58 protein-coding genes and 1 pseudogene (1 of these 59 running past the window's edge) are annotated in these 55,403 nt (G+C 63.7%); 16 read left to right on the top strand and 43 right to left on the bottom strand.

Going from position 1 to position 55,403, the window contains the following annotated elements:
* A protein-coding gene (gene ccmE, locus AB7828_RS02250; protein ID WP_089267088.1) for a cytochrome c maturation protein CcmE crosses the window boundary here: on the bottom strand, positions 1-420 show its 5' portion. The gene continues 90 nt to the left of window position 1, outside the view; only the first 420 of its 510 coding nucleotides appear in the window; the start codon lies at positions 418-420; the stop codon falls past the left edge of the window.
* 6 nt (positions 421-426) lie between these two features.
* A complete protein-coding gene (gene ccmI / locus AB7828_RS02245) occupies positions 427-1,545 on the bottom strand; it encodes a c-type cytochrome biogenesis protein CcmI (RefSeq protein ID WP_441229287.1) in 1,119 nt (372 codons plus the stop codon).
* A 374-nt stretch (positions 1,546-1,919) separates the two neighbouring features.
* On the opposite strand from ccmI, the gene AB7828_RS02240 reads away from it, so the two are divergent.
* Together AB7828_RS02240 and AB7828_RS02235 are read left to right on the top strand one after the other, a co-directional pair.
* Entirely contained in the window at positions 1,920-2,537 is a 618-nt protein-coding gene (locus tag AB7828_RS02240) for a glutathione S-transferase family protein (protein ID WP_184515565.1), read from the top strand.
* Positions 2,538-2,592: 55 nt separating this feature from the next.
* The gene (locus AB7828_RS02235; RefSeq protein WP_441229286.1) at positions 2,593-4,668 is read left to right on the top strand and encodes a 2Fe-2S iron-sulfur cluster-binding protein; all 2,076 of its coding nucleotides are present in this window, start codon (positions 2,593-2,595) and stop codon (positions 4,666-4,668) included.
* 54 nt (positions 4,669-4,722) lie between these two features.
* On the opposite strand, the gene AB7828_RS02230 is transcribed toward AB7828_RS02235, so the two are convergent.
* From AB7828_RS02230 to AB7828_RS02190, 9 genes are all read right to left on the bottom strand, one after another.
* Entirely contained in the window at positions 4,723-6,102 is a 1,380-nt protein-coding gene (locus AB7828_RS02230; protein WP_441229285.1) for a hypothetical protein, read from the bottom strand.
* Positions 6,103-6,201: 99 nt separating this feature from the next.
* Positions 6,202-6,672: an RT0821/Lpp0805 family surface protein gene (locus AB7828_RS02225; protein ID WP_184515561.1), complete on the bottom strand. Its 471-nt coding sequence runs from the start codon at positions 6,670-6,672 to the stop codon at positions 6,202-6,204.
* 98 nt (positions 6,673-6,770) lie between these two features.
* Positions 6,771-8,147 (bottom strand): sensor histidine kinase, encoded by a 1,377-nt coding sequence (locus AB7828_RS02220; protein WP_441229284.1) that lies wholly within the window; start codon positions 8,145-8,147, stop codon positions 6,771-6,773.
* A gap of 22 nt (positions 8,148-8,169) precedes the next feature.
* On the bottom strand, positions 8,170-8,835 hold the full coding sequence (locus AB7828_RS02215) for a response regulator transcription factor (protein ID WP_089267078.1): 666 nt from the start codon (positions 8,833-8,835) through the stop codon (positions 8,170-8,172).
* Between the two features lie 76 nt (positions 8,836-8,911).
* Complete coding sequence (locus AB7828_RS02210; protein ID WP_441229283.1) at positions 8,912-9,499, bottom strand: 3TM-type holin; 588 nt, start codon at positions 9,497-9,499, stop codon at positions 8,912-8,914.
* Between the two features lie 2 nt (positions 9,500-9,501).
* Positions 9,502-10,278 (bottom strand): glycoside hydrolase family 19 protein, encoded by a 777-nt coding sequence (locus AB7828_RS02205; RefSeq protein WP_441229282.1) that lies wholly within the window; start codon positions 10,276-10,278, stop codon positions 9,502-9,504.
* A gap of 42 nt (positions 10,279-10,320) precedes the next feature.
* Positions 10,321-11,391, bottom strand: a complete 1,071-nt coding sequence (locus tag AB7828_RS02200) for a DUF2793 domain-containing protein (protein WP_441229281.1) — start codon at positions 11,389-11,391, stop codon at positions 10,321-10,323.
* A 101-nt stretch (positions 11,392-11,492) separates the two neighbouring features.
* Entirely contained in the window at positions 11,493-15,347 is a 3,855-nt protein-coding gene (locus AB7828_RS02195; protein ID WP_441229280.1) for a baseplate multidomain protein megatron, read from the bottom strand.
* Positions 15,347-15,787, bottom strand: a complete 441-nt coding sequence (locus AB7828_RS02190; protein ID WP_441229279.1) for an NlpC/P60 family protein — start codon at positions 15,785-15,787, stop codon at positions 15,347-15,349. Before AB7828_RS02190 ends, AB7828_RS02195 begins: the two co-directional genes overlap by 1 nt.
* Before the next feature lie 195 nt (positions 15,788-15,982).
* On the opposite strand from AB7828_RS02190, the gene AB7828_RS02185 reads away from it, so the two are divergent.
* From AB7828_RS02185 to AB7828_RS02175, 3 genes are all read left to right on the top strand, one after another.
* Positions 15,983-16,405, top strand: coding sequence for a GFA family protein (locus AB7828_RS02185; RefSeq protein WP_439083619.1), 423 nt, complete (start codon positions 15,983-15,985; stop codon positions 16,403-16,405).
* Positions 16,406-16,436: 31 nt separating this feature from the next.
* A complete protein-coding gene (locus AB7828_RS02180) occupies positions 16,437-16,949 on the top strand; it encodes a DUF3455 domain-containing protein (RefSeq protein WP_441229278.1) in 513 nt (170 codons plus the stop codon).
* Positions 16,950-17,217: 268 nt separating this feature from the next.
* On the top strand, positions 17,218-18,408 hold the full coding sequence (locus AB7828_RS02175) for a helix-turn-helix transcriptional regulator (RefSeq protein ID WP_441229277.1): 1,191 nt from the start codon (positions 17,218-17,220) through the stop codon (positions 18,406-18,408).
* Positions 18,409-18,448: 40 nt separating this feature from the next.
* Here the strand turns inward: AB7828_RS02175 and AB7828_RS02170 are convergent, their stop codons facing one another.
* A complete protein-coding gene (locus AB7828_RS02170; RefSeq protein WP_441229276.1) occupies positions 18,449-21,061 on the bottom strand; it encodes an autotransporter family protein in 2,613 nt (870 codons plus the stop codon).
* A 587-nt stretch (positions 21,062-21,648) separates the two neighbouring features.
* Here AB7828_RS02170 and AB7828_RS02165 point away from each other — a divergent pair.
* Positions 21,649-21,789, top strand: a complete 141-nt coding sequence (locus tag AB7828_RS02165) for a hypothetical protein (protein WP_170849700.1) — start codon at positions 21,649-21,651, stop codon at positions 21,787-21,789.
* Positions 21,790-21,992: 203 nt separating this feature from the next.
* Here the strand turns inward: AB7828_RS02165 and AB7828_RS02160 are convergent, their stop codons facing one another.
* A complete protein-coding gene (locus tag AB7828_RS02160) occupies positions 21,993-22,916 on the bottom strand; it encodes a LysR substrate-binding domain-containing protein (RefSeq protein ID WP_441229275.1) in 924 nt (307 codons plus the stop codon).
* 268 nt (positions 22,917-23,184) lie between these two features.
* Here AB7828_RS02160 and AB7828_RS02155 point away from each other — a divergent pair, with 268 nt between their 5' ends.
* Positions 23,185-24,414: an MFS transporter gene (locus AB7828_RS02155; RefSeq protein WP_441229274.1), complete on the top strand. Its 1,230-nt coding sequence runs from the start codon at positions 23,185-23,187 to the stop codon at positions 24,412-24,414.
* A gap of 34 nt (positions 24,415-24,448) precedes the next feature.
* Positions 24,449-25,210: an SDR family oxidoreductase gene (locus AB7828_RS02150; protein ID WP_441229273.1), complete on the top strand. Its 762-nt coding sequence runs from the start codon at positions 24,449-24,451 to the stop codon at positions 25,208-25,210.
* Between the two features lie 29 nt (positions 25,211-25,239).
* Here AB7828_RS02150 and AB7828_RS02145 read toward each other — a convergent pair whose 3' ends face one another.
* From AB7828_RS02145 to AB7828_RS02135, 3 genes are all read right to left on the bottom strand, one after another.
* Positions 25,240-26,106, bottom strand: coding sequence for a DUF2163 domain-containing protein (locus AB7828_RS02145; protein WP_441229272.1), 867 nt, complete (start codon positions 26,104-26,106; stop codon positions 25,240-25,242).
* 215 nt (positions 26,107-26,321) lie between these two features.
* Positions 26,322-29,081 (bottom strand): EAL domain-containing protein, encoded by a 2,760-nt coding sequence (locus AB7828_RS02140; protein ID WP_441229271.1) that lies wholly within the window; start codon positions 29,079-29,081, stop codon positions 26,322-26,324.
* A gap of 69 nt (positions 29,082-29,150) precedes the next feature.
* Complete coding sequence (locus tag AB7828_RS02135; protein ID WP_441229270.1) at positions 29,151-30,383, bottom strand: FecR domain-containing protein; 1,233 nt, start codon at positions 30,381-30,383, stop codon at positions 29,151-29,153.
* Between the two features lie 172 nt (positions 30,384-30,555).
* On the opposite strand from AB7828_RS02135, the gene AB7828_RS02130 reads away from it, so the two are divergent.
* Positions 30,556-32,319 (top strand): ShlB/FhaC/HecB family hemolysin secretion/activation protein, encoded by a 1,764-nt coding sequence (locus AB7828_RS02130; protein WP_441229269.1) that lies wholly within the window; start codon positions 30,556-30,558, stop codon positions 32,317-32,319.
* Between the two features lie 9 nt (positions 32,320-32,328).
* Here AB7828_RS02130 and AB7828_RS02125 read toward each other — a convergent pair whose 3' ends face one another.
* The 8 genes from AB7828_RS02125 to AB7828_RS02090 form a co-directional block, all read right to left on the bottom strand.
* Positions 32,329-32,967, bottom strand: coding sequence for a phage distal tail protein, Rcc01695 family (locus AB7828_RS02125; protein WP_441229268.1), 639 nt, complete (start codon positions 32,965-32,967; stop codon positions 32,329-32,331).
* Between the two features lie 12 nt (positions 32,968-32,979).
* Positions 32,980-33,549 (bottom strand): phage tail tape measure protein, encoded by a 570-nt coding sequence (locus AB7828_RS02120; RefSeq protein WP_441229267.1) that lies wholly within the window; start codon positions 33,547-33,549, stop codon positions 32,980-32,982.
* Complete coding sequence (locus AB7828_RS02115) at positions 33,542-33,769, bottom strand: rcc01693 family protein (protein ID WP_441229266.1); 228 nt, start codon at positions 33,767-33,769, stop codon at positions 33,542-33,544. Before AB7828_RS02115 ends, AB7828_RS02120 begins: the two co-directional genes overlap by 8 nt.
* A complete protein-coding gene (locus AB7828_RS02110) occupies positions 33,766-34,092 on the bottom strand; it encodes a gene transfer agent family protein (RefSeq protein ID WP_441229265.1) in 327 nt (108 codons plus the stop codon). Before AB7828_RS02110 ends, AB7828_RS02115 begins: the two co-directional genes overlap by 4 nt.
* Before the next feature lie 10 nt (positions 34,093-34,102).
* The gene (locus AB7828_RS02105) at positions 34,103-34,510 is read right to left on the bottom strand and encodes a phage major tail protein, TP901-1 family (RefSeq protein ID WP_089267052.1); all 408 of its coding nucleotides are present in this window, start codon (positions 34,508-34,510) and stop codon (positions 34,103-34,105) included.
* Positions 34,511-34,588: 78 nt separating this feature from the next.
* Positions 34,589-34,996 (bottom strand): DUF3168 domain-containing protein, encoded by a 408-nt coding sequence (locus tag AB7828_RS02100; protein WP_441229264.1) that lies wholly within the window; start codon positions 34,994-34,996, stop codon positions 34,589-34,591.
* 78 nt (positions 34,997-35,074) lie between these two features.
* Positions 35,075-35,395 (bottom strand): phage head closure protein, encoded by a 321-nt coding sequence (locus AB7828_RS02095; RefSeq protein ID WP_441229263.1) that lies wholly within the window; start codon positions 35,393-35,395, stop codon positions 35,075-35,077.
* Positions 35,392-35,961, bottom strand: coding sequence for a head-tail connector protein (locus AB7828_RS02090; protein ID WP_441229262.1), 570 nt, complete (start codon positions 35,959-35,961; stop codon positions 35,392-35,394). The genes AB7828_RS02095 and AB7828_RS02090 overlap by 4 nt, the downstream gene beginning before the upstream one ends.
* A 94-nt stretch (positions 35,962-36,055) precedes the next feature.
* On the opposite strand from AB7828_RS02090, the gene AB7828_RS02085 reads away from it, so the two are divergent.
* The 3 genes from AB7828_RS02085 (at position 36,056) to AB7828_RS02075 (ending at position 37,730) form a co-directional block, all read left to right on the top strand.
* Entirely contained in the window at positions 36,056-36,859 is an 804-nt protein-coding gene (locus AB7828_RS02085; RefSeq protein WP_441229261.1) for a S1 family peptidase, read from the top strand.
* 126 nt (positions 36,860-36,985) lie between these two features.
* Positions 36,986-37,330 carry a hypothetical protein gene (locus tag AB7828_RS02080; protein WP_441229260.1) on the top strand — a complete coding sequence of 115 codons (345 nt, stop codon included), beginning with the start codon at positions 36,986-36,988 and terminating at the stop codon, positions 37,328-37,330.
* A gap of 190 nt (positions 37,331-37,520) precedes the next feature.
* Positions 37,521-37,730, top strand: a complete 210-nt coding sequence (locus AB7828_RS02075) for a hypothetical protein (protein ID WP_441229259.1) — start codon at positions 37,521-37,523, stop codon at positions 37,728-37,730.
* 81 nt (positions 37,731-37,811) lie between these two features.
* Here AB7828_RS02075 and AB7828_RS02070 read toward each other — a convergent pair whose 3' ends face one another.
* From AB7828_RS02070 to AB7828_RS02045, 6 genes and pseudogenes are all read right to left on the bottom strand, one after another.
* Positions 37,812-38,120: a hypothetical protein gene (locus AB7828_RS02070; RefSeq protein ID WP_441229258.1), complete on the bottom strand. Its 309-nt coding sequence runs from the start codon at positions 38,118-38,120 to the stop codon at positions 37,812-37,814.
* 100 nt (positions 38,121-38,220) lie between these two features.
* A complete protein-coding gene (locus AB7828_RS02065) occupies positions 38,221-39,531 on the bottom strand; it encodes a DNA-packaging protein (RefSeq protein WP_441232183.1) in 1,311 nt (436 codons plus the stop codon).
* Complete coding sequence (locus AB7828_RS02060) at positions 39,458-40,057, bottom strand: hypothetical protein (RefSeq protein ID WP_441229257.1); 600 nt, start codon at positions 40,055-40,057, stop codon at positions 39,458-39,460. The genes AB7828_RS02065 and AB7828_RS02060 overlap by 74 nt, the downstream gene beginning before the upstream one ends.
* A gap of 45 nt (positions 40,058-40,102) precedes the next feature.
* On the bottom strand, positions 40,103-40,882 hold the full coding sequence (locus tag AB7828_RS02055; RefSeq protein ID WP_441229256.1) for a hypothetical protein: 780 nt from the start codon (positions 40,880-40,882) through the stop codon (positions 40,103-40,105).
* Between the two features lie 217 nt (positions 40,883-41,099).
* On the bottom strand, positions 41,100-42,425 hold the full coding sequence (locus AB7828_RS02050; RefSeq protein WP_441229255.1) for a hypothetical protein: 1,326 nt from the start codon (positions 42,423-42,425) through the stop codon (positions 41,100-41,102).
* Positions 42,426-42,533: 108 nt separating this feature from the next.
* Positions 42,534-42,713, bottom strand: a pseudogene (locus AB7828_RS02045) (phage major capsid protein); the annotation flags it as partial.
* 137 nt (positions 42,714-42,850) lie between these two features.
* Here AB7828_RS02045 and AB7828_RS02040 point away from each other — a divergent pair.
* Complete coding sequence (locus AB7828_RS02040) at positions 42,851-43,180, top strand: hypothetical protein (RefSeq protein WP_441229254.1); 330 nt, start codon at positions 42,851-42,853, stop codon at positions 43,178-43,180.
* A 111-nt stretch (positions 43,181-43,291) separates the two neighbouring features.
* Here the strand turns inward: AB7828_RS02040 and AB7828_RS02035 are convergent, their stop codons facing one another.
* The gene (locus tag AB7828_RS02035; protein WP_441229253.1) at positions 43,292-44,545 is read right to left on the bottom strand and encodes a phage major capsid protein; all 1,254 of its coding nucleotides are present in this window, start codon (positions 44,543-44,545) and stop codon (positions 43,292-43,294) included.
* Between the two features lie 216 nt (positions 44,546-44,761).
* Here AB7828_RS02035 and AB7828_RS02030 point away from each other — a divergent pair, with 216 nt between their 5' ends.
* Positions 44,762-44,905: a hypothetical protein gene (locus AB7828_RS02030; RefSeq protein WP_439066387.1), complete on the top strand. Its 144-nt coding sequence runs from the start codon at positions 44,762-44,764 to the stop codon at positions 44,903-44,905.
* 476 nt (positions 44,906-45,381) lie between these two features.
* Positions 45,382-46,293, top strand: a complete 912-nt coding sequence (locus AB7828_RS02025) for an outer membrane protein (protein ID WP_089267040.1) — start codon at positions 45,382-45,384, stop codon at positions 46,291-46,293.
* Between the two features lie 28 nt (positions 46,294-46,321).
* Here AB7828_RS02025 and AB7828_RS02020 read toward each other — a convergent pair whose 3' ends face one another.
* The 3 genes from AB7828_RS02020 to AB7828_RS02010 all read right to left on the bottom strand — a co-directional run bounded on the left by AB7828_RS02020 (position 46,322) and on the right by AB7828_RS02010 (position 47,677).
* The gene (locus tag AB7828_RS02020; RefSeq protein ID WP_441229252.1) at positions 46,322-47,038 is read right to left on the bottom strand and encodes an HK97 family phage prohead protease; all 717 of its coding nucleotides are present in this window, start codon (positions 47,036-47,038) and stop codon (positions 46,322-46,324) included.
* Positions 47,039-47,266: 228 nt separating this feature from the next.
* A complete protein-coding gene (locus AB7828_RS02015; protein WP_441229251.1) occupies positions 47,267-47,449 on the bottom strand; it encodes a hypothetical protein in 183 nt (60 codons plus the stop codon).
* A 12-nt stretch (positions 47,450-47,461) separates the two neighbouring features.
* Positions 47,462-47,677 (bottom strand): hypothetical protein, encoded by a 216-nt coding sequence (locus AB7828_RS02010; protein ID WP_089267037.1) that lies wholly within the window; start codon positions 47,675-47,677, stop codon positions 47,462-47,464.
* Between the two features lie 192 nt (positions 47,678-47,869).
* Between AB7828_RS02010 and AB7828_RS02005 the strand changes: the two genes are divergently transcribed.
* Entirely contained in the window at positions 47,870-48,880 is a 1,011-nt protein-coding gene (locus AB7828_RS02005) for a tetratricopeptide repeat protein (RefSeq protein ID WP_441229250.1), read from the top strand.
* Positions 48,881-48,930: 50 nt separating this feature from the next.
* Here AB7828_RS02005 and AB7828_RS02000 read toward each other — a convergent pair whose 3' ends face one another.
* The 9 genes from AB7828_RS02000 to AB7828_RS01960 form a co-directional block, all read right to left on the bottom strand.
* Positions 48,931-49,080 (bottom strand): hypothetical protein, encoded by a 150-nt coding sequence (locus AB7828_RS02000; protein ID WP_158596823.1) that lies wholly within the window; start codon positions 49,078-49,080, stop codon positions 48,931-48,933.
* 22 nt (positions 49,081-49,102) lie between these two features.
* Positions 49,103-49,645, bottom strand: coding sequence for a hypothetical protein (locus AB7828_RS01995; protein WP_141137162.1), 543 nt, complete (start codon positions 49,643-49,645; stop codon positions 49,103-49,105).
* A gap of 5 nt (positions 49,646-49,650) precedes the next feature.
* Positions 49,651-49,908, bottom strand: a complete 258-nt coding sequence (locus AB7828_RS01990; protein ID WP_089267034.1) for a hypothetical protein — start codon at positions 49,906-49,908, stop codon at positions 49,651-49,653.
* Positions 49,909-49,983: 75 nt separating this feature from the next.
* A complete protein-coding gene (locus AB7828_RS01985; RefSeq protein ID WP_441229249.1) occupies positions 49,984-50,664 on the bottom strand; it encodes a metallophosphoesterase in 681 nt (226 codons plus the stop codon).
* A 172-nt stretch (positions 50,665-50,836) separates the two neighbouring features.
* A complete protein-coding gene (locus AB7828_RS01980) occupies positions 50,837-51,667 on the bottom strand; it encodes an outer membrane protein (protein WP_441229248.1) in 831 nt (276 codons plus the stop codon).
* Between the two features lie 203 nt (positions 51,668-51,870).
* Complete coding sequence (locus AB7828_RS01975; RefSeq protein WP_441229247.1) at positions 51,871-53,061, bottom strand: phage portal protein; 1,191 nt, start codon at positions 53,059-53,061, stop codon at positions 51,871-51,873.
* A gap of 36 nt (positions 53,062-53,097) precedes the next feature.
* The gene (locus tag AB7828_RS01970) at positions 53,098-54,369 is read right to left on the bottom strand and encodes a DNA-packaging protein (protein WP_441232182.1); all 1,272 of its coding nucleotides are present in this window, start codon (positions 54,367-54,369) and stop codon (positions 53,098-53,100) included.
* Positions 54,338-55,063, bottom strand: a complete 726-nt coding sequence (locus tag AB7828_RS01965) for a hypothetical protein (RefSeq protein WP_441229246.1) — start codon at positions 55,061-55,063, stop codon at positions 54,338-54,340. Before AB7828_RS01965 ends, AB7828_RS01970 begins: the two co-directional genes overlap by 32 nt.
* 74 nt (positions 55,064-55,137) lie before the next feature.
* A complete protein-coding gene (locus AB7828_RS01960) occupies positions 55,138-55,305 on the bottom strand; it encodes a hypothetical protein (protein ID WP_441229245.1) in 168 nt (55 codons plus the stop codon).
* Between the last annotated feature and the right edge of the window lie 98 nt (positions 55,306-55,403).

Genomic DNA, 55,403 nt, shown 5'->3' with positions numbered 1-55,403 from the left:
GCGCCCCTGTTTCTTGAGTGCGTCAGCGACTTCCTTCGGCATGTAGTTCTCGTCATGCTTCGCCAGGACCGTATCGGCCTTGAACACGCCCGACGCATCCATCGCGCCTTCGGCGACAACGCCCTGCCCCTCGCGAAACAGATCCGGCAGGATGCCCTTGTAGTTCACCGGCAAGGTTGCGCCGCCATCGGAGACCTTGAAGCTCACGGCGAGATTATCCCCGCGCACCAGCGAGCCCTGCTCGACCATGCCGCCGAGGCGAAAGCGCTTGCCGACCGGGATCTGCTTTTCGGCAACCATCTGCGGCGTCGAGAAGAACACGATGGAATCGCGCAGCGCGTTCAGCACCAGCCCGGCCGCGATGGCGAGCACCACCAGCGCTCCACCTATCATCGTCAATCGTCGCTGCTTGCGCGTCATTGGAAGTCACCCATCCAGCCCGGAGTCTTTCAGGCCATCGTTCAGCTTGTGCAGCCGCTCGGCATCCGTGCCGACCGCCTCCCGTGCATCTGCCAGCGCGCTCTTTGCCTTGTCGCGCTCACCGAGCACCATATAGGCACGCACCAGCCGCAACCATCCCTCGACGTCGCTGCCATCCTGCTTGAGCCGCGTGGCGAGCCGGTCGACCATGCCATGGATCATCGCATTGCGGTCGCCTGCATTCATGCCCTGTACCGACGCGATCGTGTCTTCCGACAGTGCCGGCAGGTTCGGGCCTGACTTCGGAGCGCTGCCGCCGACACGCGCCAGGGCCGCCGTGACCACCGGACGCCACGGCGCATCCGCAGGTCCCTTTGCCAGCATGTCGCGCCAGATCGCCGCCGCGTCGCTGCCACGCCCGTCCTGCTCAGCCGCGAGGCCCAGGAAGTAGCGTGCCTTCACCTCGCCGGCATCGAGCGCGACAGCGCGTTCGAATTCGGTCTTGGCATCCGCGGTGATGACACCATTGGCGGCCATCGCCATGGCCTCGCCGAGATCGGCGCGCCGCGCGGCCGTATCGCCGGCATAGGTGATCGCATTGCGGAACGCGCGCACCGCATCGTCGGTACGGCCGATCTTCGCCAGCACAGGCGCCAGCACGGTCCAGCCGCGGCCGTCGGTCGGGTTTTTCTCGAGATGCTGCTCGACCTGTGCGACGAGATTGTCCAGTGGCTGGGTGGGACTGGGCGACTGGTTGCGCGCGGCGAGCGGAAAGTCCGGCATGGCAGGCGAACCGAGCGGCAGATAGAAGCCGACGGCCAGCAGCGGCAGGCCGATCAGCGCCACCAGCGCCACCGCGCGGCGAAAGCCGGGACTGCTGCCCACGGACGCCGCGCCCTCGGCATCGACGGCCGCCAGCAGACGACGGCTGATCTCGACACGCGCCGCCTCCGCCTCCGTCGGCCCGATCAGGCCGGCGGCGGTATCGCGGGAGATTTCAGCGAGCTGATCGCGGTAGACAGTGGCCTCGGTGCCCCCGGCATCGGAGCGGGTCCGGCCAAGCGGCCACAACACGGCGAAAGTCGCTGCGGCGGTCATCAAGGCGAACACAAACCATAAGGCCATCAATGGGTTCCGGCGTAGTCTTGAGTCGATCTAAACGACGTCTTTGCCGGGTTACACCATGGCCGCCGACGCCGCGCAATTGACTTTTATGCCATCGCGACGTCCAGCCGCTTGTTCTGGATCAAGGATTGCGGCGGCTGCGAGCCCGCTTTCCGAGTAATGCCCCCTCCGCGACGTGGATGCCCTCCGGTAAGACCCATCGACGCGATTGATGAAACCGCTATCGGGCCTGTCGCGCGCCGACAAAGGCCGCGGTTATTTCATCCGGCGCAATGATGAAGTGCGCAGAGCGTGCATTCCCGCGCGCCGGATCATGAAGCAACTTGCATTCGCTGAACGGGAATGGACCCGACCACGAATTCAGGATCACAATCATGAAGCTCTATCACCATCCACTGTCCGGCCACTCTCATCGCGCGCATCTGTTCGCTTCGCTCCTTGGCCTGCCCCACGAACTCATCGAGGTTGACCTGAAGTCGGGCGCGCACAAGACGCCGGATTTCCTTGCGCTCAATCCGTTCGGTCAGGTGCCGGTCCTCGATGACAGTGGCACCATTGTCTCCGACTCGAACGCGATACTCGTTTATCTCGCCAAGACATCCGGCCGAACCGAGTGGCTGCCCGATGACGCGAAGGGAAGCGCGGCCATCCAGCGCTGGCTGTCTGTCGCTGCCGGCCAACTGGCCTATGGTCCTGCCGCTGCACGGCTGATCACCGTTTTCGGCAGGAACTTCAATCCAGAGGAAGTCATCGAGCGCGCGCACGCCTTGTTGGCACTGGTCGAAGCGCATCTCGCCGATCGCGACTGGCTTGTCGGCAATGGTCCGACCATCGCGGATGTGGCGCTCTACAGCTACATCGCAAGCGCGCCGGAAGGAAATGTCGATCTGTCCGGCTATCCCAAGGTGACCGCCTTCTTGCGCCGCATCGAAGCGCTGCCCGGCTTCGTGCCTTTCGCCAAGACACCCGTCGGCCTCGCCGCTGCGGCTTAACTGCGTGTCGGGCGTATCCAGGCATACGCCCGACACCGCCAACGAGAGCGGACCGATGACCGATACTATGTCGCTATCAAAACTGGACATCTGGCACGCCGGCGAGAAGGCGATCCAGGAAAAGGTCGGCGTTTCGGCTCACATGGATGAGCTCGGCAGGCGTATCGTGCGCGACTACATGCCGACGCAACACCGGGATTTCTACGCCCAGATTCCCTTCATAGCGCTCGGCAGCGTCGACGGCGCAGGTGACGCATGGGCCACATTTGTCACCGGCAAGCCCGGCTTCATCTCATCGCCAACAGCGCAATCGCTCGATATCGATGTCGTCAGGGAGCCAAGCGATCCCGCCAGCGAAGGGATGCACGAGGGCGATGCAATCGGCCTGCTCGGCATTGAACTTCACACGCGCCGGCGAAATCGGGTCAACGGCATCATCGGACCATCGGACCACAACGCGATCCATTTCGACGTCGATCAAAGCTTCGGCAACTGTCCGCGCTATATCCAGCTCCGCGACTATGAATTTGCCCGCGACCCACGCGATCAGTTTACGGGCGATATCGAAGAGAAAGCCGAAATCGACGCAACGGCACGCCGCATGATCGAAGCCGCCGACATGTTCTTTGTCGCGTCCTATGTCGAGCGAGAATCCCGTCGACAGGTCGACGTCTCGAGCCGCGGCGGCAATCCCGGTTTCGTTCGCATTGCCGACGACGGCACGCTGACAATCCCGGATTTCGCGGGCAATCTGTTCTTTGCCACGCTGGGCAACATCCTCATCAACGGCAACGCCGGACTCTTGTTTGTCGATTTCGAGACCGGCGACGTGCTGCAAATGACCGGCGACGCCCGGGTCATCCTGGACTCCCCGGAGATCGCCGCCTTTCAGGGCGCCGAGCGCCTCTGGCAATTCAAGGCGCGGCGTGTCGTTCTTCGACTCGGTGCTCTGTCCCTGCGCTGGGCGTTCCGGCCGGACGGATGGGCTCCGAGCACGCTCATGACAGGCAGTTGGGAGCAGGCAGCCGGTCGTCTGCGGGCTGCAGAACTTGCGACCAAATGGCGGCCGTTCAAGGTCATCAACATCGTCGATGAGAGCGCAACGGTCCGGTCGTTCCATCTGGAGCCGACTGACGGCGCCGGCCTCCTCCCTCATCGTGCCGGGCAGTATCTCCCGATCAGACTACCCATTGACGGAGCGGAGAAGACCGCCATCCGAACCTATACGCTGTCGGTCGCGCCTTCGGATCACGTCTACCGCATCAGCGTCAAACGCGACGGACTCGTGTCGCAGCGGCTGCACGACGGCGTCAATATTGGCGACGTGATCGAAGCAAGGGCGCCCGCCGGTGAATTCACGATCGACGCCACTCAGGCGCGGCCAGCGGTGCTGCTGGCGGGCGGCATCGGAATCACGCCGATGCTCGCGATGCTGCGGCATGTGATTTACGAGGGGCTGCGGACGCTCAAGATTCGACCCACCGTGCTTTTTCAGGCAGCCCGTTCGAAGAACGAGCGCCCCTTCGGCAACGAATTGGATGAACTTGCGGCGTCCGCTGGAGACGCAGTCCGGGTCATCCGAGTTCTCGGCGACATCACGGATGCCGAAGAAGGTCCCGACTACGACGCTGCGGGGCGTATCGACATGGCCCTGCTGTCACGGTTCATGCCGGTTGGCGACTACGATTACTATCTCTGCGGCCCTTCCGGATTCATGCAGTCGATCTATGACGGTCTTCGTGCACTGAACATCGCCGACAACCGTATCCACGCCGAAGCATTCGGCCCCGCGTCACTGGTACGAACCGTCGACAGCCCGGCGACAGCGCCGGCGCGCCAGCCATCGTCGTCGACATCGGTGCATGTGGTGTTCACAGAGTCATTGAAGGAAGCGCGCTGGACGCCCGAATCCGGCACGCTGCTCGACCTCGCCGAATCCCGAGGCCTGAGCCCCGATTTCAGTTGTCGGGAAGGACATTGCGGCACCTGCCGAACGAAGCTTCTGGCGGGAGCGGTGACCTACGTCAAAGAGCCAGCCGCTGCGGTGACCGACGATGACGTGCTGATCTGCTGCGCCGTCCCGGCCGCACATGACGGCAGCGAAACCAATCGCATTCAATTGGCGCTCTGATCTCGGGATCAGGCGATGCGGATGTCACATCGCCGACGAGCCATTTCGCATCGCCTAGCCGGCCCGCTTCGGCTTGCGCTCGACCACGACCATGGCCTGTTCGGCGGCGCGGCTCATCAGCGAGGCATATTCCTGGCCGAACAACACCTGGCAGAAGCGGATCGCGGCCTTGGCCTGCATCTGCCGGTAGCTGCGGACGCGGGCATCGCCGGCGCGCAGCGACTGCACCAGCGACTCCGTGGACTTCTCGACATATTGCTGCAGGTCGGAATAGGTCCGCAGCGTCACCTCGTTGATGGCGAGTTCGCTGGCATAGGTCCGGCACACCGCGACGAAATTGATCAGCGCCACGGTCTCCTCGACCTCGGCGAAATCGATCGTCGCCGTCGCGGCAATATCCTTGTCAGGGCGCTGGCGCAGCAGACGTCGCACCCTGCCCGGCACGCTCTCGATCTCCGACTGCAGCGTCGAGGAAATCTCCACCCGGATCGACGCCATCTGGCGGCCCCAAGTGGAATCGTTGCGCATGTCGAGTTCGGTGCGCAGGCCGCGCACGCCGTCATGGGCGATCTTGAGATGTTCGGGGGCGCTGTCGAACTTGCCGCGCCTGATATCGGAGCGCAGTTCGGCCGCGACGCGATTGAGATCGGACAGCGCCATGGTCACGGCGACACCATAGGGCGTGGCGGCCACGCGGATTTCATCGTCCGAGGCCGCGATCTTCACCGCCAGACGAATGATCTGCCATGGCGCCGCCAGCCGCTGCATCACCAGCGACAGTGCGAAAGGCAGCACCTGCGGCGTGGTCAGCGTCGGCACGTTCAGTGCGCTGTTCACCGAGGCGATCTGGCTATCGCCGAAGCTGCGCAGCACGCTCGGCAGCTTGCCCGCAAAGCCGTCGAGTTGCTCGCGCGCCTTCAGCACCGCGCCGATGGACGGCAGGTCTTCGACGGCATGGGTCGGCCCGATGCGGGCCGCGCCGCGATTGCCCGATGTGGCAGCGGTAATGGCGGCTGCTGCCGCCTGCTGGAATTTCTTGACCGCACGTTCGATGTCCGATGCGCCCGGCTCAGGCGACGCAGAGACGGCCGCCTCGAACTCGCGCACGGCGTCCGCGGCGTCGCGCTCCAGCCACTGCCAGATCGGCAGCAGCGAGGCGCGCCGGATCTGTCCGGGCCGGACATTGCCCACACCTTCGACAAGGAACGGCTCGAGCGATTTGAAAACCAGCCGGGTGGGATCCTCGACGCGCGGGCGCACTGCATTCTCGTGGCCGCGAACCACGCCGCGCAGCAGGTCGAGCACGAAATTGGCGACCACGACGTCTTCGCCGCGCTCGATCGCGCGCTCATATTCGCGCATCAGCAGCATCTGCGACTGCTCGGGCAGTTGCGCCAAATACTCCCGCAAGCGATCGATCGAGGTTTTGTTCATGCAGCCTAGGAATCCGTGCTTTCCGGTCGATCTACAACCGAAAATCGCCACCGATTTTTGTAGCAGGCGCCCCGTTAAGAAGGCGTTGAGGAACCGGGATCAGGCCGCCGCCCAGGTACCTTCAGGGCTGCGACAGGCGGTGCCGCGGGCGGTCTTGAGGTCACCATTGACGGTGACGGTGTGGGAAAAGCCGCGGCATTCCCGGCCTTTCTGGTTATAGGCCGGGCCAGCAACAATGTTGCCATAGCGTCCCGACGTGGCGTTGCGCCAGGGCACCGGAGCGCCGGGTGCACCGCGGTCGAGGGCGGCGATCTGGGCCTCGTAGGCCAGCCGGCGGTCCTCGTCGTTGAGCTGGGCGCCGAGTTTGGCGCCGATCAGCCCGCCAAAGGCGGCATTGGTCACCGCGACTGCTGCGTTTTCCTCGGACAGGCCCACGGCCGACTTGGTGCTGCTATAGGCCCGGGCGATCGTATCGGTGCCGAGGCCCAGCCCGCCGTCCGACGTCGTCACGTCGCAACCACCCAGCGTCAGCGCGACGGCGGCAACACAGAAGGCGTTGAACTTGACCATGGACCGCAGACCCCGAACGCAAACCGGAACACAGGAAACGTCAAAGACGTTACGAACGGGATAATTCGGGCGACAACGGGGCGCAAGAAGGCCGGAACTCAGACACCCGGCAACACCAGCTCCGCTCGCAGCCCGCCGATCGGCGCCTTGCCGAGCGTCAGGCTACCGCCATAGAGCGCGGCCAGATCCACCACGATGGACAGACCCAGACCGGACCCCGGCTTGGTCTCGTCGAGCCGCTGGCCGCGGCGCGCGACCTGGGCGCGCTCGGTATCGGACAGCCCGCGCCCGTCGTCATCGACGATGATCCGCAGCTTCGACGCCGGATCGGCACCGCCGGTGCGCTCGACCTGCACGCCGATGGTGACATGGGAGTCCGCCCATTTGCAGGCGTTGTCGACGAGGTTACCGACCATCTCCTCGATGTCCTGTTTTTCGCCACGGAATTTCGCCGCGGCATCGGCCTCAAGGTCGATGGTGATGCCGCGGTCCCGGTGAATCTTCTGCATCGTCCGGCACAGCGCCTCCAGCGCCGGCGCGACATCGGTGACGGTGCCGACGATGGTGACGCGCGCCGCGATCCGCGCACGCTCCAGATGATGCGTCACCTGATCGCGCATCACATCGGCCTGCTCCAGCACCTTGCTCGCAAAGGGGTCGATGCCACGGCTGTTCGCCTCGTTGACGATCACCGACAGCGGCGTCTTGATGGCATGGGCGAGATTGCCGACGTGCGTGCGTGCGCGCTCGACGATGGCGCGGTTAGCATCGAGCAGCGCGTTCATCTCGCCCGCCAGAGGTGAGATCTCGACAGGGAATGTGCCCTCCAGCCGCTCGGCACGGCCGGACCGGATATCGGCAATGGCATCCGACATGCGCTTCAGCGGCGCGAGGCCGAAGCGGACCTGGAAGATCGTGGTGAGCACGAGCACGATCGAGAGGGCAGCGAATGTGCCGCCAAGATAATAGTCGAAGGTGCGGGTTTCCTCGAAAATCTCGGTGGCGTCGCCGGCAACGCTGATGCGGAATTTGCCGTCGGCGCCGAGATCGACGGGACGCTCCACCATGCGCAGGCGCTGGTCTTCTGGCCCGTCCACATAGCCCTGGCGGATGCCCGACGCCGTGAGTTCGACGCCCTGGTCTTCGAGCTTGGGCAGCTTCTTGTCCCACAGCGAGCGCGAGGCCCGCATCTCGGTCTTCGCGCCTTCGGTGGGTGCGATTTCCCAGTACCAGCCCGACAGCGGCAGTTCGAACAACGGCTCGCCAAGCGATGGCGTATCGTGATCGGGCGCGTCCGGCGGATTGGCGACTTCGGCCACCAGGGTGCGGAGATAGAGATTGAGGCGGCGATCGAAGGCGCGCTCGGTGGCGCTGCGATAGACCGAGGACAGGACGATGCCGGTGATCAAGAGGATTACCACCACCCAGGCCGTCGCCGACAGAAACAGCCGCGTTGCGAGCGAGCTGTTGCGCATCAGCGCATGATCCCGGAGATGATCACGGCTGCGGCGGCGTGAGCAGATAGCCGAGGCCGCGCACGGTCTGGATGATATCGACGTCGAGCTTCTTGCGGATACGGCCGACGAACACCTCGATGGTATTACTGTCGCGATCGAAATCCTGATCGTAGAGATGCTCGACCAGTTCGGTGCGCGAGATCACGCGGCCGGTATGGTGCATCAGATAGGACAGCAGCCGGTATTCGTGTGATGTCATCTTGATCGGATTGCCGGAAACGCTGACGCGGCCGGTGCGGGTATCCAGCGATACGGGTCCGCAAGTGAGTTCGGACTGGGCGTGGCCGGTGGAGCGGCGCAATAGCGCGCGGATGCGGGCCAGCACCTCTTCGAGGTGGAACGGTTTAGCGACGTAATCGTCGGCGCCGGCATCGAAGCCCTGGACCTTATCGCTCCAGCGATCGCGCGCCGTCAGGATCAGTACCGGCATGATGCGGTTGTTGCGGCGCCAGGCTTCCAGCACCGAAATGCCGTCCATCTTCGGCAGGCCGATATCGAGCACCACGGCGTCGTAGGGCTCGCTGTCGCCGAGGAAGTGCCCCTCCTCGCCATCGAAGGCGCGATCGACGACATAGCCGGCATCGGTCAGCGCCGTGGTGAGCTGACGGTTGAGATCGGGATCATCTTCGACAACAAGCAGGCGCAAATGACTTCTCCGCGTTCACAATCCGAATTGATGCCCGGACGCGTGAACACTCCATGAATGGCGACGGCCGCCAACCTTACTTTTTCTTCACACCGTCTTTGACCAGAACCGCCTTGACCAGCTTCTCGACCATGCCGGGCGAATCCTGCCCGGTGAGCGCGCTGACCTTTTCGCGGGTGCGGCCGCTGATATAGACGCCTAGCACGCCGAAACGGAACCCCCAATAGGTCACCAGCAGCGCCGTGGCATTGACCAGCGCGTTGATGGTTTGGATATCCCCGGTCCAGAATTCATGCATCAGCACACACCACAGCGCGGCGCATTCTACCGTCAATTCCAGCGCATAGGCCGGCCGCCACCAGCGCTGCAGCGGATCGTCGCTGACGATCTCGGCCCGGATCGTCGCCTGGGTCTCTGATATCGCCGCGCGCTGGGTCTCCGCCTCGGCGCGGATCATGTCAGCCCAATGCGCCTCGGCTTCAGCCAGCCTGGTCGGATCGACCGCGGGGAGCGCCGCCTGCACCGCCGCCGGCGTCAGTGTCACCGAACCCACCGCCTTGGCGAGGATCTCGCCGGCCACACCGCCGAGCGGGCCGCCCAGGGCCGTCCCCAGCATCGGCGCGCCCAGCGCAATCACCTGTTTGGCAAGGTCACCCCAGTCCATGGTCATGTCCTCCGGAAGGCCGCGACAACCGCGGCAATGAAAGCGGAAAGATTGGTGGGCTTATTGGTGGGTTTGGCTGCCGGCAGTTCGGGCGCCAGCGGCGGCGATGCGATCACGGGCGGTAGCCCCACGGACGGCGCGGTCGCCAGCGATACATCGCGCAGCGCAGCCTTCCATTTCGCCAGCCACGCCTTGCGCTCGGCGAGACCCACGGCGCCGCCATTGAGCCGCCTTGTGACGCCGACGACGTCATCCGCTTTCGCAAACGGCAGGCAGCCGCAATTGATGAAATCTGACACGGCGCAAGTGAGGAAGTACCGCGGATCGATCAGGTAGTCGGGATGGCTGACCACATCGATGCCCGTGGCCTTCCTGACCCGCACATAGCCTTCGCGGCCCGTGGTCTGCGATCCGCCGCGCCCACGGAAATTCCAGCCGTCGTCGGAGCCGACGGCATTGCCCATGCGGCCGTTATAGACCTTGTTGGCGAGCGCCCGCGGATTGCCGGCATAAGGTGCGGCACTCGCCATGGTCGGAAAGCGCGACGGCCAGACCTGCATCATCCGCCCGGCGCTGTAGTTCAGATTTTCGACGACGTCGCGCCCTGCTCCGCATTCGTGCGAGATCTGCGCCATCACATGCGTGGCGAGCAACGGCGTGGTGATGCCGTAGCGCGCAAACACGGCCTCGGACGATTGCACCATACCCGACAGCAATCCGGGCACGCGGCTGTCGCCCTGCGGCCAGAGACGCCGCAAGGTTGTTTCATCGAGCTTCATGATGATGATCCTGTGGGGAGAGAGATCGTCGCCGTCGCGCAACTAGGCGATGCGGTGGCCGTAGAAGCCGTTCTGCGCGGCGGCGATATAGCCGTCGTTGGTCTCCATCGCGGCCCAGACCGAAATGGCATCGCCGGCGGCGAGCTTGAGCAGCGCATGGCCGCTCAGCATCGTCCGGTTGCTGATGAGCGCCGACGACGTCTGCACGCGCGTATCGTCGAGCAGCTCGACGCCGTTCTTGTACATGGCCGCCGTCAGCGTGGTTGGCACCGCCGCATTGGCCTTGAACATCACGCGGAAGCCGAGCGCATAGACGCCGGCGACCGGCGCGACGAACTGGTTGTTCGCGGCATCGAAAACGCTCTGGTCGTTATGCCGGCTATTGTTGAACTGCACCTTGGTGAAGGTGTTCGCCGCGCAATATTTGTCGAAGTTCAGATAGGCGAGAAACTTCGGGGACTGCTCGAAACTGACCTGCCCGCTGGTCTTGTCGACTGCCAGCGCGGTCCGATAGGTCACGCCATCGGCGGAGACCTTGATCGAGAGATCGTCGCTGCCGAGCAGGCCGATCAGCGCGCGCGGTGAATAGTTCGACTGCAATGTGAAGCCGACATCCTTCGTTGCATTCAGCTTGTTGAACGTCACCCGCAGGTCGCCGCTGCCGGGTGTTACGTCGTCATGCGACAACAAAACGGCATCGGACTTGACGCTGAAGCGGTTGCTGCTGTCCGCCGCTGTGTTGACGCCGAGATGGTCGATACTGTCGAGCGCAAGGTTGCGCAGATCGCGCCACAGCGCGCCGTCGAACACCATCATCACGTCATCGGCGATCGACCAGACGCACCAGCCGGCTTTCGGCACGAGGAAAGCCCAGGTACCGTCCTGCCATGTGGCGATGGCCAGCGCATGGCCGCTCCAGGCCCCTGACGCCCCGGCCGCCACGATATGCCGTGCGCCCTCGGCCGGCGATGCCGGCGGTACGGTTCGCGTCACATCGAGTACCGAGATCTGGATCGCCGCGTCGAGAATGCGCAGCGCCTCGTTGTGGGTGACGTGTTTCTGCGCCTGCCCGCCATCGATGAAGGGCAGTCCGAGATTCGGCGTGTCGGTCATGTCTACGGTCTCGCGCTCTCAGCCGTCATTGCGAGCGCAGCGAAGCAATCCAGAAAACCAAGAGCTGGATTGCTTCGTCGCTATGCTCCTCGCAATGACGATCACAATGAAATTATACCCTCGGTCGCATGCCCCGCTCCGACCGTGCCGGAGAGCTGCGCGACGCGCAGATGCAGGCTCGGCTGCGGCGCGCCGAAATCGGCGACCTCGTCGGCCACCGCATAAAGCGCCTGCAATGTCGTGCAGGCGATGCTGCGGATGACCGACGTGCCGGACAGAATCTCGAGCCGGTACGCCTCGCCGTCTTCGCCAAGGGGCACTTCGGCATTCCAGCCATCGCCATCGAGACGCGTGCGCCTGATCCATGAGATCTGGATGCCATCGGGCTTGCGCACGGCTTTTACATGCACGGGCGCGAGCGGCAGCAGCGCGCTGCGATCGGGCGTCAGCACCAGCGCGACGGCCGAGGCATCGTCATGGCTGCGGCCATTGCCGACGACGCGCAGCGACAATGGTCGTTCGAGTGCGTCGAGTCCCCGTGCGATCGGTACCAGGCTTCTGTCGAGCACCACGAACGGCGCACCAACCGGCAATAGCGCTGCCATCGCGGATTCCGACCCCGCCTGCCCGCGCAGCAGCCGCGACAGCTTGTAGGTGTTGGCCTCGACCAGTTCGGCATTGGCAAACTGGATGATCTCCCAATCGCCATCCGCATTCCGCAGTGCTGCGGAATTGCTGCCGCCGAGCACCCGCGCGTCGGACAATGACGCCAGCGCGCCGCCATGGAGCTTCACGCGGCATGTGCTGGCATTGTCCCATCGTGCGGTCGGTCCGGCCGGCAGCGCATCCAGTGTCTCGCCGATCACCGCAGGCGTCGCCGCGACCGCAGCGACCTGGAAACTCGCGCCGTCCTTCGATTGCCAGACCACCACCGAGCCCGGCCATGGATTGGCGAAGACAGCGAGCCGCGTCAGCACATCGGCATTGGCGCCGTCGATCACCGGCAGGTTCAGCGCAATCGCCTGCACCGGCCCGAGCGCCGCCGGCACCGGCGGCAGCTTGATCTCGGGCGCCAGCAGCGGCACGGCAAACACGTCGGGATCGATACTGCGCGCCGTCACCTGCCGCGCCTGCGTATCGACGAGCCCGCTGATCTCGAACAGCCGCCGCCGGTCATTCAGCGTCAGCGCAATCACGTCGCCCGGCGCCAATGCGAGCGCGCTCATACCCACGGCGAACTCCGCGCGCTCGCGCCCGGCCCACAGATCCTGCAGCCAGACTTCCGCGCGCTGTGTCGCTGCCGTATCGCTGGTGATGACGGCGAGGTCCGCATGCAGCATCCGGCTGGCGCCGCCGGTGAGTTTGCGCGAGGACACCGCCGAGCGCCGATAATCCGTCAGCGCATCGCTGAAACCGATGCTGACCTGACGGGGCAATTCGGTCTCCTGCGCGCGGACCAGTCGCGCCAGCGCGCCGTCATCCGGCGCCACCAGATCGTCTTCGGTGAATTCGGCCACCGGCAGCCCGCCGCGCGGGATGAAACGGAGCGTGCCATCCGCCGCCGTTGCATCGAAGGCATAGGCCACCGACAGCGGCTCGATCATCGCCCGCGGCGCCATCGGCCGGTCCACGACATAGCCATCGCAGCCGCCGGCCAGCGCCGAAGCATCGATCGCCGTCACACCGGCATCCGTTGCCAGCCTGTCGACCAGCGCATCCAGCGGCGCACCGCCGAGCCGGCCGTTCAGCCAGTGGCCGGTATGCCAGTTGGCGCCGTCGCCCCAGATGTCATCGGCGGCCGGAAAGATCGGATAAGGCCGCGAGTCCCAGGTCCAGACATGAATGGCCGATACATCGATCATCCGCCCGCCATAGACAGGCGACACCGGATTCTCCATGTCGCTTGCGCCGAAGGCCGGATCGAACGCAGAGATGAGCGCTTCCAGATGGCGCCGCTGCATCAGGTCGCCGCGCGCGCCGCTGGAGAAATACGGCGCAAAGTTCTCCGACGATTTCGGATCCGGAAACACGCTCGGCTGATTGGCGCCCTTGTCGACGGCGGGACAGCCGACCTCGGTCAGCCAGATCGGCTTGCTGCGCGGAACCCATGCCGTCGAACTACCGAGCTCCGCATGGCCGACGCGCTCGTGATGCGCATTGCCCCACCAGTTCCAGAGATCCTTGACGCGATGGATCCACGGCTTGCCGATGCCATCGGTGATCGCGACGCGCGCCTGCGCATCGCGCGCGTTATCATCCGGATAGTACCAGTCATAGGCTTCGCCGCCCGCAACATTGCTGCGCAGATAGGCGCGATCATAGATCGTGTCGGCGAGATCACGATCAAGATGATCGGCTTCATCGCGCCAGTCGGACAGCGGCGCATAGTAATCGATGCCGACCGCATCGATGGCGGCCGAGGCCCAGAGCGGATCGAGCGGAAACCGGATCTCCGACGCGTCACTGGTTGCGACATGCGCGCCGTATTCGGTCCAGTCCGCGCCATAGGTCACGGCCGTACCGCCCCCGACGATCGTCTTCACGTCGGTTGCGAGCGCAATCAGTTGAGCGACAGCGGGATAGACGCCGAGTGCCGAACGCACGCGCGTCAGCCCCGGCAGTTCCGAGCCGATCAGAAAGCCATCGACGCCGCCGGCAAGCGATACGAGCTGCGCATAATGCAGCACCATATGGCGATAGTTCCAGACACCTCCGGCGAAGAAGTTGTCGATCTTCGCGCCCGCGGTTGCAGTGCCGTCGGGCGAGCCAAGTTGTCCCGGCGCGGGATCGCAGGTGATGCGGCCGCGCCAGGGATAGGCCGGTTGCGCGCCCGCCCCGCTCCACGGATCTGGCAGGCCGTTGCCATCAGGCACATCCATCATCACGAACGGATAGAATGTGATCTTCAGCCCGCGCGCCTTCAGTTCGGCGATCAGATGCACGACGCTCTCATCGGACGGCGTACCGCCGAATGCCGCGCGGCCATCGATTTGCGACACCACATAGGCGGAGGGGCGCGTGACACCAGCCACCGACCACGTCAGCGGACTGGTCGTCTTGGCGGGGTTGTCGATGCCCGGCCGCACCACGCAGTAGTCGGCGCGCAGATCAGAACCGAACCACGCCACGACAATGGCGACGCGCTGCAGGTTCGGGCACAGGCCCTGCAGATCGTCCAGCGCCGCCACCACATCGGACCGCGCGGAGCCGTGATGGCGGTTCTCCGGGGCGGATTGTCCGGGGCCGAGCAGCTGCACCACCGTGGACGGTTCATAGCCGAATTCGGTGGTGCCGGGGATCAGCGTCACCGCGCGCACCATCGCTTCGAGCAGGCCGATCGGTCGGATGATCTCGAAGGACAGTTGCGGAATCCGGTTGCCGAAATTCGCCAGCGGCAAGCGCTCAAACACGACATAAGCCAGCCCGCGATAGGCCGGCGCGTTGCCCGCGCCCTCTTTCGCGACGATCAGCCCGTCCGGTATCTGGTCTTCGGTGCCGCGATAGACGCGAAAATTGATACCGTCGAGATCGAGTGGCTTGCCGTCAGCCCAGATCCGCCCGACGCGGCCGATCACGCCGTCGCAAAGCCCCACCGCGAAATTCGCGAAGTAACTATAGGTCGTCGTCGTTGTGGTCGGCCCGCCGCCGAGCCCCTTGCCGCCGTCGGTCGGCACCGTATCCGACGTTGCGACTTCCTCCAGCGGCGTCGCCCAGATCACCTGACCGCTCAGCCGCGCGCGGCCATAGATGCGCGGGATCGGCGCCCCCTCGGTGGACGCCATCACATCGAGATCGGCCAGTTGCGGCCCGCTTGTGGTCTGATCGCCGGAACCGAACAGCGCGCTATCGATCGCACCGCCGAGCGCCGCGCCGGCGAGCTGGCCCGCGATCGCGCCAAGCGGCCCGAACATTCCGCCGATGGCGCCGCCGGCCGTCGAGAGAACCAGTTGCGACATCAGCTCACTCCGGGAAAGCGAAACGCGTAAGCCAGACGACGACGCCACCAGGGTGTCAGCGCGACCTCGCAGACGGCCGCGCCGTCATGGGCGTGGATCATCGTGCCCTCGCCGCTGGCAATCGCCGCATGCTTGGCCACATAACCGTCGCGCCAGCGAAACAGCAACACGTCGCCGGCGCCGATCTCATCCACCGCGATAGGCACGAGATGACGCAGCGCCGCCTGCGCCAGCGCTTCCTCGCCCCGCGCCTCGGCCCAGTCCGGCGCATAAGGCGGCGGTGCTTCCGGCTCGTCGCCGATGCAGTTGCGCCAGACGCCGCGCACGAGGCCGAGGCAATCGCATCCGACGCCCTTGAGCGACGCCTGGTGCTGATAGCGCGTGCCGATCCAGCTCCGCGCCTCGGAAACGAGGACCATAGGCGTGAGCGTTTCGATCATCACGTGAACTCCATCGCGTCAGCGATTGCGCGACGCGCCACATCGTCATTCGGCACGCGTATTGCATCGACACATCTTGTGATGCTGGCTCATTCGATCGAATGACGCTTCGCCTCGCGCGCCGCTGCTAGCAGCATGCCCGGCGCGCCCGCTTCGCGGCGAGGCACGATGCACAAGCAAGAGGAAACGAGAGCAATGACACATGTTGGAAAGTGCTTCTGCGGCGCAGTCGAACTAGAAGTGGATGGTGCCCCGGAAGCGATGGGCTATTGCCACTGCAGTTCATGCCGTTCGTGGTCCGGCGGTCCGGTCAATGCCTTCAGCCTGTGGAAGCCGAACGCCGTGCGGATCACCGCGGGCGCCAAGCATGTTGCAAGCTTCCAGAAGACACCGCTCAGCCAGCGCCAGTATTGTAGCAAATGTGGTGGGCACCTGCTGACCAATCATCCGACGTTCGGCCTGGTCGATGTCTTTGCGGCGACCATCCCGACACTTCGTTTCGAACCCGGTGTCCACGTCAATTATGCCGAGACCGTGCTGCCGATGAAGGACGGCCTGCCGAAGTTGAAGGACTTTCCGGCGGAGCTCGGCGGCTCCGGCGAGGCCGTCGCTGAATAGACATCACGCGCGAGGTCCCATGAACGATCACATGACTTGCAAAGTGAAGTGCAGACTGTTCGGGGCGGCGCTCATCGCCGCCCTCGCCGCGTTGACGCATCCGGTCGCAGCTCAGGTGCCGTCCGAAATTGCCGAGCCGGATGCCACGATCGTCGCGATCTATCACGCGGAGGGCGCGCAGGTGTATGAGTGCATGGCGGCCTCCGACGGCAAGCTCTCCTGGAGCTTCCGCGAGCCGATCGCCACGCTGCTGTCCAACGGACTCACCGTCGGCCGCCACTATGCGGGCCCGCATTGGCAACTCACCGATGGCAGCACGCTGCGCGGCAAAGCGGTTGGCCGCGCACCAGGTAAAACCGCGAGCGATATCCCATGGCTCAAATTGACGGTGACTGACCGGCATGGCGACGGCAAGCTCGCAATGGTCGACGTGATCCAGCGCATCAACACCAAAGGCGGCGTTGCCGCCGGCCCCTGCGATGATGCCGGCCAGTTTCTCAGCGTGCCCTATTCGGCAGACTACGCATTCCTGCACAAGGATTGAGTGTTCCGCATCAATTGAATTTGGTTCAAATGACGGCGTCGCAAGCGCCGTCATTTTGCTATCAAAAACCGATCGGCGCACGTCCGCGATTTTCGATTTATTCCGCGTATCATCCGGAAAATATTTCGCGCGCTGAAACACAGCTTCTGCGCGTTCGGCAACGACATCGCCGCCGGAACCACATAGCTTTCCAATCACGCATCGTCGATGTGCCGGCACAGGCACGCATGCAAAGGTGCATGCTCACCTTCCCGAGAGATAGTTGCAAATGACGTCAGTGACTCCGCTCTGGCCGATGGCCGCCCGGCTTGCATCGCCTGACCTCGCAGAAGGCGCAGAACAGCTCAGCGACCTGATCGGCTGCATCTACGACACCGTCCTCGACTCGTCGTCCTGGACGAATGCGGTCGAGCGCACGATGCAATTCGTCGGCGGCGTCGGCGCCAGCCTCTATACCAAGAATGCAGCCATGCCGTCGGGGCATATTCTCCACGTGGTCGGCATTTCCGCGGACTATCAAAGCTCCTACTTCGACAAATATGTTGCGCTCGATCCCACCACGACCGTGCAGTTCTTCGCAGAGCTCGATGAACCGATCGGGATCGAGGACATCCTGCCTTACGCGGAGTTCAAGCAGACCCGCTTCTACAAGGAATGGGTGCAGCCGCAGGGACTGGCGGATTGCGTCAATTCGGTGCTCGACAAGTCCATCACCAATGTCGCCATGTTCGGCGTGTTCCGGCATGAGCGTGACGGCGTCGCGGATGAGCGCGCACGTCACCGGATGCGGCTGATCGCGCCGCATATCCGCCGCGCCGTGATGATCGGACGCATGTTCGATCTGAAAGCCGCCGAGGCCGCGACGCTGGCGGATACGCTGGACGGGCTGAGCGTCGGCCTGTTCCTCGTCGATTCGGCTGCGCGCATCGTCCATGCCAACTTTGCCGGCCATGCCATGCTCGATACAGCGGACGTCCTGCGCGCCTCCTCCGGCCGCCTCAGTGCTCGCGACAGCCAGGCCGATCGCGCCTTGCGGGAGGCCCTCGCCGTCGCCGGTGACGGCGACAGCGCGCTCGGCACCCGCGGAATCGCCATGCCGCTCGTCGGCAGCACTGGCGAACGATACGTCGCGCATCTCCTGCCGCTGACATCGGGCGCACGGCGACAGGCCGGTCTGGTCTATTCGGCCACCGCGGCTTTGTTCGTGCGCAAGGCGGATATCGACGCCACCTCGCCGCCCGAACTCATCGGCAAGACATTCCAGCTCACACCGTCAGAGCTTCGCGTCCTGCTGGCGATCGTCCAGGTCGGCGGCGTGCCGGAGGTCGCTGCAGCGCTCGGCGTCGCCGAAACGACGATCAAGACGCATCTCAGCCGTCTGTTCTACAAAACCGGCACCCGGCGGCAGGCGGATCTGGTCAAGCTGTTCGCCGGCTATGCGACGCGCGTGATCGGGTAGACGCCAGATAATTTGCCGCGAGTATGTCGTATCTCGTCGCTCACCAGACGATGCGGAAGCCGCCAGTGCCCTTGTAGCTGCGGTTCGCCGCCGCGTCCTCAAGGCTCGCGCTATAGGAGACCTCGCCGAAGACGGCGTAGCGACCGTTGGCCCAGCTATAGGTGCCGCCGCCGCCGATGCTGCCCCACAGCCGGTCTTGCGCGCTGGCGAAGCCGGTGCCGGCGACATCGACACGGGTGCCGTCGAGGAATTCGTAGCGCAGGTTGCCGATGCCGTAGATATCCGAGCGCACGATGCCTGCGCCGTCGTTCCAGGTCTTCTGGTGGTTGAGCGCAAGGCCGGCGCGGCCGAGCAGGCTGTCTCCGTCGCGCAGCGACACCGGGGCGCCGAACCGATCGGTGAAGCGATCGAACTCGGCCTTCGAATAGGACAGCTGCGCCTGCGGCGTCAGCGACCAGCCGTTGCCGACAAAGAACCGCTTGCCGGTTTCAGCGCTGAAGGCATAGCCCACCCCTTCGTTGCCGTGGGTCATGCTGCCGGCCAGCACCGAGGAGAGATCGCTGCGGTAGAACATCGATTGCGCCTGGCCGTCGACATAGAAGCCGTTGTCGCCGAACCATGTCAGCGTGCCGCCGACACCCGAACCTTCGACGCGGATCCGGCCATTGCCGAAGGCCGATGCGATATTGGCGGTTGTCAGGCCATATTGCCCGGTGAGACCGACGATCAGCCTTCCGCGCTCGTTCTCCATCAGCAGACCGTCGAGGCCCGCCTGCACTTTCAGCTGGTCGGCCTTGTAGGTGGAGCCTGTCGTGGTCGAGGGCTGCAAATCGGATTGGCCGCCTTCGATGCGGCCCCAGAACGCCGTGGGCGTCGGCGACGCCTCGCCTGGCGCCAGCGCGACACCGGCGCGCGCCATGGCATCGCTGCCGCCCCAATAGCGATTGCCGACGCGCTGCTGCATGGTCGGCAGCTCGTTCATGCCGAGCAGCACCTGCGCATAGTTTTCGTACAGCGGAACGCCGGGCTGATAGAGGGGACCAGCCGGAGCAGCCGGCGGAGGATTGATCAGACTGGAGCGCAGATACCAGTCGCCATCGGTCGGCGTGCTGAGGCCGTTCTTCTGCAGCGTATAGGCATAGGCGCCGCCGACCACCGCCTGCTGGCCCTGGATCACATAATCGCCGAGCAGTGAGAACGCGCCGTTCGACGCGCCGCCGACATCGACGATCTTGATGCCTTCGACGGTCTGCGCGCCGCCGCCGCCGACATTGTTGACGCGCAGCGACGATGAGCCCGACGTCGCTCCCTGCACCCGCAACAGGTCCGTCGGCGAGCTGTCGCCGCCGAACCGGGTGTTGAGCTGCACGGTGCCGCCATTGCCCACATAATTGCCGGCCACGGTCAGCGTGGTTCCCGGCGCGCCGCCGAGCATGACCACGCCCGCATTGTCGAGCGAGGTGAGCGTTTGATTGAAGCCGGCAAGATTGAACGTGCCGCCGGAGGCGACGTTAAAGGCCGACGTCGTGCCGAATATATTGGCGGCTCCGGCCCGCAGGGTGCCGCCGTTCACATTGGTCGCGCCGGTGTAACTATTGGCGCCCGACAATGTCTGCGTGCCACCGCTGACCGTCAGCGCGCCGGTGCCGGAGATGATGCCGGCGAACAGATCGTTCTTCGCGTTGGTGATGGCCAGGTTCTTGGTACCCAGCGCGACGGTCCCGCTTCCCGCGAGACTCTGGATGCTGGTGCCAGCCGCCGTGATACCCGTCACATTGAAGGCGCCGTCCGCGATGACCCGGCTGGAATTGGCGATGGCGCCGGCGCCTGACAGCGCAAGTCCGCTGCCGGCCACGATCCTCGTCTCGCCGGAATAGGTGCTGTTCGCCTGCAGGCCGAACACGGTGCCGCCGGTGATGGTCAACCCGCCGATGCCGCTGAAACCGGATGTCGCGTCGGTACCCACGGTGAAGCCGTTGGTATCGATGGTCAGCCCGCCCGCGAGAAGGTTGAGCTCTCCGGGATTGAAGCCGTTGATGAAGGTCGCATTATTGGCTCTGGCGCGCAGAATGCCATTGTCGAAATTGGCCTGGCTCGCACCGGCGCCGCCCCGTAAGAACTGAGTCTCCAGCGTGCCGCCCCCGCTGACGTTGACCGTGCCGGAAGACGAGGCGCCGTTGCCCACGGTTATGCCGGCTACTGCTACGACTTTCCCACCGTTTTCAATGTTCAGCGTTCCGCTGCCTAGAAAGCCGAGAGACACCAGTCCGTTGACCAACCATTGTGATCCGGGTCCGGTGACAGTGAGGATGCCGCCGCTTGTGGCGTTAAGTCCGAACCGCGCGATGCTGCTGGTGGTCAGGGTGCTGCCGTTCTGGATCGTCAGGTTGCCGAACGTTCCAAGCGTAGCGCTGCCGAGAACTAAAGTCCCCGTCACCCCGGTCGCCGGACCGCCGACGCCGAGGATAGTCGCATTTGGCGATGTCGTGTTCACGTTCGTGGTGCCAGCTCCGGCGGGAATGATTCCGGCTGTCCAGTTGGTAGCGAGCGTCCAGTCATTGCTGACGGCGCCGGTCCACTCTGAAAGTTGCGCTGTTGCTGGTGCGGCAAACAAGGCCGTGAGCGCCGTTGCCGAGGCGCTCGTCAGGAGCAAGCGAAGCAATCGGGCACGTTTGCGCGCGGAGGAAGGCCGAGTCCGGTTCGGACTCATGCGCCGCCTGTCATCTGGCTGTCGTCGGATTGCTACTTCAACCACGCATTCGCGCATGATGCTCGTTCCAGTTTCGCTCTCGGGTTCGCAAGGTTCGAGGATGCGAATCTTGAGGCGTGCAATCCGCGAAGAATAGTTGCGACGGTAAATGAGCTAACTCAATCCGACAATAAACTGGAGCGTGTTCTAACTAACAAACATGCGGCGTGTGTCGCTCGCGCAACGAAAGACGCTTAACAAAGTCTTTCGAGATCGGCGCGCGAAGCCGGTGATATCACCGACACATTGCATCATTCGCTGCGGGGCAGAGTTTCGTTACCACCGAAGCGCAGCGGACATTGGTTACGCCCGCACCGATCAAGTTCAATCTATGGATGCGCGCCATGGTTCGATGTCTCTCACGTCGCAACATGGCAACGCGCGCAACAGATGAATGTGAACGCGTATCCGTCATTCGTAGGACGCTTGATATCACGGCTCCATCGATGATGAGCCACGACAAGCGCGTCTCTCATTCGGATGGACCATCGATGGCATTACTCGAACGTCTGCTCTACGCCGCCGCAATCGCGTGCTTCGTGATCGTTCACTACGTCGCCCTGCAACGAATCGATGCCGTCGCATCACACGCGACCCACACGCCATCCGTCACCCTGCAGGGGACGGATTGATCGCGCTCATCCGCCGGATCCTGGCATCGGATGACTCATGACGAAATCCTTGCCGGGGATCTGCGGCAAGCCGCTGACATGATCGACATTGCCGATACACCAGGAAGCTGTTCGGGGCCGGAGAGCGACCGACGAGTACCCTGATCGGCGTCGCCGCTCGCGCCTTGCCCCAGCGGTTCATGGAAGCGACGGTGTTATCGACGCTAGCTCCGGACGAGATCGCGGCCTTGTTGCTCGAGCCAGTCGCAGAACACGGCGATATGTGGATCGGTCCGTCGCGCTTCCGGCAGATAGGCAAAGTAGCTTCGCGCCGAAAGACTGATGTCCGGAAACGGCGTCATCAATCGCCCGGCCGCGAGATCATCGGCGACCAATGCGGTCGGCCCCATCGCCACGCCGAGTCCGTCGATCGCGGCCTGTATGGTCAGATAGAAATGATCGAAGGTCAGGGATGCCTCTGGGCGAAGGGCGGGCTCTCCGGCCTCAGCCAGCCAGTCGCGCCATAGCCGCGCCATCGAGGAGACGTGAAGCAGCGTATGGTGCGACAGATCGCGGATATCGGTCAGCGGCGCCCGATCCAGGATGGTCGGACTACACACCGGCAGCCGCCGCTCCCCGAACAGGAAACGCGAGGTGTAACCGGGAAAAGCGTCCGGGCCACCTCTGATCACGACATCGAACGGCTCTGCCAGAGCGTCGATCGTCTCGTTCGACGTGCTCAAGCGTACCTCGATGTCGGGATGCTCCGCACGAAAAGCGCCCATGCGTCGCAACAGCCATCGCAGACTGAAAGTTGCGAGAGCGTTCACATGCAGCACGATGGATGGCGCGTCATGCCGTCTGGTTCGATGCTGCTGCACGGCAGCCGAAATACGATCGAGCGCCGGTCCGAATTCGGTGAGCAGCGCTGCGCCGGCAGGCGTCAGCACGACCCGTCGGACCGAACGCCGAAACAGCGCCGGAGCACCCAGCCAGTCTTCCAGTAGCCGGATCTGCTGACTGACGGCGCCGTGGGTCACGCTGAGTTCAACGGCCGCCTCCTTCAGACTGCCGAGGCGGGCGGCGGCTTCGAAGGCGCGGACCGCATTCAGCGGCGGCAAACTACGGCGCGGGACAAAGATGGACATGCTTGAGAATTTCTAACTCATGATCTGAGTATTACTGGTTTGTGACGGCCTGAAGTCTGGTTCAGAGTGACTTTATAGCGTTTTCGAGCGAAGTGGAGACCGGTTCGCGTCAAGAAAACGCGTCAAAACAAAAAGCTAGAGCCTGGTTCTGATTCAATCAGAACCAGGCTCTAGCAGCGCTTTGCACGCCAGACATCAGCTCTAGCGCACCAAACTTCAGATTTTCTGCGATTGCAGCGCGTGCGCCGGAAGACCCAAGAAACAGCACATGACCCACAATGAGACCACGGCATCCACCACTACGGCTCCTGCGAACCGGACACGCGCCGCACGAACGCTTGCGCTGACTGGGCTCAACCACGCTTTGCACGACGGCTTCACGGACGCGATCTATGTATTGCTGCCGATCTGGCAGACCGAGTTTGCGCTGAGCTATAGCGTCCTTGCGATCTTTCGCGGTCTTTATTCCGGCACCATGGCATGTCTGCAGATTCCGGCAGGGCGTCTGGCGGAGCGGATCGATGCCAAACTCATTCTCTGCTGCGGCACGGCGCTGTCGGCGTTGGGCTACGCTCTCGCGGGCATCTCCGGTGGCATCGTCGGACTGAGCTTTGCGCTCGCATTGGCAGGCGCAGGTTCGAGCACCCAACACCCTCTGGCGTCCGCCGCCGTTTCACGGGCTTATGGGCGCGCTGCGCGCAGGCCGCTCGGCATCTACAATTTCACAGGCGATCTCGGAAAGGCGGCCATCCCGGCGCTGATGTCTCTGCTGCTTGTCACCATCGCCTGGCGCCATGCCGTATTCGCGCTCGCTATCGCCGGCATCGCCGTGTCTGTCGCCATGGCGGTGTGGATGCCGGCCGTGGGCATCGGGCATGCAGCAGATGCGAAGGAACGGTCCAGCAAGACCGGTCGAGGTCGGGGCGGATTCTATTGGCTCCTGGCGATCGGAATGCTCGATAGCGCCGTCAGAATGGGCTTTCTCACCTTTCTGCCATTTCTCCTGATTGAAAAAGGAGCCTCGCTTCCCACCAGCGGTTTTGCTCTGGCACTTCTCTTCATCGGTGGAGCCGCCGGCAAATACGCTTGCGGCTGGCTCGGCGACAGGATCGGCACCCGGCGCACCGTCCTCTTCACCGAGGTTGCGACGGCGGTTCTGATTGTCGGCGTTCTGGTTCTGCCACTCATCCCGGTTATCGTCGTTCTGCCGGCGCTGGGGGTGATGCTCAACGGCACGTCGTCGGTGCTGTATGGAACGGTTCCCGAACTGACCCCGCCCCATCGCACCGCGCGTGCCTTCGCCCTGTTTTATACCGGCACCATCGGCGCGGGCGCCGGTGCCCCGGTTCTCTATGGTTTTCTGGGCGACGCGTTCGGACCCGCAACGGCAACGGCCGCGACCGCAATGACGGCGCTGGCGATCTGCCCGTTCATGATCGCACTCTCAAGGCATCTCAGCGATGACGTCGAAATCGGTCAGGCATCGCACGCGTCCTAGATTATCATTTCACCATCACATGAAGGTTCGTTAGATGGATACAGTCTCGCAGACGCCGCTCATTCTGATCACGGGTGGAAGTCGTGGCGTAGGCGCCGCGACTGCGCGGCTTGCTGCCACGCAAGGTTACGATGTCGCGATCAGCTTCGTCTCCAACGAAACTGCCGCCCTTGAGGTGGCGGCTGATGTCGAAGCTGCAGGGCGCAGGGCTTTGACGGTCCGCGCAGATAGTGCAGATCCAGAGCAGGTCGCTCAATTATTCGCCGCGATCGACCGAAAGTTCGGCCGGATCGATGTGCTGGTGAACAACGCCGCGATGCTCGCGCGGCAGTCCCGGCTGGAGGATCTTGGATTCGAGCGGATGCAGCGCATCTTCGCGGTCAACGCGATCGGTCCTATCCTTTGCGCTCAGCAAGCCGCGAAGCGGATGTCGTATCGCCACAACGGGCGGGGCGGTTCCGTGATCAACATCTCGTCGGCTTCGGCCCGGCTCGGCAGCCCCGGCGAATATGTCGACTACGCTGCGTCGAAGGGCGCCGTCGAGACATTCACGACCGGCTTCGCCAAGGAAGTCGCGCGGGACGGGATACGCGTCAACTGCATTCGCCCGGGGCACATCTACACTGACATGCATGCCAGCGGCGGAGAGCCGGGACGCGTGGATCGCGTCAAGGACTCGATCCCCATGGGCAGAGGCGGTCAGCCTGAAGAGGTTGCGCGGGCGATCCTGTGGCTGGCAAGCGCCGAGGCGTCCTTCGTGACCGGCACGTTCCTCGATGTCACCGGCGGCAAGTGAGTAATTCGCTCGAAAACGCTATAACCCACTCATCCCCCGCCCGTCCCCGGCGTCGGATAGCTCATAACGAAATCGTTGCCGGGAATCTGCGGGAAGCCGCGGAAATTATCGACATTGCCGAAGCGATCGCGGCAGGTCGCCAATGTCTTGTCGCAACCGGCGGTGACGGTGAACGCATCGCCGGCTGCGATCGGCTCCGCCATGGCCTGCCATAGCGACAGCCGCACATGGCCTGCGCTCACGCGATGCTGCTTCACTTCCATGGCGAGCCCGGCATTGCTGCCGCTCGTCCATGTCAGGCGCCCCGCAGTGAACAGATCATCTGCGAAGGCACCGAGGCCACGCGCGGAAAACATCGACACGCCCTCAAGCGCCTCGACCGTACCGGCGCCCCGCCAGCCTGCGAGATTGATGCGGCATTTGCCGTCGCCGAGATCGGCGCCGCAGCGCGCCGTATAGAGCCGCCCGCTTTCCTGCGACAGCAGCGCCGCGAGCCCGCGCAATTCGGCGATGAATGCAGTGCCTTCGCGCTTCACTTCGCCGAGCGTGCCGCGCGCCGTCAGCACGCGCAGCGAGATGTCGCTCCAGTCCACCAGCCAGGTCTCCACCTGCGCGGCATCGTAGCGCCCCGCCGCGAGATCGGCGTCGGTGAGGATGTCGTCGTCCAGCGCACCGGCGATATCGCCGCCGTCCACCGACAGGTCAAAACGACTCGTGGCTTCGGACGCCGCGAGCCCGGTGCCGGCGCGATAGGTGACACCATCGATGACGAGATCGCAGTCGTGATCGGTGAAGCCGGCGACGACGCCGTCGCGTCGCGTCAGCTTCCAGACCTGCGCCAGTGTGGTGACGCCGGAATCGAGTTTGGTCTGGAGCGCGGATGGCACGTTGCGCATGCGGCGATCCTCTCACTGGCCGTTGCGCAGAACCGACAGCAATCGCCCTGACGTCTGCCGTCAAGGACGATGGCCCTGGAGGCGAGGCATGTTGGCCGTCACCGAATTTGTGCCAGAGCGTTTTCGAGCGAAGTGGATACCGGTTCGCGTCAAGAAAACGCGTCAAAATAAAAAGCTGGAGCCTCGGTTCTGATTTGATCAGCGCCGAAAAGACTCTAGGCCCGGACCGCTCTTGCCTGAGATTGGTCAGACCGCTCAACCGCAAAAAACGTTGCGGCGAATTCGGATGCCGGCATCGGCTTGCCGAAGAAATAGCCCTGAGCTTCGGCGCACCCCAGCTTCGCCAGCATGTCTGCGGTGGTGCGGTCCTCGACGCCTTCGGCGACCACCGAGAGGCCGAGTTGCCTGGCGAGATCAATGGTCGAACCGACGATGGCGGCATCGGTTCGGCTCGATACCAGCTCGCTGACGAACGAACGGTCGATCTTCAGCCCGTTGAGCGGGAATTTGCGGAGATAACTCAGGCTGGCATAGCCGGTGCCAAAATCATCGAAGACCACGCGAACACCCTGGTCGAGCAGCCGGTGAAACATCGCCAGCGCCCGTGCAGCATCATCGAGCAGGATGTCTTCCGTGACTTCCAGCTCCAACTGCGCGGCCGGAAGGCCCGTGGCAGCGAGTGCCGTTACAACGTCATCGGCCAGATCACCCTCCGCGAATTGCGACGGGGACAGATTGACGCCCATGCGAATGCGATGGCCTGCCCCCGACCATGCAGCGCCCTGCCGGCAGGCCGTGTGCAAGACCCAGCGCGCCACCGCGTTGGAGATCGGAGACGTATGGACGATCGGCATGAACTGGAACGGCGGGATCAATCCGCGCTCCGGATGTCGCCAGCGGATCAGCGCTTCGGCGCCGATCACGCGGTGATCGGCGAGCGAGACCTGCGGCTGGTAGAATAATTCGAATTCGTGGTCCGCCAGAGCGCGCACCAGATCGGCCTCGGTCGATAGCCGGCTTTCCATATCCCGACGGAAGCTCGCCTCGTAAAACACCGCACCGTTGCGCTCGGCCTTGGCACGAACCAGCGCCAGATGCGCATTGCCAAAAGCCTCGTCAATGCTAGCAGCATGGTCGGGCAACATCACCACGCCGATACTGACGTCGACCTTGTGCGATCGTCCGCCGACCGGCAGCGGACGATCGAATGCGGCGCGGCATTGACGGCATAGCGCCATTGCGGCTTCGCCGTCCGCATGATCGGCGAGCACGGCAAACTCGTGCCCGGTCAGACGTGCCACGAACGCGCCGATGCCCAGTTCAAGTTTCAAATGTTCGCCGATGGTCCGCAGCATCAGATCGCCGAAACCTTGACCGAGCATGACATTGGTTTGCTGCAGGTTATCGACGCTGATCGCCAGCAGGCTGATCGGATGCGGATGGCATTGTGCCTCGGCCATCGCCGCTCTCAGCCGGACCTGCAGCGCGTCACGGTTCGGCAACCCGGTCAGGCTGTCGTGTTCGGCCAGGTAGCGGATCTTCTCTGCTTCCTGCTTGCGCAGCGAGATATCGCGCAGGCTTGCGCCGTAGTTAAATCCGTCGGTACCCTGCCATCCGGAAAAACAGGCCTCGATCGCAAAGGTTTCGCCGTTCTTCCGGCGGCCTTCGAATTCGACCACGCGGCCACCCGCGGCTTGCAGGCTTTGCTCGGGCAGGTCGCGGATTGAAAACGGCGCAAAGGTGTTGTCGCTGGCCGGATGCGCGCACAGTGTGTCGAAAGGTCGGCCGATCATCTCGTCCGCACGATAGCCGAAGATCGACTCGGCGCCGGGGTTCCACATCGTGATCGCAAAATCCGGACCGGCGCAAACCAGGCCGTCACCCAGCGACATCGTCACTCGTTCGAAACGCTTCTCTGCGATGCTGGACAGCAGGCCGCGAACATCAATTTCGTCAAGCGCGATGGCTGTGAGATATGCGACGATCGCGGTCTGAAACAGCGCAGTTTCCAGCACAATCGGCCAGCGGCTCTGCAGCAGATATCCGATTGCCTCGATAGCCACCCCGAGCGCGATCAGCAGCGCCACTCTGGGGCCGGCCGGAAATCGACGCCAGACCAGCATCATCAGCAGCGCAATCAGCGCGACGCCCGACCACGTCACGACGCCGGAGGTGGACGTCAGCGCACGCTGTTGCGCAATCGACTCCGCCGCAAGCACCTGTAACACCGGGCCGGCAATCACCGCGCCGTTCGGCACACTAAAGCGATCGCCCAGTTCGAGCGCGGTCCCTCCGATGACAGCCCTCTTGCCCTTGAGCTGTCGCAGCACCTCGGGTGTACCGTCCAGAACATCGGCATAGGACACCGTCGGCACCGTCACAGCACGAATGCCGTAGTCGATCATGAATGGCGGCCGTGACAAGTTTGACGCTCCGGCCAGCACACTGGCCATCGAAGGCAACGTCTGACCGCCGATGATTTCCGCAAACGGGGAGCGCCGAACGCGTCCATCCGCCTCGACCGTGACATTGACCACTGCGGACCAGGATTGCGCCGCGAATTCCGGCAATGGCCGATTGATATGCAGCAGCCCGGACTTGCCTGCATGAATCGGCTGCCGGAACGACGGCAGCACCACCGATCCGCCGGCTGCTTGCAGCGCTGCGGCGAACGCCGCATCCGCCGCAGGATCCGACGGCGTACTGAAATCGACGTCGAACGCGATGTCAGTGGCGCCGGCCTTCTCGAGCGTCTCGATGAGTCGGGCATGAATGCTGCGCGGCCATGGCCAGACGCCGATGCGCTCGATCGACTTCGGATCGATCGCCACCAAAACAATCTCACCGCTCGCAGCGCGCGGGGTCCAGCCGAAGCGCTGATCCGTCAGCATGTTCTGGATGCCGACGCTCAAGCCGCTGAGAACCACGATGGCCAGCGCAAAGACTACCAGCAGATGCGGCCGATGCTGTTTCACGCTTCCGGATTCCCGTTGGTCCGAACCTCAGCGATCACCGCGCGGGCTTGCGCCAGCGCACGAACAGCCTCAATTCTTTCCGTTTCCTCTGCCGTTGCCGTTATTGCCGTTGCCGTGATTACCGTTATTGCCGTTGTTGCCGTGGCTGTTGTCGTCACTGGCGTTTCCGGACCGTGCGCGAGCACCGTAAGCATTGCCGACGGCTCCGCTATTGCCGTTGTTGGAATTCCCGTTTGAAGTTGTCGAGGCGCCAGACGCGTCGCTGGACGAGGCATTGGCGTTCGCATTGCTCGCTGCCGGACCGACCACCGCCGCCACAGAGGCCGGCACGCCGTTGCTTTCGCTGACATTACCCTGACCGTTCAGTCCCGCGGTAGTTGCTTTGCCGTCGCGGGCATTCCAGATGGTGGTCTCGGCCGATACAGCACCATGTCCGGCCGGCGTCGCCGACGTTGTGCCGCGTGCCAGCCCATTGGTGACCTTGCTGAAGTTCAGCCGGACGTCGCCGATCGGATTGCCAATGCGCAACGCGTTGCCGGGATTGCCGGCGGCGCGGAGCGACGCGGCGGGTTTCGTCGCACTCGCCGACGTTGCCGCCCTGATCTCGCCCACAGTGCGCACCTGCATGCCGTTTGCCGCATTGCGCGGCGCGCCGAGTCCGTTCTTGGGCACCATCAGACGCTCGATCGACGGCGTGCGTGGCTGGCCTTGCTCGATAGGCGTGAACGTACCAGAACCTGACAATGCCAGACCGATCCTGCCGCTTGCGAAGGATGTCGCCGCCTGCCCCGGCAACACCTGTGCGATCTGCCCGGATTTGAAATCGGAGACCTGCACCTGACCGCGGGTCACGTTGACGCTGGTCCCGGTCGCGCTGACGGTGATACGGAACTGCGTGCCCTTCACGACCGCAGCGAGATATGGCGTTTCGACTTCGAAATGCTTGACGTTCTTTTTCTCGACATCGAGCAGGATCGAGCCAGCCTGCTGCAGGATGGTCGTCTGCACTCCCTCGCCGGCCTGTACCGGGATCGCGATTGCCGAGTTCGGCGCGATCAGGATGCTCTCTTCACCACGGGTCAGCAGCACGCGGCCATTGCGTCCGGTCCGGATCGTGTCGCCGGCCTTCAACTCGCTCTGCTGCGACAACGACGCGTGCTGTGCGCCAGACGTCACGGTCCAAACCTCGCCTGACGATTTGCTCACCGACCACGGCTGAACGTCAGCGGTATGCGCAATCCCCGACCACATGATGGACGCAAGAGCAACGGCGGCACGAGCGGCCCGTTTGGTCGATGACATCGTTATCCTCTTTTTTCAGGCCTGTCCCTCACCTACGTGAAAAGCGTCAAAAGACGATTGACGTGGGAAGTTATCTTCGGGGGCTCCGCGTTAAGGATTCGTTGACCATAAAAACTTACGAATTTTGAGGGGCTTGCGGACTTACCCGCGGGCGAGTCGGAATTTCTGCTGCATGACATCCGTGGTTTGCTCATCCGCTCGCGGCCGACGCGCCGCAAGGACGAGTGTTGTCGTCCATGGGCTGATCGTGCTGCTTGCGGCCTGGCGTCCGCAGACGGCGCTTGGACAAGCGGCCAATCCAGGCTTCGATCCCCTGCAACCGGAAAAGCATTTCGACGCTGCGCGCTCCGAACAGAATCGCGGCGGACCGCGTCCCTCGGTGCCGACGCCACGCGGCGGCGTCTCCGCCACGGGAGATACCAAGAAGCTGTTCGTGCTGCGCGGCGTGTCGATCTCCGGCGCCGACGCCATCGCTCCCGCCGCGCTCGCCGCGGCCTACCAGTCCTATCTCGGCAGGCGCGTATCGCAGGCCGATCTCGGCGCTATCGCCGCGTCGATCACGCAGCAATACCGCCAGTCCGGCTATCATCTCAGCCGCGCCATCGTGCCGCCGCAGGATATCGAGGGCGGACGGATCGCCATCAAGGTGATCGAAGGCCGCATTTCCGACCTGGTGATCGATGGCGATGCCGGCGACCGGTTTGGCGTCCGCGCGATGATGGCGCCTGTCATGGCCACCGGCCCGTCGCGTCAGGATCTGCTCGAGCGACAGCTGCTGCTGATCAATGCGACGCCGGGTATCCGTGTTGCGGACACCGCGCTCGAGGAAATCGGCACAGCGTCCGGGCGTTTCCGCCTCACCGTCTATGTCAAGACCTGGAACGTCTATACGTCGTTCGGTCTCGACAATTTTGGCTCCAGGGCGGTGGGACCGTGGCAGGGCTACGCCACCGGCGCGTTCAATTCCTATCTCGCTCCGGGCGACTCCATGGTGGTCAATCTCTCCACGACGCCCGGCGACCCGCGTCAGCTCGCATTCGGCCGCATCGGCTATGAAACGCCGATCGGCATCGACGGCGTCCGCATCGGCGGCTCCGCGCTGTACAGCGAGGTGCGGCCCGGCGACTGGCGGCTTACCTATGGCGACCTCACCAAAACTGAATCCTACGAAATCCACGGCAGCGTGGTGCCCCTGCAGTCGCTCAACCAGACACTGACGCTGACGCTCGGCGCCACCGTCAGCAATATTTCCGAGACTGACGTGTTCGGCACGCTCTACAACGACCACCTGCGCATCCTCAGCGGCACCATGGACTACCGGTTGAAGGACGACTTCGGCGGCGTCAACTATCTGACGCTCGGCTGGCGCCAGGGCCTCGACGTGATGGGCGCATCGAAGCGCGGCGATGACTTGATCTCCCGCGACAGCGGCACCGGTGCGTTCTCGACGATCAATCTCTACTTCACGCGTTATCAGACGTTGACCGATGCCTGGTCGCTGAAAGTCTCCGCTGCGGGCCAATACGCCTCGACCCAACTCCTCACCTCGCAGCAGTACTACCTCGGCGGCGGCGCGTTCGGACGCGGTTACGGCAATGCCGAAATCAGCGGCGACAACGCCATGGCCGGCGCGCTGGAGTTGCGCTACGACGGCACGCTCGGCCTGCCCTATACGCGCGGTTACCAGCTCTACGGTTTTGCCGAAACCGGCGCGGTCTGGAATGTCGGCTACAACTACACGGACGGATTGTCACTCAGTTCGGCCGGCGCCGGCATCAGGCTGTTTTTCGACGGCGACCTTCGCGCCGATATCGGCGTCGGCGTGCCGCTGAGCTATCGCTCGCCGGATAATTCCAGCCGCAGCGCCCGCTTCCTGTTCACGCTGTCGAACGCGTTCCGGCTCTGTCCAGAGCGCGCGCGCTTTACCTGTACGTAAACCCGCGGCTTAGACCCGGATCTCCACCAGCGGGATTTTGGGAATCGCGCCGGCTGCAAAGGCCGACAGATCGACTTCGAGATAATCCGTGTCGAACCGCACGGGCACATCGAACTGGAAGCCGGCGGTGATCGCAGCACCCATCGCGGGAATGTGCCCGCTGGCGAATGTCACGACACCACGCGTCACGTCACAACTGAATGCGCTGTTCGCGATCTCTTCACCGGCCACGGCAATCCGCACGCTTCCATCGACAGGCTTGATAATCGGCCGCTGATACGGCGCAAAAGCGCTGCCATAGGTCTTCATCAGTTGAAACGAGGCGGCGGCGCCGTCGCCGATGCCGATGCCCTGATCGAGTGGCGAGATCGCTCCGCCTGAGATGTTCGACGTCTGATCGAGCCGGTCGCGCCAGCGAAAGCCATGCAGCCGTCCCCGCCGTTCCTCGAAAAACGCCACCACGCTCTGCAGCGCCGCCAGCGTCCTGGTGCCGTAGCCTGCATCATAGCGGCGGCGCGAATGCGCCCAGCGCGCGTTGCGCTCCTCGCGGCCGGAGCCGAACGACACGATCTCCGTGCGTCGCTCCGGCCCGCCCGCGCTTTTCAGCGCAATATCGAGCGGAAACAGGATGTCGTGAAATTCTGTCATGCAAGTGATCCATCACAGACTGCGCTGCCCGCGTGCCACCGCCCGGGCGATCTGGCCGGTGACGTAGCTCTCCGAACGACGGAAGCCGTCGAGATCCGGCGTCGCGATCTGCACGTTAATCGTGTTGCCACCGCCCTGCGTGGCGACGCCGAGGCTGCCATCGGGGGCGCGTTGCAGCGGCATGATCGCTTCCGGTCCGGATTCGCCGGCCAGACCCGTGCCGCCGCCGGACATCGGGAAATAGCTGGGCGTGCCGATCACGCCGCCCGACGCGAACGCCTTCACCGGACTGCTGACGCCGGCCTTGCCCGCGCCGCCGAACAGGCTCGAGACCAGCGAGGAAATGCTCGATGACATCGCGCCCGCGCCGGCCTGCAGCGCGGACTTGGTTGCCAGATCCGACATCTTCAGCGCCAGCGACTTCAACACATCGTCGAACTTCTGGCCTGAGGCGACCGAGCTCGAAAATGCCTGGGTCATCACTTTCGAAAAGGTAGTGGCGGCTGACGTCAGGCCGGCGGTCTTCACCGTCATGCTGTCGAGCGTGCTCGACGCCGCGCTGAGGTCACTGGTGTCACTCATGGAGAAGCTCCCCGGAATCCGGAAACTGTGTCATCAGTGCGTCGAGCGCGCCGCGGTCCATCGGCATCGACACGGGTCCACGCACCGCCGCGATGGCATGCGCCAGTTCACGCGGCGTCATCCGCCAGAACGCATCGGGCGACAGCCGCAGCACGCCGAAACCGAACTGCATCGCCTCGGCCCAAGGAAACGGAGGCGGAAATGGCGCGCGTGATGTCATCGCGTGGCCTGCGGCGTCTCGGTGAAGGTCGCCGATATCAGTTCAGCGGCGATGCCGACAAAGCCTGCCGCACCGCCCGGCACGGTCATGGCCGCGACCTCGTCGTCGCTGGTCGCCTCGCCTGCCCCGCGCAATCCGGCGCCGATGATGCGGATGAGATCGCGCGCCGACATCCGCCCGGAGCCGAACCGTTCGGCGAGTGCCGCGAGGTCATCGGCGCCGAATGCGCTTTCGAGCTCCGCCAGCGCACCGAGCGTCAGCACCAGGTTGCGGCTGCGGCCGCCGAGTTCGGCGGCAATCTCGCCGCGCAATCTGTTGGGCATGGTGATCTCCTCACACCGCCGCGAAGGTCAGCGCGCCCGCAGACTCGAGCGCGAGATCGAAACTCACCTCGCCATTGTGTTCCCCGGCGAATTCCAGACTGGCGATCTGGAACAGGCCGGTAATGGTGCCGAAATCCGGCACCAGCACCTGGCAATTGTTGATGGTGCCGTCGAAGAACGCCTGCCGCACCAGCGCATCGGAAGCGCCGTCCTTGAACAGGCCGCGGCCGGAGATCGACGCACGGCGCACGCCCGCACCGGCGAGGAGTTCACGCCAGCGATCGACGGATTCCGCATGGGTGATATCGACGATCTCCGCATTGAAGGCGATCCGCCGGCTGCGCAGCCCCGCCACCGTGACGAAGGTGGTGCCGTTATGGATCTTGATCAGCAGATCCTTGCCCTTCTGTGCGCCCATCGCGTGCTCCCTTGGACAATAGCGTTTTCGAGCGAAGTGGATGCCGGTTCGCGTCAAGAAAACGCGTCAAGGCGAAAGTCACTCTGGCTCGGTGACGGCGCGAAACCGCACCACGGCGTGATAGGTGCGGCCATCGGCCTCGCGCCGGATATCGGCGATGGCGAATCTGAGATTGACCAGCCGGTGGCCATCAGGCGTCAACGGCGCGTCGTCCAGCGCCTGCAGCAGCGCGCCGGTGATGACATGCGCCTCCCTGTGGCCGCCCTGCCGCGACCAGGCATGCAGCGTGAGCTGATGCTCCTGCACCTGGCCGTCATCGGCGGAGACATCGACGATGCGCGCATCGCCAAGCGTGACATAGGGAAACGCGACATTGGCGGGCGGCTCGTCATAGACGCGGTGACCGCCGAGCGCGAAACCCAGCGCCGTATCGGCCTTGAGCGCATCAAAGATCGCCGCGCGCAAGGCGACGTGTGCTGCGGGCATGGGAGGCTCCGTGGGAGCAAAGCATTTTCGGGCGCAATGGATGCCGGTTCGCGTGAAGAAAACGCGTCAAGACAAACGTCAGTCGATGCGCCATTCGGCGTCGATCTCGATGAAGCGGCGGTCGTCGATCTCGCGCAGCGCGGTGATGCGATAGATCTTCGCGCCGTCGATGAAGCGATGCCGCAGGGTCAGCGCGAAACCGCTGCGCAGGATGATGCGCAGATGCACCCGCGCGCCATCGGCATCGGCCTCGACCTCGCTGTTCATGCGCGCCGGCAGCACGGCGGCCCAGACGGTGGCGACCGCACTGTAGCTGCGCGCGACGCCGCCCTGCCCGTCATCGACCTCGTCGGGCACCTCGATCACCAGCCGCGTTTTCAACCGTCCGGGATCGATCATAGCGACAGCCCCCGATACGGCGCGATCAGCGCGTGCAAGCCTGCGGGCCGCATCGCAGCGCCGCCGCCGATCGCCGCGAGGCCGCGATTGTCATACCAATGCGCCAGCAGGATCTTCAGCGCATGAACGAGATCCGCCGGCACATCGCTCGCAAGCGCGCCGAAGCCGCAGATCACATCGAGCTCGATGCCGGCGACAGCGCGGCCTGGCACCGGCAGCGCCCAGCACGGCGCGGCGATCGCATTGGCCGCCGCATCGACGACGAAACTCTCGAGTTCCAGCGCATGCGCCATGCCCGCCGCATCGAACACCCGCGCGGCGAGCAGCGTCTGCAGCGGCCCGATACGGGGCGCGATGCGTCCATTCGGCGGCCACGCGTCCAGCACGACGCGCCAGGTCTGCGTCAGCAGTGCGCGGCGTGTCAGCGCTTCCAGATGCGCGCGGGCGGCGGCGATCAGTGCGGTGATGACGGCGTCATCGTCGGCGTGCTCGACACGCAGAAATTGTCTGGCCTCGGCAAGCGACAGCGGTTCGCTTGCCGGCGGCACCAGCAGAATGGCGGACATGAGATTCTCCGGGAGGCTCGTGTGACCAATCAGGGAATTGACATCGCGGGTCCGCGGGGCTGACATCCCCGCCATGATTCAGACAGGTTCCCGCATGCCCCGTCGCGCCGGCGCGACGCTGCGCTCACGCGCCGTCATTCGCTCTCTCGCCATTGCCAGCATTGCGCTTGCATCGCTCATCTCAATTCCCGCTTCCGCCCTGGTCGGCGGCGCCAGCCTGCGCGATGACGAGATCGGCCGCGCGGTGATCACCATTGTCGGCTCGCGCGGCAATTTCTGTTCCGGCGCGCTGATCGCGCCGACCCTGGTGCTGTCGGCGGCGCATTGCGTGACGCCCGGCGCCAGCTATAAGATCGTGCTCTATGACGCGCAGAAGCAGCCGCAATTGCTCGCGGTGAAGCGCGTCGCCGATCACCCGCAATTCAACGCGGAAGGCATCAAGGCGCATCGCGCCAGCGCCGATGTGGCGCTGCTGCAGCTCGCAGATCCCTTGCCCGGCAAGACCGCGCTGCCGCTCGGGGTGCCTACCGAGCCCTTCGCCGCCGGGCAGAATTATCTGGTGGCCGGCATCGGCGTCGCCGCGCGCGGCGACGGCAAGAGCGGCGGCACCGTGCGCGCGGCGCAGCTCACCTCCACCAGCCATCCCGGCAAATTGCAGATAAGACTGGTCGATCCCGCGACCGACAACACGCGCGACGGCCTCGGCGCCTGCACCGGCGACAGCGGCGGGCCCGTGCTGCAGCAGCAGAATGGCCGCACCGTCGTGATCGGCGTGGTGTCGTGGTCCACCGGCGCGAAGAACGCCGCCGGCTGCGGCGGCCTCACCGGCGTGACGCCGCTGACGCTGTATCGCGACTGGATCCTGCAGACGGCACGCGCCTGGGGCACCCCGCTCTGATCGGTGCCCTTGATGCATTCGTCATTCCGGGTTCGTGTCCGGCTGGCGCCGGCCCCCGCCCCGGAATGACAGGGTCATCGCCGTCGTTAAGTTCCGTGAAAGGTTCTCCGCTATGATCCGCGAATCATGGGGATCTCCGACATGCTGCGCCTGCTCACTCTCACCGTCGTCGCGATGGCCCTGACCGCGGGCGCGCAGGCCGCCGACATGGCCGGCCAAGATCGCATCGGCCGCATCGGCCGCCTGTTCGACGAGCCGGTGGTGAAGAGCCGCCGCGTGGTGGTGGTCAAGGACGAAAAGCCGATGGAAGAGCCGATCGTGCAATATGCGCCGGAGGTGGATGTGTCTTCCATCGTGCACGGCTATTACGGCAAGCCGAATTCCTATTATTACCGCAACTATTACGGCACCAAATCCGAGACGATCTTCAGCCGCGCGCCCTATGGCTGCGGCTATTACGGCTATTGCTGAGCGCCGCGCGGAACAGGCGCGCCGGCCGCGGACGTCTCAGACTGCGACAGCGTTTTCATGCGACAGCATTGTCATGCGACAGCATTGCCTGCGACATTGTGATATTGGCGTCTCTCATTCTTGTGAACTGCATTTCCGAAACGCCTCCCTAGCTAGAGGGGGTGCTTCAGAGCATCACGGGAAGCCGGTTATGGGAAAAGAAGAAAAGACCGAAGCCGAACTCGAGGAAATGATCGCCCAGCGCATCGTTGTCGGCGGCGTCTATGTGTCGATCCGCAAGGACGCCCTGCTCGGCTGGCGGCCGATGGTGATCACCGCGCCGAAACACGCCACCTATGCCCAGCAGCTCGCCGACGAAGTGGCCGTGGAACTGCGCAAGAAGTTCGTGCTGAAGGATTGAACCTGTCCGCACCAGGAATTCCGGGCGCATGGTCCCATGCAGCAGCATTCCATGCGACAGTATTCCATGCGCCCGTATCGCTTAATCCTTCTTCTCGGTCACATTGCTGATCGTCTTGACGCCATTGCTCTCGGTATAGGTCACCGTGACGCGCTCGCCGGCATGCAGCGACTCCGGAACCGTGCGCAGCCTGAATTTCTCCACCGCGCCCGGCGTATTCGCGCCGACGGTCTCGCCGGCCGGCGCCTGCTTGATCACCACTTCGCTGGTGGTGCGATCGAGGATGGTGACGACCCCCGTGAAGGTCTGGTCAGCCTGGGCCGCCGAGCCCGCAAAGGATCCCAGCGCGGCCATCACGGCCGCACACGCGACGCGTTCGGTCAGTCTCATTGTCGTTCTCCCAAGCTTGCGTGAATGGAGGTAACGACGGCGGCGGGGGAATGGTTCCGCGAGATGGATCTCGAAAGATCGACGCAAATTCGTCCGATTGTCACAACAGCCTGATCCGAGGCCCACCGCTGATGAAATTGCTCATCAGCGAAGTGATCCCCCACACCATGGCGTCGAGTCTGTCAGGCGAACGCCCGCTCGATAATCCCTCGACTCCAAAGTCGCACATCTCGTCTTCGAGATCGGGGAAGCAGCCGACATGCTTCACCTTGCCTTGCTCATAGAGCGCCGCCACCGGCTCGGCGCGCAGATACTTGCCGCGCGTCGCATGGACTTCCTTCAGCGGCACCGTGTGATCGACCTCGCGCAGCACCGCGCGGACCATCTCGCCGCCCATATTCACTTCGGCGACGATATTGTTGGCATTGAGCCGGTGATACAGCGCAATGGCCTTGCTGGCCCAGGCCGATGGTGACAGCCCGGCGGCAGAAGCATCCTCCAGCACATAGAACCAGCCGCTCTCGGCGCGGCCGACCGCGACGATGCCGCAGGCGTCCGCGCCCTTGCGCGAGGTGCCCGGCGGATCGATCGCCACCACGATTTTCGACAGCGCCGGCGGCTCCACCACGCGGCACGCCTCGATCAGCGCGCGCGACCACAGCGCATCCGGCCGGTCCTCGATCAGCTCGCCGTCCAGCTCCTGCCGCCCCATCCGTGTGCCGGCATAGCGGCCGACCACGGCATCGAGGAAGACCGGCGACAGATAATCCTTGTTCGCCTGCGTCGGTGCCCGCGTCACCCGCGTGCGTGGATCGACCAGCAGTCGCTTGATGACGGGCAGCGGACGCGGCGTCGTGGTGATCAACTGTCGCGGGCGCGCGCCGAGCCGCAATCCGAATTGCAGCATGTCGAAGGTCGCTTCGGCATAGCGCCACTTCGCCAGTTCATCGCACCACGCGGCCTCGAATTGCGGCCCGCGTAATCCTTCCGGCTCATCGGCAGAGAACACTTGCCCGACCGCGCCGTTCGGCCAGTCCAGCCGCTTGCGGGATGCCGTCCAGGTCGGGCGCTCATGCAGCGGCGACGTCCGCAGCAGTCCGGACTCACCTTCCACCATCACCTCGCGAGCGTCGTGCCAAGTTTCTCCTATTAGCGCGATGCGTCCGTAAGCATGAGATGCGTAAGGCGATCTGCCGAACACCAGGGCACGTACCCATTCGGCTCCGGTGCGCGTCTTGCCGGCGCCACGACCGCCGAGCATCAGCCAGGTCGTCCATGGGCGTCCGTCATTGCCGAGAGCGCCATGCTCCTGATGCGGATGCGCAAAGACGGCGAAATCAGCCGCCAGTCTGTTCTGCGCCCGAAAGCTCTCCTGCTCCAGCCACGCATGTGTCAGCCCTGCTCCGGACAAATCGCTCAATGCGCTCCGCAAGCGCGACACGGAATCCGTCGGCATCATCTGGCAATTCATCGACGAGCCCTGCTTGTGCGATGTCAGGTGCGCGCAGGCGCTGCACCTTGAACAGTGTCTCGGTCAGGCTGCCCAGCGTCTGCGCGGTGCGCTGGCTATCGACCGGCGCGGCCGGCCGGGCACCGAGATGCACCCGCATTGCCTCCACAGCCGCTAGTTCTTTCTCGACAGCGGCTTCGAGCCGTTCTGCCAGCGATGGAAGCTTCGATGGATCACCTGTCTCGTCGGCTATGGAGGGCTCGTCCGTCGCAGCTTCCGCCTCAAGCGCGAGCTTCATGGCAGGCGAAAGATCGCGCGCCGCCCGATCCTTGCTGGCTTTCCAGCCCCAGCGCGCCGCAAGCCGCCGCATTGTGCCGGCGGAGACACCGACATCGATAGCGATTGAGTTGATCGGCTCTCTCGTGTCCTGCCAGCGGCGACGGACATTTTCCATTAGCTCAGGAGTCAGCGTGGTAGGAAGAACCATAGCGTAAACCAAAGTTATGAGGCCGTGGCGATTGACCCACAGCGACTAGCTCTCAGAGATGAGTAAGGACTGGCCGAATGCAAATTCGTCAAACTCGCCTTCCAACTGACTTCTTAGCTCTGACGAGAACGGCATAAACTCGTCGATGCCGTAAGAGCCAATATACACGTCCTCAGTCTCGTCAATTTCAGGCCTAGGAATCCAAAACTGAAAGCCAGAAAATTCAAATCGACTAAGCTCTCGGAGCAAGAGAAACTTGTTTTCCAGTGGCATATTTTCATGGATGGCGATTAACCACTTGGCCGGGACATCGGATGTGCTCTTCCCAAAAACCAGTGCGAGAGGGATCCTCGCCGATTTCAATGCATTCCTAATAGCACTGTACTGTGGGTGCTTTACGTTAATCGCGACTTTCCATTGCGCCCAGCTAACCGTCGCCGGCTTATTTAACGACGGGGTTCTCGAACCAAGCGTATCGAGCCTAACTTCAATGGACCGAAGCGAAGATTCAATTAGCGCCTCTACGGTATCCAATCGAGTGAGACTCACAGTCGAGTTAGATTTCTTGCTGATATAATCAGAGTAATGCATGTCATCCTGCAACTCTGCCCTGAACTTAGTTTGCAGAAATGCCCAAACCACAAGAAATAGAGGAAAGAACCCGACTCCGGCGCCCACAAGCAGAGAGCGTTCTAGGCTTCCGGGCTCCATAGATACGGCGGCCCGCAGAACGATCCCCTCACTCAATACAAGACCAACGATCCACGCTGCCAGCAATTGAAATGGCTTCGTGATGTTCTGCGGTTGAATACTATTCTCACTCATTCTTGCTCCACCGCGGTGCTGACTGACGTAAGTTATCACTCCCAATGTCTTGGGATGCCGTAGCGATCGACGTTCAGCTAGCCGCGCGAAAAACATCGAAAGCGGTGGAGGGTGAGTTTGCGGCGACCTCCAGCATGTCCTGAGTGTCGGCCGCACTGAAGCCCAAGGTCTTTTTGGAGAAAACCTCCTAAATCCTTGCCGTCACGTATTCGAACCATCAAGGACTCGTTGGACACCCCTTGAACTGTTCTAGGATCAGACGCGTTCTACTCGGCGTTTCGGCATTCGGACGAACGGCATTGACCAGAGCCTGCAGAAGCGGAACAGCACCTGTTACTTCATCGCTAACGCCTTTCGCGATAGCTTCTTGCCTTTGAACATTTGTAAAATTCGCAACATAAAAGACAAACGGTGTGCTGATCTCGCTCTTCCTCATAGAATCGAACAGCCCATAGCCGGCCGCCGGGTCGGAGTCTCTACGAAAATCCGATACGATGACTGAATATTTTTGTGGGTCATCGGTGAGTCGCCTCATCGCATCGAACGTGTTCTTTTCTAAAACAAAGCAGAAGCCCAACGTTCCCAAGATTCGGCGCTCTTGTACATTCCTGCGCGGCTCGTCATCAACCCAAAGACCGTAAGTTCGCTGCAGAGGCACGTTAAGTGCCTGCTGCATGGTAGCAAGAAGAGAACTGCTCGTGCCGGCTAATTCACCTTTACTCTTCATGATTTCAGCCAGGTCCACGACACTGGTTATTCGCTCCTTCGCCGCGTTGGCTTCGATATAGAGTGCTCCTACCCATATCAAGGCGGCAATGACTGGACTCAGAAGAAAAGCAAGCTTTATGGGTTCGAAATTATTAGATAGCCAAATGGTCAAACCGCGCCAAGGCGTAGGCGCATTGCGACGATCGAACGCCTCCACTGGGTCGCTTCCTAGCAGCAGAGGAACCCAGGCGCGCGACATATATTCGTCCGCGGGTTTTCCAGCATCGTCCGTGAAATATCCGCTATGGCCGAACAACGAATAACGGTTGCAAAACTCTGGCCCTGTCATGCCAACGAATCCAGTCCGTCCCGCCATACCTGTGAGCGGGACAAGGAATTGACTGGCAATTAACGCGACATCCGACGCGCCACAATCGTTTATGACCCGCGTGACACGCCCGGGCATGAGATCGGCCCAGTAAAAATCCGAGCGGAGGACGCTTCCAGCCAGAATAAGCGTATTAACTTGCAGCTTCAAATCCGCTGGAAGATCTCTGAGGGCCCACGAAACGAGATGCGTCCCGAAACTATGCGCGACAATATCAATGCGCGACGGCTTGGACCGCTTCACGAGATCGATTAATTCACGCTTGAATCGCCGTACCAGTAGCCATCTCGTGAAAGGAATAATGAAGCCCATCATCGAGAAATAGCCATAGACAAAATGGTGGACGGTAATTGGACTACGTGATTTCGCTAAAATCTCTTTCTCAAGACGCCCTTGCCAATCGCCAAAGGTTCTAATGCCGTGAACCGTAATTACTAAATGATCCATTTCCCCACCCGCTTAACCACACGGGAAATGTTGCACAGCTGTTGAGTTAATACTACTTATGATTTTATGAATATTTTCCGCAACCTTTAATGCGCGAGCTGAGGCTCTTTAAGTCATCGCAAACCTCAGCACCTTGATCGCATCAACGTCCTGTACGCCGCCCCCGACCCGCTTGGTCGTGTAGAACAGCACATGGGGCTTGGCGCTGGTGGGATCGCGCAGCACCCGCACGCCCTGGCGGTCCACGATCAGGTAGCCCCTGCGGAAACCGCCGAAGGCGATCGACAGCCCCCCGCCGCGCCATCCAGCATATCCGCGATACGCGCCGCGCACGTCAGATCAGCCTCACACAAGCCCTTTCTGGCAAACATGCATCGCACAACCGTCGCCATCGCTCTCGCGCAGCGACGCGCCGATCAGAAGGAATGCCCGTCGTGCTGCGCCAGCTCGCCTTCGCCTGCATCGCTGCTGCTGTGACGCTGCCGGCGGCAGCCGCCGATCTCTCGGGCACTCCGCGCTATGGCCAAGGTCAGGTGGTGGAGCCGGCACCGCTTGTTGGCGGCGGGCGTTTCCTTGCCGTCGAATCCCCGCCATTCGACAAGGTCACCACTTATTCGTCCCCGGGCGGAGCTCCAATTCAGGTTCACCGCTATTTCGGCCCGCCGCAAGTTTCCTACTACTACAGCCACTATGGTGTGCCCCCGGAGCTGCTTGTTGGCCGCCAGCAATTTGGCTGCAACTACCGCTATTGCTGAACCAGAGAGCATGATCCCGAAAAGTGGCTTCCGGTTTTCGGATCGGATCATGCTCCAACAAAAGAGAAAGCAGCGGGCGACGGCAAATCGCCCGCACCGATCGCCCGCCCCTCAGCTCACCGCAAACTTCAGCAGTTTGATCGCATCGAAGTCCTGCACCCCGCCGCCCACCCGCTTGGTGGTGTAGAACAACACATAGGGCTTGGCGCTGTAAGGGTCGCGCAGCACGCGCACACCCTGGCGGTCCACGATCAGATAGCCGCGGCGGAAATCGCCGAAGGCGATGGACAGCGAGCCCGCCGCGACATCCGGCATGTCCTCGGCCTCCAGCAGCGGAAAGCCGATCAGGCTCGATTTGCCGCCGGCCACCGCCGGAGGCTGCCACAGATAGACGCCGGTCGAATCCTTGAATTTGCGGACGGAGCTTTGCGTCTTCCGGTTCATCACGAAAGTCGCATTCTGGCGATAGCCCGAGCGAAGCGCGTAGATGAGATCCACCAATACATCCGATGGATTTTCATTGGGAAACGCGCCAGCCGCTCCGCTTGGCACATAACCGACATTGCCCCATGTCCATGAGGTGTTGGCAACCGTGGTGTAAGCCAGGAAACCCTTCGGCTTGTTATTGCCATCGCCGTTCACGAAGGCCGCGCCCTCCTGCATCGCGAAGACGAGTTCGACCTCGCCGGCCAGCCACTCGTCGATATTGACGGCGGAATCCTCAAGCAAGGTCGCAGTGGCCGCCGGCATGGCGTAAAGCTCCATCGCCGGGAATGCCAGTTCGTCGAGCACGGGCGACGTCGTCTGCGACCGTGCCGCCGTTTCACCGACCCAGCCGGTGGCCGGCCCCGCCGTCATGAACGGCTTCTTGTAGAGTCCGCTGGAAATCCGGCGGACACCTGCAATGCCGCGGATCGGCGAGATCATCGCGAGCCGTTCGGCGATCACGGTGTCCAGTTCGACCGGCACCAGATAGCCGCCATCGGTATTGGAGCCGACCGACATCGCCTTGGTCTCGATCTGCCGCAGCCCTTCGCTCTCGCCGGATCGCACATAGGCCTCGAAGGCCGACTTGTGTTCGGAAGGTTGGGGGCGCGCGGCGCTGTCCGCAGCAAGTGCGGGCCGCGCGCCCTTCAGGGACAACTGATCGAGCCGCCGATGCTGCGCATCGAGCGCCTGGTTGATGCGATCGACCTTCTCCTCCAGCAGCACATCGCTGCGCTTGTGCTCGATAACAGCCAGTCGCTCGTCATTGGCGGCCTTGAATTCCTCGAAGGTCTGTCGCAACTCGTCATAGTCGTCGCGCGCGCCGGTCGAGAAACCGGCTTTGTGTTCCGGGGCAGTATCAGTGATATCGAAATTCATGGGCAGATCTCCATTGGGGGTCATTGGGGTGATGGAACAGGGTCACGCGAAGAGAGCCGTGCCGGCGCGTTGACGGGCGCGGCGGGGGCTGCGAAACTTGCCCTGAGCGACGTCGAATTTGATCTGGAACAGTGAACCCGCGGGCGGGGTACGGTGTTATCGCCCGGTATGATGACAGGGCACGGAGCCGACGCGATGCAACACGCTCAACTACCGATGACGAAATACGAGCAGTTCCTGCAGCAGGCGCAGGAACAGATGCTCGCCTTCGAGCGGCGCGAAAGTGAATTCCGCAAGCGCGAGCGTGAGGAGCGCGCGGCGCAATTGCACCTGCCGATTTCGCGCGACGAGCTGCACTAGGTCCTCACACGGTTTTCAGATTTGCGGCGAAACGCGACACCGGCGCTCACGGCGCCGAGCGCCTGCTTGCGATCGGCGCTGCTGCGCATCGAGCGCCTGGTTGATGCGATCGACCTTCTCCTCCAGCAGCACGTCGCCGCGCCCGCGCTCGATCCGCGCGATGCGCTCGTCCTTAGGCGGACTTGAATTCCTCGAACGTGTTGCGCAGTTCGTCGTAATCCTCGCGCGGCAGCGCAAAGGCCGCCTTGTGCTCGGGCGCAGCGTCGGTGATGTCGTAGGTCATGGTGTGGTCTCCGTGGGGGTTCGTGAACGTTGGAGGAAATCGGGCACGCGAACGCGCCGCGCGCGGCGTTGATTGGCGATGATCGAGGTCACTTGTCTCGGACGCGACGGAACTGTGCGGAATGGCACAGACCCGCCTCCCCCGCTCTGCCTAGGCTGCTGCAAGCGGGGATTCGCCCCGCCGGGGGAACGACATGCGCAACATCACCATGACTGGAATGCTCGCCGGCCTGGTCGCGGCCGGAGCCGCGCAAGCGGCCGATGTGACCGTCAAGGCGCCGCGGCTGCCGCCGGCCGAGACCTCGTGGGTGCCGCACTCCGGCTTCTTCGTCGGCATCGGCGGCAGCGCCAATACGCTCGATTTCGGCACCCAGAATGTCTATGCGGTGGGGACGTCGAACGTCTTCACCAACGGCGTGCTGACCTCCTCGGGATCGGCCGCCGGCCCGGCGACGCTGTATCCGGACGACCGTGCGCAGATCGCCTTCTCGGCGCAGGGCGGCTACTTCTCCCGTTTCTCCGGCAGCGACTGGCTGTGGGGCGCCAAGTTCGGCTACAGCTATCTCGGCACCAGTTCCAACATCCGCGCGGCGCTGCTGCCGCAGGTGGGATCGTTCACGCCGACCGGCACGAGCACGGTGGTGCCGTTCACCGGCAACGCGCTGGTGCAGTCCTATCAGATCCATATCGATCACCAGATGACGTTCGTGCCCTTCATCGGCCATGCGTTCGACCGCGGCTTCGTCTATCTCGGCGCCGGCCCGACGCTGACCCGGGTCCGCACCGACCTCAACGGCCTGATCGGCTTCGCCGACCTCAACGGCAACCGCACCGACGTCTCCGGCGCGCCGATCAACCTGACCAGCAAGAGCTGGGTGCTCGGCGGCGCCGCCATGGTCGGCGCCACCTACTTCCTCGATCCGACCTGGTTCGTGGATGTGAACTACATGTTCGCCATGACCGAAAACAACACCGCGAACTATGCGAGCCCGTTCACCAATCCGAACGGCACCGGCGGCACCACCAACCAGGGCACCATGGTCGGCACCGCCGCCGCGCGGACCCAGACCCAGGCGATCACGGCGACGATCAACAAACTGTTCTGAGCGCGCATCGCGGCGCGGCGCGTTGTCCTCAGCGCCCGGCGAACCGGGCGTGGGCGGCGACGCCGTGCAGCGCGCGTTTGCGATCGGCGCGGGCGCGCAGCGAACAGGCCTGGACAGGTCCGCCCGCTTTGCGCCCACGCCGGATGACCAGCGCCGGTGCATCCGCGGCGCCGCTCAAATCGGTGCGATATGAGTCGATGACGTGTTGGCCGGTGAGCTGGGTCCAGTCGCGCTCGGCCTGATCGCGCGGGCGCGAGCGCGGCGCGTCCTTCACGGCGCTCACCCGCGCGCCGTGCAGCAGCGGGAATGTGACGATGGACACTTCCCAGAGATCGACCTGATAGAGTTTGCGCACCCGCGTCTTCGGCTCGATCTGGCCACGCTGGGTGCGATAGCCGATCCACAATCCGTCCACCGCGCCGGCCTGCAGCAGCGCCAGCAATTCGCGGGCGCGTGTCACATCCGGGATCAGCCGGCCCCGCGCCCATAATCCGCGCAGGTCTTCCTTCATCTCGAGCCAGACGCCCACGGGCTCCGAGGGATCGTGCTGGAACAGCATCGGGATTTTTCGCAAGCCCCGCTGCTTCAGCGTCTGCGTGAAGGCGCCGGGCATCACCATGTCGCGCGCTTGGTCGATCTCGCCGAACAGCGAGGCATAGCCCTCGATCACGCCGTCCGGCGTGAGTGCGAGGCGCGCGGGGGATGGCTGGGGTGATGGCCAGGGAGATGGCAACGGGGCATGCATCGGCGGCCTCGCAACATGCGGGGGAAGAAGAGCGACAATCGATGTCAGGAGTGTCCCCTCCCTCCAGCGCAGCGAAGCTGCGCGCAGTGGGGAGGGTCAGGGTGGGGTGTCACCACAGGTGACGGCGCCTGTGGAAGCACCCCACCCGTCTCGAACCGCTTCGCGGTTCGATCCACCCTCCCCACTGCGCACGGCTTCGCCGTGCTTGAGGGAGGGAAGAAAAACGAACTACACTTTCGCGCGCCGCGGCGGCTTGCGTCGCGCCGACGGTTTCACCCGCGTCTTCACAGCCTGCGCCTTGCGCTGCAACTGATCGAGATGGGCGAGAAATTCTCTGAAAACGCTGAGATGATCCTTGCCCGCTTTCGTCTCCGGGCGGATCGAACGCATCACGTCGTGCAGACTGTCCATGGATGATCCCTTTCAGATGTCGTCGGTGTCGTCGCGCATGCGGTGGCGGCGATGTGCACGGCGGTTGAAGCGCGCGAGCTGTCGCACGAATTCGTCGAAGCGGCGCGAGGCGCCGGCGAGTTCGCGCAGCGCGAACAGAGCCGCGGCGCTGGCCACGCTCGCCCACAGAAACAACGCGAGATGCGCGAGGTCGCCGCGCTCGGTAAAGATGCGGATCAGGTCATCCATGGCGATTGTACTTCCATCTTGCGCGCCCCCGCTGCCGCGTTCGCGCGCCGTCGAACCTTTCGGCTGACGCCGCCGACCAAGCAGCAACGCCGTCCCGGCTCCCTCGCCATCCGAGCACGACACATGCACCCGAACGCACGATCTGGCCGGTCCTTGCGCCTATCCTTGCGCCTGCCGTTTTGCAGCACGCTGATGGCAATGGCGCTGGCCGCCAGTGCCGCCGCGACGCCGACTTATGCCACCGCCGCCACACTGGCCGGCCCGGGCGGCGATTATGCCATTTGCCTGAAAGGCCGCGGCACGAAGGCGATGGCCGCCTGCGACCGCGCCATCGGGCTCGACTATTACCGCGGCGGCGATCTGGCGGCGCTGCATCGCAGCCGCTCGCTCTTGCATGAGACCTATAGCGAAACGGATGCAGCCATCGCCGACGCCGACACCGCCATCCGGCTCGAGCCGGACGACGCATCGGGCTACGCCATGCGTGGCCACCTCTGGCAGGTCATGAAAGTATATGACCGGGCCATCGCCGATTTCAGCGCCGCCATTCGGCTGCGGCCCGACGATGCAGACTTCTACAAGGACCGCGGCAGCATCTGGTTCGACACCGCCAAGCCGGACCAGGCCATTGCCGATTTCGATGCTGCGATCCGCCTCGCGCCGGACGACGCCTCCGCCCATGAAAGCCGCGCCCGGGCCTGGAAAGACAAGCACGATCTCGACCGGGCCATCGCCGATTACAGCGAAGCGATCCGTCTCGATCCCATCAATGCCGTGACAGTCTATTGGCGCGGCCGCACCTTTGACGACAAGGGCGACAGGGACCGCGCCATCGCCGATTTCGAGACAGCGATACGGATCAGCCCGGACTATCCCAGCGCCTATAACAGCCGCGGCGTCATCCACTACTTGCGGAACGATCTCGACCGCGCCATCGCCGATTTCAGCATGGCCATCAAGCTCGATCCCGAGTCCGAGCTCTATCTGTTCAACCGCGGCGCGGCCCTGATCGACAAGCAAGAGCCGCTGCGCGCCATCGCCGATTTCGATGCCGTGCTGACGCACACGCCCGACAATGCCAAGGCGCTGTATTACCGCGGCGTGCAGAAACGCGTCACCGGCGATGCCGAAGGCGCACTCAACGATATCGCCGAGGCCACCCGGATCGACCCCGACTGGGTCGCGGCACAAACCACACACTAGACGCCTTTGCGGGGAGCCGTAACGCGCAGCGCGATACGCACCGCCATCTGTCAGCGATCGCGGTGCACGTCCCAGTAATTGGTCACGCCTTCGTCGTGGTTCCTGCCGCTGGGCGGCGCCCGCGGTGTGTGCAGGAAGGCGCGATATAGAACGGCGAGGATTCCGATCAGCAGCAGCAGCGGCAAGATCCAGTCCGGCATCGGCATGTCCCTTCGTGTGTTACTAGGCCGCAAACAGCGGTTCCATCGGCTGGCCGTCGAGATCGCGCAGATCGTAAGCGGCGCCGAGCGTCACCAGCGCATGATGCAGCAGGCCGAACGGATCGGCGGGAATCCCGAGGCCGAGCTGTTGCTGCAGCAGCGGGCGATTGGTTTCGATGGCCGGATCGTTATCGATGGCGTCCGCGTCCAGGTCAGCGCCCTCGTCATCCAGCATTGCGCGCATCGCGGCCAGATCACCGTCGCAGCCCGATGCGATCTGTTCCCACCAGGGATGTTCGACAACGAGTTCGAGGAATTCCTGCAGGCTGGCGGCGACGATGCCGGCCTGCCCTTCGCTCGTCAGGTGCAATACATGCTTGATATCGCCGACCAGCGCGAAGACCCCGCCCGATCCGTTCTGCCCGACGACCTCGAATGGCTGCAGCGCGGTGACATCGATCCAGACCGGACCGTGGGATTGATTGTCCGTGACCGTGAATTCGAACGGCCACAACATGTCGCGCAGCGCTTGGCTGGCGCCGAGCATCGCCGGTGTCACAGTCATGGCGATCACTCCGTCCGCGTCGCCGCCGCGCGGCGCAGGCGCCAGAACCACACCAGCAGCAACCCACCAGCACCGATGCCGACAAGACCACCGATCACCAGTGCCTGCACGCGCTCAGTGCCGGATGACGACAGTGCCACGACCGCGCCGGCCACGAGGCAGGTCGCTCCTACGGCGTCCCCGACCCATGGCCATCGCGCTGTCACCCAGCCCCAGACGAGCTCGGCAAAAAATTCGACGACGGTTTCGATGATCGAGGACATGCCAGCGTGCCGGTTCAGTTGCGTTGCCGGTTAGGCGTCGCGGCGCGGTCTTTGGTTCAAGAGGTCATATCCGCCTCAAGGCGCCGGCGGCGCGGTGATCTCGATCAGCTCTACCGGCCCGCCCGGCAGCGCGTCATCGAACACGCCGATCACCAGACGGCCTGTCTTCCAGGCATAGGTGTCGAGATTGCTGCGGCCCTGTTTCAGCAGCGGCCCATCGGCATGGCGGTCATGGCCATGCACCACATGGCGCGCGCCCTCGCCTGCGTCATGGCCGGACGCGTCATCATCCGCATAGCGCTTGGTCATCAGCAATACCGGATCCTGCTGCGTCAGCGGCAGCGCGGGATCGACGCCGGCATGGACATAAATACGATGCGCATCCATGTGCCACAGCGGCCGGCCGTCGAGCCAGTCGATGTCATGCACCGGCACATCGGCGATGTCGCCGCCATAGGAGGCCAGCGCGGTATCGCCGCCTTTCGTCATCCAGTTTGCCATCGCCACATCGCCGCGCAGCGCAGCGACCATCAGCGCATCGTGATTGCCCTTGAGCATCGCCAGCCGCAGGCCAGGTGCCACCCCTGCCCGCAGCCGCGCAATGACGCGGCGCGAGTCCGGCCCCTTGTCGACATAGTCGCCGAGCACAATAAGCGTGGCGTCTTCACCAGCCCGATGCGTCTCGATCCGCAGCAGTGCCGCATCGAGCAAATCGCGTCGGCCGTGCAGATCAGGAATGACGTAGGTGCGGGGCATCGCGCAATCATATCCCAACCGGCGCGATCTCTCCACCGGCGCAACTGGGCAGCGGTGATACGTCCCGTTCTCTGTCATTCATGTGACATGAGCCGCATGCTCCGTGCATTGCCACAGAAAAAGCCCGGCACGAGGCCGGGCTCTTACGTTTTCGGGACAAGATCTCAGGTCATCAGTAGCGCGCAACCACCGGGCTGCCGAACTTGTAGTTCAAACCGACGCGCACGGTATGGAATGTGAAATCCTGCGAGATGTTCTCGCGGTAGTTGAAGCCCGGCGGAGCGAAGGTGCTGCCCGGAAGATAAGTCGAGTTATAGGAAATGCTGCCGAGGTCGGTGTAGAGATATTCGAGTTTCACCGTCCAGTTCGGCTGGAAGGCATGCTCGACGCCAGCGCCGACCGTCCAGCCGACCTTGGTTTCGCTGCCCGAGCCGGTCTTGTTGTAGCCATTGCTCGACAGCAGCGTCCAGCTGCCCTGCACATCGCCGACCGCCAGACCGCCAGTGGCGTACCACAGCGTATTGTTCACCGCGTAACCCAGGCGCGGACGCACAGTGGCGAACCAGTCGCTCTTGGTGGTCTCCGTGAAATTGCGGGTGATGAAGCCACCATTGAGGCCCGACAAGGCAATCGTCTTGCTCATGCCGGACGCGTTGATATCGGCCTCGAGGCCAAACACCCAGCTGCCGACCTGATAGTTGTAGCCGACCTGCCCACCGCCGACCACGCCCTGCGGGCTGTAGCGCTGGTTGCTGAGGCCGATCAGTTCGTTGCGGAAAGCAGGCGATTCAATGGCCCAGCTGCTGGTCGGATCGAGAACCGTATCGGCTCCGCTGCGACCGAAGCCGTAGCCGACATTGCCGCCGATATACCAGCCGGTCCAGCTGTAAACGGGATCGACCATCACCGGCGCTTTCGTGTATGGGCGCGGCGCCATATCAGCGGCCCATGCAGAGGTTGCGCTCAAGGCGAGAACCGAAGCTGCCAGAATGATCTTGTTCACGAGAATCTCCCAAGTCTGTCGTCTTATTATGTCAGCGATCCTAGGCCGCCCACGGCCCGAATGCTGTCACGCGACGGCAACACCCACGGTCAAACTCAACCCCTGATTGTGAACAAATGCGCAATACACTCCAGTACTGTTCGCGTCTGTCCATGACGTCGGGCGGGTCCGTCCGCACCGCTTGGGGAACGCGTTGCAGTCACCTACCCCAGCCGGTCCCCGCCCTCCACCGGCGCATAGCCCCCCGCTTCGCGCTTCTCGTTCAGCGTCAGGAAGTCCGCGCTGCTGACGCGCTCCCACAGCGCGGTGCGATCGGCGGCGAGCGCATCGACGCGGTCGGTGTCGATGTCGATGCGGATGCCGTCGCCGAATTCGGGCGCCAGCCATTGCGCCAGCGCGTTGCCGGTGCGCGCCGCCAGCGGCAGCACGGTCTGGCGGAAGAACACGCGGTTGGCTTCCTGGAAGTTCGCGAATGTGTTGTCGCCGGGGATCCCCAGCAGCATCGGCGGCACGCCGAAAGCCAGCGCGATCTCGCGCGCGGCATTGTGCTTGGCCTCGAGGAAATCCATGTCCTTCGGCGTCAGCGACATCGCCTTCCAGTCGAGCCCGCCTTCCAGCAGCAGCGGACGCCCGGCATTGGCGGCGCCCTGATAATTGCCCTCGAGTTCGCGCTTGAGGCGATCGAATTGCGGCTCGGACAGCACCGATCCCTCCGGTCCCGCATAGACCAGCGCCCCCGACGGCCGCGCCGCATTGTCGAGCAGCGCCTTGTTCCATTTCGACGAGGCGTTGTGGGTGTCGAGCGCGGTCGCGGCGGCGTCGATCGGCGCCAGACCATAGTGATCGTCGAGCGGATGAAAGAAGGTCAGATGCAGGATCGGCGGCACGCCGGACGCCTGCTGATCGAAGCGTACGCTGCGGCCGCCGACGCTGTAGTCATAGGCCTCGGCCCAGCCATCGCTGCCAGGCACGACTTTCATGCGATCCGGCCGCAGCGCGTAGAGTTCACGGACCTCATGCTGCCGCACCTGCGTGTCGAGCGTGACGGCTTCGACATAGGCATTGCCGGCGAGCAGCAGATGCGCATAGAGCGTCTCGAAGAACACCCCGCCATCCTGGCGCGGATTCGGCCGCGTCAGCAGCTGCGCCAACGGATGCGCCTCGCGTTCCTGCGCGCCGTCGAAGACGAGAAAGCTGCAGGCCGCCGCATTCTCGGCGATCAGCCGGACGGCGCGGTGCACGATGGCATTCGACAGATAGCCCTCACGGGCGAGCGCCGCAAAATCCTTCGGCGTCCATCGCGCCCGCCCGCCGCTCTCGAATGCGAGCACGCGCGCGGTGCGCGACGCCTTCACTTCCGGCGCCGCCAGATAGGCTTTCAAGCGATCGAACATGATATGATCCAATTCAACTGTGCACGGGACACGAGGTCACAACACCCTGATCCTTGGCCCATCCCCGCGCGGCACCAGCGCCAGCGAGGCAACCGCCCAGACCATGGCGTCGAGCCGATCCGGCGAGTGCCCCGACGACAGCCCCGAACTTGCGAAGTCGCACATCTCGTCTTCCAGCGCGGCAAAACTGCCGGCATGTTTGACGCGGCCCTGCTCGTACAGGGTCGCCACCGGCTCGGCGCGCAGCCATTTGCCGCGCAAGGCGCGGACCGGCGTCACCGGCACGGTGTGATCGACTTCGTTGATCACGCTGCGCACCATCTCACCGCCCTGGTTGACTTCCACCACCAGCGCGTCGGCCTCCAGCTTGCGCCACAGCGCGATGGCCTTGTTGGCCCAGGCGGTCGGCGTCACTGACGAGACGGTGTCATCGGCCATCACATAAACGATGCCGTCCTCGGCGATCCCCGCTGCGACGATGCCGCAGGCATCCGCACGTTTGCCGGACGACACCGGCGGATCAACCGCCACGACGATGCGCTGCAACGGCGGTGCCTCGCGCACGCGGCACTGTTCGAGCAGCCCCCGCGACCACAGCGCGTCAGGCCGATCCTCGATGATTTCGCCGTCGAGCTCCTGTCGGCCGAGCCGCGTGCCAGCATAGCGATCCATCACGCTCTGCAGAAACGTCGGCGCGAGGTTGAACGCATTCACTACGGTTGCGGCGCGCGTCGTCACCGTCGTCGGATCGCCCATCAGGCGTTTCAGCAGCGCCGTCGGCCGCGGCGTCGTGGTGATCATCTGCCGCGGCCGGTGGCCCAGCCGCAGCCCGAATTGCAGCATGTCGAACGTGGCTTCGGCATAGCGCCACTTCGCCATCTCGTCGGACCATGCGCAGGAGAATTGCGGGCCGCGCAGGCTCTCGGGGTCCTCCGCGGAAAACACCTCAGCGACCGCGCCGTTGCTCCATTCCAGCCGCTTGCGCGACGGCATCCAGACCGGGCGCTCGTGATCCGGATGCACACTGAGCAGCCCGGACACTCCCTCGATCATCACTTCACGCACGTCGTGTTCGGTTTCGCCAACAAGCGCAATGCGACGGGCTTTTTCGTGCGCCAGTGGCGCCTGACCGAGCGCCTGCGCACGCACCCATTCGGCACCGGCGCGTGTCTTGCCTGCGCCTCGTCCGCCAATCATGAGCCATGTCAGCCACGGCGCACCATTCGGCGCGATGTCAGGCGGCACCTGATGCCCATGCGCGAAGACATTCCAGCACTCACTCAGGAAGCCTCTCTCGCCCCGCGTCATTCCCGTCGACAGGAATTGGCGGTCGCCCGCCAGGCCGTCTTGCAAGACGTTCAGCAATGCGTCGACGGAGTTCGTCGAGGTCTCGGGGGCGGTCGTCATCTTCGGCGGGCCTCTGTTCGTTGCCGCCCTGCACTTTCTTCAGTTCGGTCAATGTGCGCGCCAGGGAAGCCAGCGTGCGGGCGCGGCGCTCGGCCTCTGTGCGCAACGCTTCATTCAAGCGCCGGCGGCCAACGATCTTCTGGATCGAATCGAGTTCGCGTTCGATGGCATGGGTAACACGATCGGTCAGCGGCGCATCAGGCGGCAAATCATTGAACCGATCGACGGCCGTTCGCCGTCTTGCACGCGGAGCGCTGGACCGCTTCTTGGCAACAGCTTTCATTGCGGCCGGTCGCTTCTTGATTTGAGTTGGAGGTATATCAACTTCAGCAGCAAATGCTGGTTTCGGCCTCCCCGGTCCGGCGAAGATTGTCGTTGCCGCAATCGTCCTCTTCCGGGCCGCCACACTGGCCCGGATTTTTTCAGCGGCTGCTTCCATGGTGGCCGGGTCAACGGCGCTCCATGTTTTCTGTGAATTCTTTACTTTCGAGTTCTTGGAGCTCTTCTTCGCCGCCCTTGGTTTCCGCGCGGCCTTCACAACGACAGCAGCCCGCGCCGGCTTTCTCGCCGGGCGGGCTATAGGCTTTCTGACCATGTTGGGAACTCGTTGCTGCTGTCAGTCGATGATGCCGGACTGACTGAAACTGATCGGCAGATCGCCGAAACCGATCACGTCCTGAAGAACACAAACCAGACCACGCCGAGGATCAACACAGCGAGGCCGAGGCTGATCGCCAAAAGCGCGAGGATCGACGGGCCCGGTTCGGCTTGGCGTACCTCCGTCGCGGATTCGACGATCTGCTCTTTTTGCTTGGTTGCCGAATTCCTGATTGTCATGGCACCCTCGTTTCGCTTGCTGTTGGATGCCGATGAGATTCCTTGCGGCACCGTATGGAAAGCAACGCGGGATTTGGATCGATGTTCCGAGCATTCAC

This window comes from Tardiphaga sp. 215_C5_N2_1 (assembly GCF_052076055.1).
Taxonomy (GTDB): domain Bacteria; phylum Pseudomonadota; class Alphaproteobacteria; order Rhizobiales; family Xanthobacteraceae; genus Tardiphaga; species Tardiphaga robiniae.
This window is presented reverse-complemented; position numbering and strand designations above follow the sequence as displayed.

What these genes read in the sequence shown, in the direction of transcription:
- AB7828_RS02105 (WP_089267052.1), bottom strand. Translation starts at nt 34,510, where the DNA reads ATGGGCGCACAGAAGGGCAAGGATCTGCTGATCAAGATCCATAACGGC.
- AB7828_RS02120 (WP_441229267.1), bottom strand. Translation starts at nt 33,549, where the DNA reads ATGAGTGACACCAGTGACCTCAGCGCGGCGTCGAGCACGCTCGACAGC.
- AB7828_RS02035 (WP_441229253.1), bottom strand. Translation starts at nt 44,545, where the DNA reads ATGAATTTCGATATCACTGATACTGCCCCGGAACACAAAGCCGGTTTC.
- AB7828_RS02125 (WP_441229268.1), bottom strand. Translation starts at nt 32,967, where the DNA reads ATGACAGAATTTCACGACATCCTGTTTCCGCTCGATATTGCGCTGAAA.
- AB7828_RS02210 (WP_441229283.1), bottom strand. Translation starts at nt 9,499, where the DNA reads ATGGACTGGGGTGACCTTGCCAAACAGGTGATTGCGCTGGGCGCGCCG.
- AB7828_RS02135 (WP_441229270.1), bottom strand. Translation starts at nt 30,383, where the DNA reads ATGTCATCGACCAAACGGGCCGCTCGTGCCGCCGTTGCTCTTGCGTCC.
- AB7828_RS02040 (WP_441229254.1), top strand. Translation starts at nt 42,851, where the DNA reads ATGCCCGTCGTGCTGCGCCAGCTCGCCTTCGCCTGCATCGCTGCTGCT.
- AB7828_RS01975 (WP_441229247.1), bottom strand. Translation starts at nt 53,061, where the DNA reads ATGTTCGATCGCTTGAAAGCCTATCTGGCGGCGCCGGAAGTGAAGGCG.
- AB7828_RS02155 (WP_441229274.1), top strand. Translation starts at nt 23,185, where the DNA reads ATGACCCACAATGAGACCACGGCATCCACCACTACGGCTCCTGCGAAC.
- AB7828_RS02060 (WP_441229257.1), bottom strand. Translation starts at nt 40,057, where the DNA reads ATGGTTCTTCCTACCACGCTGACTCCTGAGCTAATGGAAAATGTCCGT.
- AB7828_RS02070 (WP_441229258.1), bottom strand. Translation starts at nt 38,120, where the DNA reads ATGAGACTGACCGAACGCGTCGCGTGTGCGGCCGTGATGGCCGCGCTG.
- AB7828_RS02025 (WP_089267040.1), top strand. Translation starts at nt 45,382, where the DNA reads ATGCGCAACATCACCATGACTGGAATGCTCGCCGGCCTGGTCGCGGCC.
- AB7828_RS02205 (WP_441229282.1), bottom strand. Translation starts at nt 10,278, where the DNA reads ATGAAGCTCGATGAAACAACCTTGCGGCGTCTCTGGCCGCAGGGCGAC.
- AB7828_RS02240 (WP_184515565.1), top strand. Translation starts at nt 1,920, where the DNA reads ATGAAGCTCTATCACCATCCACTGTCCGGCCACTCTCATCGCGCGCAT.
- AB7828_RS02030 (WP_439066387.1), top strand. Translation starts at nt 44,762, where the DNA reads ATGACGAAATACGAGCAGTTCCTGCAGCAGGCGCAGGAACAGATGCTC.
- AB7828_RS02115 (WP_441229266.1), bottom strand. Translation starts at nt 33,769, where the DNA reads ATGACATCACGCGCGCCATTTCCGCCTCCGTTTCCTTGGGCCGAGGCG.
- AB7828_RS02150 (WP_441229273.1), top strand. Translation starts at nt 24,449, where the DNA reads ATGGATACAGTCTCGCAGACGCCGCTCATTCTGATCACGGGTGGAAGT.
- AB7828_RS02075 (WP_441229259.1), top strand. Translation starts at nt 37,521, where the DNA reads ATGGGAAAAGAAGAAAAGACCGAAGCCGAACTCGAGGAAATGATCGCC.
- AB7828_RS02185 (WP_439083619.1), top strand. Translation starts at nt 15,983, where the DNA reads ATGACACATGTTGGAAAGTGCTTCTGCGGCGCAGTCGAACTAGAAGTG.
- AB7828_RS02195 (WP_441229280.1), bottom strand. Translation starts at nt 15,347, where the DNA reads ATGTCGCAACTGGTTCTCTCGACGGCCGGCGGCGCCATCGGCGGAATG.
- AB7828_RS02050 (WP_441229255.1), bottom strand. Translation starts at nt 42,425, where the DNA reads ATGGATCATTTAGTAATTACGGTTCACGGCATTAGAACCTTTGGCGAT.
- AB7828_RS01960 (WP_441229245.1), bottom strand. Translation starts at nt 55,305, where the DNA reads ATGACAATCAGGAATTCGGCAACCAAGCAAAAAGAGCAGATCGTCGAA.
- AB7828_RS02190 (WP_441229279.1), bottom strand. Translation starts at nt 15,787, where the DNA reads ATGATCGAAACGCTCACGCCTATGGTCCTCGTTTCCGAGGCGCGGAGC.
- AB7828_RS01970 (WP_441232182.1), bottom strand. Translation starts at nt 54,369, where the DNA reads ATGACGCGGGGCGAGAGAGGCTTCCTGAGTGAGTGCTGGAATGTCTTC.
- AB7828_RS02000 (WP_158596823.1), bottom strand. Translation starts at nt 49,080, where the DNA reads ATGCCGGACTGGATCTTGCCGCTGCTGCTGCTGATCGGAATCCTCGCC.
- AB7828_RS02180 (WP_441229278.1), top strand. Translation starts at nt 16,437, where the DNA reads ATGACTTGCAAAGTGAAGTGCAGACTGTTCGGGGCGGCGCTCATCGCC.
- AB7828_RS02020 (WP_441229252.1), bottom strand. Translation starts at nt 47,038, where the DNA reads ATGCATGCCCCGTTGCCATCTCCCTGGCCATCACCCCAGCCATCCCCC.
- AB7828_RS02200 (WP_441229281.1), bottom strand. Translation starts at nt 11,391, where the DNA reads ATGACCGACACGCCGAATCTCGGACTGCCCTTCATCGATGGCGGGCAG.
- AB7828_RS02005 (WP_441229250.1), top strand. Translation starts at nt 47,870, where the DNA reads ATGGCAATGGCGCTGGCCGCCAGTGCCGCCGCGACGCCGACTTATGCC.
- AB7828_RS01965 (WP_441229246.1), bottom strand. Translation starts at nt 55,063, where the DNA reads ATGGTCAGAAAGCCTATAGCCCGCCCGGCGAGAAAGCCGGCGCGGGCT.
- AB7828_RS02055 (WP_441229256.1), bottom strand. Translation starts at nt 40,882, where the DNA reads ATGAGTGAGAATAGTATTCAACCGCAGAACATCACGAAGCCATTTCAA.
- AB7828_RS02160 (WP_441229275.1), bottom strand. Translation starts at nt 22,916, where the DNA reads ATGTCCATCTTTGTCCCGCGCCGTAGTTTGCCGCCGCTGAATGCGGTC.
- AB7828_RS01985 (WP_441229249.1), bottom strand. Translation starts at nt 50,664, where the DNA reads ATGCCCCGCACCTACGTCATTCCTGATCTGCACGGCCGACGCGATTTG.
- AB7828_RS02090 (WP_441229262.1), bottom strand. Translation starts at nt 35,961, where the DNA reads ATGTCCGCCATTCTGCTGGTGCCGCCGGCAAGCGAACCGCTGTCGCTT.
- AB7828_RS02110 (WP_441229265.1), bottom strand. Translation starts at nt 34,092, where the DNA reads ATGCCCAACAGATTGCGCGGCGAGATTGCCGCCGAACTCGGCGGCCGC.
- AB7828_RS02130 (WP_441229269.1), top strand. Translation starts at nt 30,556, where the DNA reads ATGACATCCGTGGTTTGCTCATCCGCTCGCGGCCGACGCGCCGCAAGG.
- AB7828_RS02085 (WP_441229261.1), top strand. Translation starts at nt 36,056, where the DNA reads ATGCCCCGTCGCGCCGGCGCGACGCTGCGCTCACGCGCCGTCATTCGC.
- AB7828_RS01990 (WP_089267034.1), bottom strand. Translation starts at nt 49,908, where the DNA reads ATGTCCTCGATCATCGAAACCGTCGTCGAATTTTTTGCCGAGCTCGTC.
- AB7828_RS02235 (WP_441229286.1), top strand. Translation starts at nt 2,593, where the DNA reads ATGACCGATACTATGTCGCTATCAAAACTGGACATCTGGCACGCCGGC.
- AB7828_RS02080 (WP_441229260.1), top strand. Translation starts at nt 36,986, where the DNA reads ATGGGGATCTCCGACATGCTGCGCCTGCTCACTCTCACCGTCGTCGCG.
- AB7828_RS02015 (WP_441229251.1), bottom strand. Translation starts at nt 47,449, where the DNA reads ATGGACAGTCTGCACGACGTGATGCGTTCGATCCGCCCGGAGACGAAA.
- AB7828_RS02100 (WP_441229264.1), bottom strand. Translation starts at nt 34,996, where the DNA reads ATGCCCGCAGCACACGTCGCCTTGCGCGCGGCGATCTTTGATGCGCTC.
- AB7828_RS02165 (WP_170849700.1), top strand. Translation starts at nt 21,649, where the DNA reads ATGGCATTACTCGAACGTCTGCTCTACGCCGCCGCAATCGCGTGCTTC.
- AB7828_RS02095 (WP_441229263.1), bottom strand. Translation starts at nt 35,395, where the DNA reads ATGATCGATCCCGGACGGTTGAAAACGCGGCTGGTGATCGAGGTGCCC.
- AB7828_RS02145 (WP_441229272.1), bottom strand. Translation starts at nt 26,106, where the DNA reads ATGCGCAACGTGCCATCCGCGCTCCAGACCAAACTCGATTCCGGCGTC.
- AB7828_RS01995 (WP_141137162.1), bottom strand. Translation starts at nt 49,645, where the DNA reads ATGACTGTGACACCGGCGATGCTCGGCGCCAGCCAAGCGCTGCGCGAC.
- AB7828_RS02175 (WP_441229277.1), top strand. Translation starts at nt 17,218, where the DNA reads ATGACGTCAGTGACTCCGCTCTGGCCGATGGCCGCCCGGCTTGCATCG.
- AB7828_RS02220 (WP_441229284.1), bottom strand. Translation starts at nt 8,147, where the DNA reads ATGCGCAACAGCTCGCTCGCAACGCGGCTGTTTCTGTCGGCGACGGCC.
- AB7828_RS02230 (WP_441229285.1), bottom strand. Translation starts at nt 6,102, where the DNA reads ATGAACAAAACCTCGATCGATCGCTTGCGGGAGTATTTGGCGCAACTG.
- ccmI (WP_441229287.1), bottom strand. Translation starts at nt 1,545, where the DNA reads ATGGCCTTATGGTTTGTGTTCGCCTTGATGACCGCCGCAGCGACTTTC.
- AB7828_RS02010 (WP_089267037.1), bottom strand. Translation starts at nt 47,677, where the DNA reads ATGGATGACCTGATCCGCATCTTTACCGAGCGCGGCGACCTCGCGCAT.
- AB7828_RS02225 (WP_184515561.1), bottom strand. Translation starts at nt 6,672, where the DNA reads ATGGTCAAGTTCAACGCCTTCTGTGTTGCCGCCGTCGCGCTGACGCTG.